Genomic DNA, 57,671 nt, shown 5'->3' with positions numbered 1-57,671 from the left:
GGAAGGGGTCGATGCCCGTCACCTGGCCCGCCACGATGATGGGAATGCCCATGGCGCCAAAGGCCACGGGCGCCGTATTGGCGATCAGGCACAGGCCCGCCGCGTACAGCGGGTTGAAGCCCAGGCCCACCAGCAGCGCCGAGGTGATCGCCACGGGCGCGCCGAAACCGGCCGCCCCTTCCAGGAAGGCGCCGAAGGCAAAGCCGATCAAGAGCACCTGCAGGCGCTGGTCGTCCGTGACCGACAGGACGGAGGCGCGGATGATCTCGATCTGCCCTGTTTTCACGACGATTTTATACAGGAAGACGGCCGTGACGATGATCCAGGCGATGGGCCACAAGCCATACGCGAAACCGTAGCCGGCCGCCGCCAGCGCCTGCGGCACGGGCATGCCGTACGCGAAGATGGCCACGGCCAGCGCCAGCGCCAGGGTGACGGCGGCCGCCACGTGGCCCTTGATGCGCAGCGCCGCCAGGGCGATGAAGAAGAAAATGATGGGAACGGCTGCCGCCAGCGACGACAGCCACAGGCTGCCGAGCGGTGTATAGAGTTGGGTCCAGGTTTGCATGTCGGGTCTCCTCCGGTGGATGCGGGTTGAATGAAAAAACGGCTTTTGATGTTGTGTGTGTGCAGCGTGTTTTTTGCGGTATGGCGGGGCGTTGCTATTCTTCCTGCCCCCGTGCGTTGAGCAGGTCGGCCAGGCTGCGCGGCGCCGGCGTCAAGGGCTTGCGGTGCTGCGTCCAGCCCAGCTGCGCGCGCGGCGTCAGCATCCGCAGGCGCGTGGCGGCCCAGCGGAACAAACGGTAGCTGGCGGGGCGCGCGAAGGCGCCGCTCCAGAAGCGCCAGATCAGGCTTTCGCCGCGGCTGAACTTGGCCCCCTGCCCGCGCAGCGGATGCGCCACTTGCTCGTGCGGATTGCGGTTCGCTTCCGTGCGCAGGCGCACCAGCAGCTGCGGAATCGGGATGCGCACGGGGCACACTTCGCCACAGGCGCCGCACAGGCTCGACGCCGTGGCGAGATCCGCCGTCGCGTCCAGCCCCAGCAAGTGGGGCGAGATGATCTTGCCGATCGGCCCCGGATACGTGGTGCCGTAGGCATGGCCGCCGATGCGCGTATAGACGGGGCAGTGGTTCATGCAGGCGCCGCAGCGTATGCATTGCAGGGTGGCGCGCAACTGCTCGTCGGCATACGCCTGGCTGCGGCCGTTGTCGAGCAGGACCAGGTGCACTTCGCGCGGTCCATCTTTTTCGCCATCGCGGCGCGGGCCGGAAATCAGGTTGAAATACGTGGTGATGGCCTGGCCCGTGGCCGAACGCGTGAGCAAACTGGCCAGCGGCACGATGTGCTCCAGCTTGGCCACCACTTTTTCCATGCCCATGATGGCGATGTGGACCTCCGGCACGGACGTCGTCAACCGGCCATTGCCCTCGTTTTCCACCAGCCACAGGGTGCCCGTGTCGGCCGCCGCGAAGTTCACGCCCGACAGGCCGATGTCGGCCTCGACGAAGGCCTGGCGCAGGGCGCGCCGCCCCGTCTGGATCAGGCTGTCGACGTCCTCCGTGTAGGGCGCGTCGGGAATGTGTTCTGCGAACAGGCCGGCGATATCGGCGCGGGTCTTGTGAATGGCCGGCATGACGATGTGCGACGGCTTTTCACCTGCCAGCTGGACGATGTATTCGCCCATGTCCGACTCCAGGCAGGTCATGCCGCGCGCTTCCAGGTAGTGATTGAGCTCGATTTCCTCGCTGGCCATCGACTTGCCCTTGATGAAGCGCGTCGCCTGGGCCTTTTGCGCGATGGCGTGGATGATGGCGTTGGCCTGCTCGCCATCCTCGGCCCAGTGCACCTGCACGCCGGCCGCCGTCAGCCGCTCTTCCAGCTGCACCAGCAAATCGGGCAGGCGCGCCAGCGCGTGCCGGCGCACGGCTGCGCCGATGTCGCGCAGGCGTTCCAGCTCGTCGCCGTCGGGGAATTGGGCCGTGCGCTTGTCCTGTAAAAAATCCATGGCGCCGCGAAAGCTCTGGCGCAGCTTCGGGTCGTCCAGCGCGGCGCGGGCGCGCGCATGGAAGTCGGCCGGCTTGACGAATTGCAGGGGCTTGGCGTTCATGGCTGGCCTCCTTCATGGGCTGACAAGTCATCGACGATCAGCACCCACAGCCAGCGCGGGCCGTGCGCGCCATACGCGAGGGTTTGCTGGATATCCGACGTTTTCGACGGGCCCGACACCAGCACCAGGTTGGCCGGCATGCCGTCCGCCCAGCGCTCGGCGCGCGCCGCCGCGTGCAAGTCCACGTGCAGGCTGCTCGCATACACGAGGCAGATGTGCAGCGGAGGCGCCAAGGACACCGTGCGCGGCGTGGCCACATCGGGCGCGATGACCAGGGTGCCCGTGGCGGCGATGCCGGAACGGGCGACGGTAAAACCGGCGTCGACGGTGTCGAACAATTCACCCTTCCACTGCGCCAGCGGACGGTCAAAGGACAGCGTTTCCACCTCGGGCGGCAAGGCGGTGCGCAAGGCCCGCCCTGCGGCGCTGCCGGTATCCATCAGCAGCCGGCGTACGCCATGTTCACCGAGGCGCTGCGCCAGCAGGGCGGGCCAAGCATCGTTACTCACGCAGTCGACTTCCGCGTGCGAAGCGCGCAAGGCGGCCTGCATGGCGGCTATCCTGTGCCGTGCCGGCAGCGGCGCGGCGGCGCGACGGGCCTGGTAGTGATTGTCGATGGCCGTATCGATGGCATCCACCGCTTCGGGCGCGGCAGGAGCGGCGGCGCGCAACCGGCCCAGCATGCGTTCGCGGGCGCTCAAGGCGGCGCTCATGCTTCGCCTCCCGTGCGGCGCCACAAAAAGCTGGCCAGGTGCTCGACCGGCAGCGGTGCGCCCTGATGCTGCGCGGCGTGGCCGATGTTGAGCAGGCAGCCGCAGTCGGCCGAGACGAGCCGGTCGCAGCCCGTGGCGCAGGCCGAGGCGATCTTGTCGCTGACCATGGCGCCGGAAATATCGGGGTGCTTCAATGAAAACGTGCCGCCGAAGCCGCAGCATTCCGATTCGCGCTGGTGTTCGATGCGCGTCACGCCGGGCAAGGCGTCGAGCAGGGCCACGCCGTGGGTGCGCGTGCCCATTTCGCGGCGCGCCCCGCACGAGGTGTGCAGCACCACGTTTTCATCGGCCTGCCCGGGGTTCGCCAGGGTCAGGCCGGCCAGGTCGAGCTTGAGCACGCAGACGAGAAATTCGCTCAATTCATATACGCGCTCGGCCAACTCCAACGCCTTCGGGCCGGCGACGGGGTCGTCCTGGAACAGCTGCGGCCAGTGGTGGCGCATCATGCCGGCGCAGGAACCGGACGGCACGATCACGGGCCAGGGCTGCGCGAACAGGTCGAGCTGGGCGCGGGCCACGGCGCGCGCCTGCTCCGGGTTGCCGCTGCTGTAGGCGGGCTGGCCGCAGCAGCTCTGGCCGCGCGGATAATGCACCAGCAAACCTTCCCGCTCCAGCAGGCGCACCGCGTCGAGCCCCGCCTGCGGCACGAACAGGTCGACCAGGCAGGTGGCGAACAGGTACACCTCGTGTGGTGGCGGTGGATAATGGCGAACTGCGTGACGTGGCTGGCGCGGGTCTGGCTGCATGAGTGTGTCTCCCCGGCGCTCTGTGTGTTGCTGCGGCGCCGCTGTGTGTTGTTAAGAATGACCGGTTCACGCATAATTCCAGCTTCCGCAAGCCACTTCAAATTGCTCGGACCACTTTAAAACAACACCGGAAGACATCGATGGCGACAAGCATGCAAACGCGGGGCAGGGTCGAGATGGTGATGCGCAGGCTGGAGACGGCCCTGCTGGACGGCAGCTTGCCGGTGGGCGCGCAATTGCCGGCCGAGCGCCTGCTGGCGCTGCAATACGAGGTCTCGCGCAACACCGTGCGCGAAGCGGTGCAGCGGCTGGCGGCGCGGGGGCTGGTGCGCAGCCGGCGCGGCGCCGGCGTGTTCGTGACGGATCAATTGCGCACCGGCATGGCGTCGCCATGGAGCCAGCTGGTGGCCGACCACCCCGCCTTGCGCGACGACATCCTGGAATTTCGCCGCGTGCTGGAAGGGGCGACGGCCTACTTTGCCGCGCAGCGGGCCAGCGGCGGCGAGCGCGCGCAGATCATGGCACTGCTGGCCGAGCTGGAACAGGCGCGCGCCAGCGACGACAAGCACGGCGAGGCGCAGGCCGACGCGCGCCTGCATGAAGTCATCGCGCAGGCGTCGCACAACACCATGTTCCTCCACTTGCACACCAGCATCATCGGCATGCTGCGCGAACACATCACCATCAATGGCACGGGCTTGCGCCAGCAGGACGAGGCGACCTCGCTGCAGCTGCTGTCACAGCACCGTACCCTGTGCGAGGCCATCTGCGCCAGCCAGCCCGAGGAAGCGCGCACGGCCATGCAAAGCCACATCGATTTCGTGCGCACGCGCGTCACCAGCGATGACGACTGAGGCCACTGGTAGGACCACAGTCCACGGCCCCAGCGGCGGCGAAAGCTGCTAACATCGCGCGCCGCCATTGACTTCTTCCTGCCATGACCGTCCTCGCCCACACCCATCCGCTGGTGCTCCAGCTGGAAAACGACTTGCTGCCCCTGTTCCGCGCCGCCCTGCCCCCACTCGCGGCCGCCGCCCCACGGGCGCTCGCCTCCGTGTTCGCCTTTTCCAGCGGCACGGCCAGCGCCTTCCAGGATTATTATTTCGGCATTTCCTGCCTGCTCGAGGACGTGGCCGATGATGCCCCGGAAGAAGTCGCCCTGCTGGTCAGCGTCACGGGACTCGATACGGGCGCCCGGCTCAGCGCACAGGTCGTCTGGGGCCAGCCTTCGGGCCAGGAGGAAACGCAGGCCGAGCTGTCGGCGGGCGGCCTGCCCGCCTTGCACGCGGCCCTGCCAGGCTTGCTGGCCAGCCTGCAGGAGGCGGCCAGCCGTGGCGGACCGGAAGTGTGACAGGCGCACGAAAAAGTGCCGAGAAACAACAACTTACGTTTTCCGTAGCGCAACTTTGTTGACTTCCACTAGTCCCAACCCCTATCCTTTCAGTTAAGTTTGGCGAGAATATCTGCCCGTTCATGCGAGCCTGCAGGCAGGGTCCGCCTTGCCTCCACAAAAGTCCATTCCGCATTTTTATTGCAACCATCAGGGCAACGTGCCTGGACGGCCGCTGCCAGCAAATACGGAGCTGACTGCCATGCCATCGCACCACCATTTTCCTGGAACATCCTTGCTCGGCTGCCTCTTCCTGCTGGCCGCCCTGCCCGTGCAGGCGCAGAGCACAGACAGCCCTGCCGCCACCCTCAGCGCCAATGCCAGCCTTACCTCGCAATACATTTCGCGCGGCTTTCGCCAGACCTGGGGCAAGCCGGCGCTGCAGGCGGGGGCCGACTACGCGCACCCGAGCGGCTGGTCGCTCGGCACCTGGGCTTCCACCGTCAGCGACCGCTACATTCAGGATGCGACCGTCGAATGGGATCTGTACGGCGGCTACAGCGGCACGGTTGGCGAGCTGGGCTACAGCGTGCTCGCGTATTACTACAAGTATCCGGGCGCCGTCTACCGCGCCACGGGCGTCAAGTATGACTATGGCGAACTGTCGCTGGGCCTCAGCTACAAGATGCTGTACGCCAAGTACAACCATACCGTCACACGCGACTTCTTCGGCATCAGCAATGCGCGCGGCACGGGCTACCTGGACGTGGGCGCGAATGTCGACCTGGGCAATGCCTGGACCTTGAACCTGCACGCCGGCAATGGCCGGGTGGCGGGCACGGGCAATGCCATCTGGAACTGGCGCGACGCCAAGGCGGGCGTCACCCGGGCCTTCGACGGCGGCTGGAGCGCCAGCGCCGCCGTGACGCGCGCCTGGGGCGCCACCGACGCCTACGACCATTACACCCTGGGCATCCCGAATGGGGCCGGCCAGTTCGACACGTCGAACCCGGCCGCAACTACGCTGGTCGTGGCCATCAGCAAAACGTTCTAGGCGCGCCACCCGCGACGCCCGTGACACCAATACCCCTCCCATCAAGGAACAGCATCATGCAACTCTCACTGAACAGTAAAATCTGCGTCGCCGCCACCGCGCTCGCCGTCCTCAGCCTGGGCGTCACGGCGGCGGTGATCGGCTACAAGAGCAGCGCCAGCGCCGAAGCGGCCGCGCTGGACCTGGCGCGCACGTCGGCGCGCGAAGTGGCCGGCGCGCTGCAGGCGCGCATCGCCAGCAACCTGTCCAGCGTTTCCAGCCTGGCCGGCGCCATGCGCGGCACCAGGAGCGCCAGCCTGCCCCTGCAACGCGAGCAGATCAATGAACTGACCAAGGCGACCCTGACCAGTTCGGAAGACTTGCTGGGCGCGGCCGTGACCTGGGAGCCGAACGCGCTCGACGGCAAGGATGCCGATTTCGCCAACCAGAAGCCGTATTACGACGCCAGCGGCCGCTTCATGCCCTACTGGACGCGGGGCGCCGGCGGCAAGCTGCAAGTCGAGCCCATCGTCTTCGACCCGAAACCGGGCGCCAACGACTGGTATGACGTGCCCAAGCGCACGGGCAAGACTTACTTTACGGAACCGTACATCTACCCCGTCGACGGCAAGAATGTCCTGATGGCCTCGCTGGTGGCCCCCATCATGATCGATGGCAGCTTCAAGGGGGTGGCCAGCGCCGACTTCATGCTCACGCGCCTGGCGAAAATCCTGTCCGACCTGAAAGTGATCGAGGGCGGCAAGCTGGCCCTGATCTCGAACGGCGGCCTGTACGCAAGCCATCCCGTGCCTGAGCGGCTGGGCAAGAAGGCCGACGACGTGCCTGCGGCCGGCCTGGAAAAAGTGCGCCAGGGCCAGCCGTACGAATATGAAGACGGCCAGGGCTACATCCATTTGCTGCAGCCGCTGCAGATCCACCCCGATATCGCGCCATGGAGCGTGGAATTGAATTTCCCGAAAAGCGTGGCCATCGCCTCGGCGCGCGATCTGATGATCTACACCCTGATCGTCGCCCTGCTGTGCGCGGCGGCCACGGCCGGTATTTTGATCCTCGTCGTCAACCAGCTGACGCGCCCCCTGCGCACCCTGGGCCGCACCATGACGGACCTGTCGAGCGGCGACGCCGACCTGCGCGTCAAGCTGGAAGTCAAGGGCACCGACGAGCTGGCCGTGATCGGCAAGGGCTTCAACGCCTTCGTGGAAAAGATCCACGCCGTACTGCTGCAAGTGCAAGCCAGCGCCGACAACGTGGCCCGTGCCAGCGCGGAAATTGCGCAAGGCAATAACGACCTGTCGGCCCGCACGGAACAGCAAGCCAGTTCGCTGGAAGAAACGGCCGCTTCGGTGGAAGAATTGACGGGCACGGTCAAGGAAAACGCCGACCACGCGCGCCAGGCGAATCAACTGGCCGCGTCCGCGTCCAGCGTGGCGCAAAAGAGCGGCGAAGTGGTCGGCAAGGTGATTGAGACGATGACGTCGATCAACGACTCGTCGAACAAGATCGTCGACATCATTTCAGTCATCGACGGCATCGCCTTCCAGACGAATATTCTGGCCCTGAATGCGGCCGTGGAAGCGGCGCGCGCGGGCGAACAGGGCCGCGGTTTCGCCGTCGTCGCCACGGAAGTACGCAACCTGGCGCAACGTTCGGCGGCGGCGGCCAAGGAAATCAAGCTGCTGATCGACGATTCCGTGGGCAAGGTGGCGGCCGGAAGCAAGCTCGTCGATGAAGCGGGTTCCACCATGGAACAGGTGGTCGACAGCGTGCGCAAGGTGACCGCCATCATGGCCGACATCAGCGTCGCCACCAACGAGCAAAGCGACGGCATCGCCCAGGTCAACCAGGCGCTGGCGCAGATGGATGGCGTGACGCAGCAGAACGCCGCCCTGGTCGAGGAAGCGGCGGCCGCCGCCGAAAGCCTGCAAGACCAGGCCAGCCATTTGGCCCAGGTGGTCAGCGTGTTCAAGCTGGGCGAGCAGGTGCGGCAGGCTGCACCGACAGCAACGCCGGCGGCAGCCGTGGCAACACCACGCGCCGCGCCGCAAAAGACGGCATCACCGGCCAAGCACCTGACCGTTGCCAAGCCCCAAGCGGCACAGCACGCGCCGGCCAAGGCACCGGCAGGAGATGACTGGGAAGAGTTTTAAACCTGCCCTGCCTGGTCATTGCAAGCTATCCTTGATGTAAATCAAGTAGCAAATACATTCGGTGAGAATTGCCCCTGATCCATCCTTTTATACTGTTGCCGCGTCTACGGCACGCATGTTTGCCGGCATAAAAGGATGGGGCATGAAAAAAATCGTGGCAGTATTATTGACATCAAGCACCGCACTGCTGGCTGGCTGCGGCGGCGGTGGCGGCAGCAGTGACGCGGGCAATGTCAATGCCGGCTCGACGCTGGCCTCCTACGTTGGCACCTGGCAAGCGCCATGCGACGAGCATGAACGCCAGACCATGGTCGTCGCGGCCAAAACCGACGGCAGCGGCGCGATGGAGCTGACCTCCACCACCGAAACCTATCTCAAGACCGGCTGCAGCGGCACCTTGCTGGGCACGGAAACCATGACCGCGAAAATCACAGCGACACCGGATGGCGTGGCCGACGTTCTCGTCAAACTGACGGAAAATGGCGCCGCGAGCAACGTGCGCATCGACAAACTGAACCTGTCCATCCCCGCCTATAGCTTCAACGTCACGGGGCCCGGCGTGCAATACGTGAAGAAAGATGGCAAACAGCAATGGTGCATCGAATATGAAGGCGGCTCCACTTGCCTGCTCGACGAAGGCACGCTCCCGGCGCAAACCATCAAAGGCGGCATCCTATTGCGCGACAACAATCTCTACACCTTCTCGCATAACGGCACCAGTTATGTGCCAGACATGCTGTACGTAAAAAAATAAGCGAATGACTTGCTGCGGGATCCATGGCCCTGCAGCTTCATGGCCTCGGGCCCGTCAGCGAGGGTAGGTGTAGAATCGGACAGACATTGCAAAAACAGAAAGCTATCCTGTAACAAAGGAGCTTGCCATGTCGCACAACGCTTTCTCCCTGCCGTCCGCCGCCGCGCTGGCCACCCTGCTGCAGCCTCAGGACAGCGCTTTTTTCCCCATCGACGGCTTGCGGCGCCTGCGCGATGCGGGCCTGGACCAGCTGCCCCTGCCCGGCCACGGCGCCACCCTGCGGCGCTGGCAAATGCTGGCCGCCATCGCCGCCATCGACCTCTCCCTGTTCAAGCTGTATGAAAGCCATACCGATGCGCTGGCCGTCCTGGCGGAACTCGGCGGCCCGGGCGTGCCGGCCGGCAGCAGCTGGGGCGTCTGGTGCGCGGACCCGCCGGACGCGCGCGTGCGCTTGCGGAAGGCGGCTGATGGCCGCCATGTGCTCGACGGACGCAAGGCCTGGTGTGCCGGCGCGCAGGGCCTCAGTCATGCCTTGATCAGCTGCTGGAACGACGATAACCAGGCTTGCCTGGCCACCGTAGACCTGTCGCAGCCTGGCGTGCACGTGACGGACGAAGGCTGGCAAGCCGTCGGCATGCGCGCCTGCGCCAGCGTCGACGTGACCTTTTCCGCCGCGCGCGCCTTGCCCGTCGGCGCGCCAGGCGCCTACCTGGAGCGGCCCGGCTACTGGCATGGCAGCGCCGGCATCGCGGCCGCCTGGTATGGCGCCGCCTGCGCCATCGCCAGCCACCTGCATGCGCGTGCGCAGCACGCCGCGCCCGATCCCGTGCGTCTGGCGCAGCTGGGGCAGATCGACTGCACGCTGCGCGCCGTGGCCGCCCTGCTGCGCGAAGGCGCCGCCGAGATCGACCGGCACCCGCAAAGCGATGCGATGGCCCTGGCGCTGCGCCTGCGCCTGGCCGTGGAAGACGCGGCGACCGTGGTGCTGCACCTGGCCACGCGCGCGCTGGGCGCCGGCCCCCTGTGCCGCGATGCCCATTTCGCGCGCCTGGCGGCCGACCTGCCCGTCTTCCTGCGCCAGAGCCATGCCGAACGCGACCAAGCCCTGCTGGGCGGCATCGTCGCCGGCGCGGAAGACCATCCGTGGGCGCTGTGACATGCGGCCCACCCCGCATGCCCATGCCAGTGCGAGCAGCCGGCGCCATGGGCGGGCCGGTGGCGGGACTGGCATCGCCTTGACGCGCCTGCCGGACCCGCCATCCTTGCGCTTCAGCGCAGCGCCTGCTCCAGGCCAGGCGCAAACTCGGCGCCATGCTTGACCTGCGCGGTGGATGCCTTCAGGGTGGCGCCGATCGGCTCGGCGCGGCCCGCCAGGCATTGCCCCAGGAAGTTCTCCGTCACGGCATTAAAGGCGATATTGTTGACGGGGCGGGCAAAGCCATGGCCCTCGTCGGGGAACAGCACATACGTGACGGGAATATTCTTCGCGGCCATGGCCGCCACGATCTGGTCCGATTCAGCCACGTTGACGCGCGGGTCGTTCGCTCCCTGGCCGATCAGCAGCGGGCGCTGGATATTCTGCGCAAAGTTCAGCGGCGAGCGCTCCTTGAGCAGCGCCCTGCCCTCTTCCGTGGTCGGGTCGCCCATGCGCTTGTAGAACTGCTGCTTGCCCGCTTCCCAGTACGGCGGGATGGTTTGCAGCAGGGTAAACAGGTTGGACGGACCGACGATATCGACGCCGCAGGCAAACGTTGTCGGCGTGAACGCCATGCCGGCCAGGGTGGCGTAGCCGCCGTAGGAGCCGCCCATGATGGCGACCTTGTCGGCGCTCGTCACGCCGCTCCGCACCGCCCATTGCACGGCGTCGAGCAAGTCGTCATGCATCTTGCGGCCCCACTGCAGGTCGCCGGCCGAAATGAACTGCTTGCCGAAGCCCGTCGAGCCGCGGAAGTTCACCGACAGCACGGCATAGCCACGGTTGGCCAGCCATTGGTGGTAGCCGTTGTAGCCATAGGTGTCGCGCGCCCACGGGCCGCCGTGCACCAGCAACACCATCGGCACCGCCTGCGTGGCCTTGCCGCCGGCGTCCGCCTTCGACGCCTGCGGCAAGGTCAGGTAAGACACCAGGTTCAGGCCATCGCGCGCCTTGATTTGCTGCGGATACATGGGCACCAGCGGCGCGCCGTCCAGTTCCGGACGCGTCACGTACAGCCGCGTAAGCTTTTTGGTCTTGCGCTCGTACAGCCAGTTCGATGGGGGCGCCGTGACGGCATCGACATTCACCAGCCATTTATCGTCGGCATCCGTGCGCGACGTCACCGTGAACTGGCCCTGGGTATGTTTCTTCAGGAAAGCCAGGTCGGCTTTCAGGTCATCCGCCAGCGGCAAATATTCCTGCTGCAGGTAATTGACCGTATAAGCCTGTACCCGGCCCGTGCGCGTGTCGTACAGCGCATCGGCGATGTCGGCGCGCGGATCTTGCGCCATGAGCGTGGTCTTGCCGCTGGCCACGTCCTGCGCCAGCAGCGCCGAGGTATTGCGGCCGCGCGAATCGGTCCAGTACAAGGTCTTGCCATCGACCGTAAACGCCAGCGGCGCCGTGGTCTGCGAGTCTTCCAGGCCCACTTCGGTCAGCGGCGTGCTCTCGACCTTGCCGTCCGTCAGGCGGAAGTACTGCATGCCGCCATCGGCGCGCGCCTTGCTGGCGATGCGCACATTGAGCAATTCATCGGCCAGGTAGCCGCCATAGCCATCGTTCTGCTGCACCAGGGTCAGCTTGCCGCTGGCCAGGTCCAGGCTGTACACGTCGTGCCAGCGCGCGTCGCGGTTATTGATGCCGACGAGGATGCGGTCCTTGACCTTGCTGCTGATCTGGACGATGCGCACGCGGGTCTTCTCGAACGGCGTGTAATTGACCTGCTTGCCGGTCAGCACGTTCACGCCGTACAGCAGAAAATTCTCGTCGCCCCCCTTGTCCTGGATAAACAGCAGAGTAGTCGAATCGGGCGACCAGAAGCTGCCGCGGATGGGACGTACCTTTTCGTCCGTCAGCGGCCGCGCCTGCGCCAAGTCGCCGACCGGCGCCACCCACACATTGAGCACGCCATCGCGCGGCGCGATCCAGGACATCCACCGTCCATCGGGACTGAACTTGCCACCGGACTTGCTGGGATTGCCGAACAGCTTGGTGCGCTCGATCAGCGGCGTTTCCTTGACAGGGGCTTGGGCATGCGCCGGCAGGGCGCTGGCGAACAACAGGGCAGGCAGGACATAGCGAATCATGGATACCTCATGGTTGTGGGATGAAGGAAAACATCATCATTGTGCATGTGCCAGCAAATCATAGGTCAAAGCCGTGTTGCCGGGTTGATGACAGCGACGGGGGACGAAAATCGGGGCACAGGAGGGTGGAAAGGAGGGATGAACTGCATGGCAGATGATGCATGCCCGCATGGCGACGGCGGACAGAAAAGAAAAAGACCGATCCGGTGGCGCAATCGGCGCGGATCCACAACCAGGAACGACAGCATACGGCCCGGAAGTGCAAAACGCCCGATACAGTGCATCGGGCGTTTCCAGTAATAAATACTGTCAATCCATTGTAGGAATGGACATTTTCGTCATGCCCAGCATACCGAAGTGACGAATAGTGGCAAAATTTTCGGCTGACGTAAGCCCAATATTGAAAATTCGGATGTGGCTTACGTTCAACCGTGCAGCACTGGGGCAGCGGTCGCACCGTGCTGCGGCAGTTCCACGCGAACTCTTAAAGCGATAACGAGAGCGGCGAACAGCATCACAACGCCAGCAATCATGAAAACGCCTTTCACTCCACCAAACCCGAACATAATGCCACCCAATGCAGCGCCGGCAGCTATTGAAGATTGCACCGCAGCGACGACCATGCCACCAGCTGTCTCCGCTTGGTCAGGGACGGCACGGGCTACCCAGTTGGACCAGGCGACAGGTACGCCGCCGAACGCCAGGCCCCACAGAGCGACCAAAAACATCAGGCCTGTTTCTTGGACTGGCAGTAAGATCATGCCGAATGCCACCAAGCCTACCAGCGCGGGCATGAGCACTAAAGTAGCACGCAGGCTACGCTCCATTAGCCATCCGGCCAGCAGCGTGCCGACGAAGTTGGCGACACCAAAACCCAGGAGCATCAGAGACAAACCGTTTACATCTATATGGACAACGCTTTCAAGAGCGGGCCGAATATAGGTGAACAATGCATATTGCCCGGTATGGGCAAGTACGCAGCCCAACATCCCGATTCCAATCCCCGGGCGACGGAGCAATCGCAGTACCGATGTGGTGCGCATCCTCGTGCGCGGCGCCATGCGGGGCAGCGTGAACAGCTGAAACAACAGTGTTAGTCCTCCGACACCCGCGGCTGCTATAAATGCACTGCGCCAGCCATATACCCCCCCTAAGTAGCTGCCCAACGGTACGGAAACGACCGTCCCGATGGCGATGCCGCTGAATATGATGGATAGCGCTCGCGGCACCAGCCTTGCTGGCACCAGTCGCATGGCCACGGCCGCCGCCATGCTCCAAAAGCCTCCCAAGGCGACGCCCAGAAGAATGCGCATCACCAACAACACTGTCAAGCTTGAGGACAACGCCACCAGGAAGTTGGAGGCGATCATCAGCACTGTGAAAGCTAACAAGACGACACGCCGATCAAAATTACGCGTTAGACGTGGCACCAGCAGCCCGGCGATCATGGCCACTACGGCCGTCACCGTCACGGCCTGACCAGCTAGTGCCTCCGATACGCCAAGATCGAAGGCCATCGGCGTCAATAGACTGGCTGGCAGGTACTCCGCCGTCAGCAAACCAAAAACCCCCATTGCCAGTGAAAACACTGCCATCCATGCCGCTGCCGCTGGCTCTAAAACAGACACATCGTTTGCGTTGGGCATTTGCTCGGTAGCAAAAACATCATTGTTCATCTCTACATCCCTAAAACAATCGGAGTCGAAAGTCTAGAGCTAAAATCTGGGATGATCTATGATGACAAGTCCGAATGTTTTGATCGAAACACCTAAAATGGGCAAGCAAAATCACATTTTTCCACTATCTAATCTCGTCAGTGAACTATTGACAGGTATGCGCCTGCGTGGAGTCCAGTACCGCCGTATCCAGACCGGTCCAGAGTTCGGCCTAGGCTTTGAAGACAAGCCAAGCCACGCCTACTTCCACTTCCTGGCCGTTGGCACTGCCTTCATATGTACCGATGACGGTGCGTTGCATAAGCTGTCCGCCGGTAGCGCGGTGTTCATGCCTCACGGCAGGAGACATCAGCTTCTATCGGATGCGGGTATTGCATTTCAGGATATCGAAAAGTTCGATGCCGCGCCCCTGGGTGAATCCGTTAGCGGAGTAGACACATGTCCCAGTACGCACGCCGTGCCCAGTGCTGTTATTTTTTACGGCTGCATGGAATTCGATCTCGGCGGGATGCAAGGGATCGGCAAGCTGATGCCAAACGTCATGGTGGCAGACACGCAAGCGCAAGACTATCCTGGCTTACTGCCTGTTCTTGATTCAATGAAGCGTGAAATCTGTGCCGGCCGTATTGGCTTTGCAGGCATTCTGGCTCGCCTGGCGGAGGTCGCGGCAGCAATGATCGTGCGCGGCTGGATTGAATGCGGCTGTGAAAACGCTTCTGGTCTGCTCGCCGCCTTGCGTGATCCGCGCCTCGCTCGCGCCATATTGGCGCTGCACCGCCAGCCTGGTCGTGAATGGACAGTTGCACAGTTGGCTGCGGAGTGTCATATCTCCCGCTCTGTCTTCGCACGACGCTTTGAAACCACCATCGGAGTGCCGCCCCTACGCTATGCCACGGAATTGAGAATGCGCCTTGCCAGACAATTGCTCACTCACGAAAGAGTGTCCATCGACGTCGTCGCCCGACGCCTTGGCTATACATCTCAAGCCGCGTTCAGTCGCGCTTTTAAGCGCGTCATCGGCAAGCCGCCAGGTGCCTGTCGGTAAATGCATTGAGAAGAACAGCTTAGGGAAGCGCTGATCAATCCATTTTTTAGCGACATTGGCGCGCGAAGGGGCCAACAGCACGTCGATCAAGCGCATTGCCGGACGATTTGACGCGACTGGTTCGCGCCTTTCTGTCGTCAAGAAGGACTACGAGATTCAGTGATCTTAAAAAGCAGACCGGCCAGTACAAGACTGGAGAAGGCGAACAACGTCAACAGCTGCGCCGTATTTTTGGCCAGGCCGCGGTAACGCGTTTTACGATGACGGAACACGTTCTTGACGACATGGAACGGATGCTCGACTTCCGCCCGAGCGCTGGCCTTCAAATGCTCGAGCTTTTCCAACAGGCGCTCTGCGGGCGCAGATACCACGCCTAGGTAAGCAACACTGTTTCCAGGGACGCCGGCAACTCAAACAGTCTCCGCGCTGGATGACTGCCCCATAGCGCTCAAGGGCGTGCGGCTGCCCATCATTGAGCGACGCGTGGATTCCGACTGAAAGCGCGATGTTGCGTTCGCCCGGCATCAGCAGTGACTGCTAAGCATAGCGGACGCGCAGCGTCTCACTTTACAAGCGTCCGTCGTTAGAACCATGGATCGAAGTACCCGGAAGCAGAAGCCTTGCCTCCCTCATTGGCGCACCAAACCGTAACACGGCGCCTGACGTTGACAGCACCAAAACCAAGCCGCCCTTGATTGTTATTTGATCAAATGGATTGGATTGATCCGAAACAAACGTCCAAACAGGTGCCTGATTTTGCAGCGATTCCAAAACAACTACGCCGATTGAGCCGTGTTCCGCAGCCTCTCCGCACTTAACTATGTACTGTCCACCATACAGCTCTTCTTGCGCCAGAATCGCGACATTGAGCCAACCGCCAAGTTCCTGTTTTTCACGTAATCCGGCCATTCCGGTTTCGTGCACGTCGTAGATATCACCATTGCTGCAAAGGAGGCCATTGTAGCTACGCACCTGCTGGTTCTTCCACTTTGCTGCCATCACTGTCATTGATTCCATATTTAGCCATGGGCGACTGCATGCCCTGAATTAAACAGCCTCTATTCTATCGGGCGGCCGCTCTTGCGGTAGTTAGCCTCGCTGAAAGTAGCCGGGGAAAATTCGACGCAAAATCGACTTGAAATCAGAATCGTTGAAGACGATTGTGTTCTTGCCCGTCAAGGCAGGCAAGCAGCAGCGCATGCCTATGCAACGTGCGCTCCCGGCCTTGTGTTGAAAAACGCGGGTACGTCGGCATTTAGATAGAAATCCTGCCAGCCTGGACTGGTCAAAACCGCCACCATCGAACGATCACCGACTGCCTGGGGGGCTGAGACCTCTTGACATTGTTGCCGCTCGACTTCTTCAACACAATAGGCCGCTAGCGGCCCATGAGCATAACGACTTAGCAAGCGGGAAAAGCGAGGTATTGTCACATCAACGCGAATGACTGTTCCTGGCCGATCTCAGCCATACGGCGTACGGCAACTGTCGCCCCAGAACAGGGGGAGAGCACTACATGTTTAATCGTGCAAAACAATCTGAACTTCGATGTTTCGCGTTGTCGCAAGCGCGCGGAGAAAGGTGCGGAGCATTCGAATCTCATCGCCAATCGCGCCGCTAACACTTGGCAGGCCACAGACTAACACCCGCGCAGGCAATGCACACTCGCTGGCATTACCGAGCATATCTTGAAGGAAGACCCAAGTTATTTCCCTATCGATTGGCACGCCAAAAGCGACCGCAACGGATTGACGAAGGAACAAAGCATTCTTCGCGTAGGCAAGATCTATCGTTACTTGCTTGTTGCACATATCTGTCGAGTCAATCATGGCCGCGCGCAGCTCTAACGCAACGTCCGCTTCTGACCATAGCGCACATCGGCATGCCGCAACGAAAATCATACGTCATATAAACGGAAAAACCCAGCACCGATATTATACAAACGTATAATATACAGTACTGGGTTTCTATACAGCTTGCGCTGTAACTCCTTGAATCTAATGGTCGGGGCGAGAAGATTCGAACTTCCGACCCCATGCACCCCATGCATGTACGCTACCAGGCTGCGCTACGCCCCGACGAGGTGGGAATTATAGCAGACGCTTTTAGGTTTTTGCCATGCTTTGCACGCGATTCATGTCGATCTGCGCAAACTTTTTTGCCTGCCCCGCTCCAGCGCCCTATTCGCTCAGCAGCAGCGCCGTCAGGACGATGCGAAAGCCCGCGATCAGCGGTTCGACCTTCACGTCCGGCTGGTGAATGAAGCGCACGGGCAAGCCCTGGTACAGCGCCACCAGGGCGTCGAGGCGACCTTGCAGCATCTCCTCGTCAGCCGGCAGGCCGCGCTTGATGCGCGCGTCGCGGATGATGGAGAGGAATAACTGGCGTGAGCGCCGGTCCGCGCATTGCAGCATTTCCGCGATCACCGGATTGCGCGACGCTTCGGCAAAAATTTCCAGTGGCATCATCCACGTGGTCGGGTCCAGCGCTTCGAGCACATGCTCGCCCGCATTGTCGATCACCGCCTGCAGCGGGTCGTCGCGCTGCGCCAGGTCCTGCATCAGGTTAGACACCCGCTCCGTATTCTGCATGACGAAGGCGGCGATGATCGCATCCTTGCTGTCAAAATAATTATAGATGTGGCCCGCGCTCATGCCGGCCGCCTTCGATATCTCGGCCATGCTGGCGCCGTGGAAACCGCGGCGGCTGAAGCAGCTTTCGGCCGCATCGAGCACCTGCTTGCGCCGCGTGTTGGCGCGCTCGGGATCCGGATGCTTCTTTTCAACTTGGTTCATGACTTTTCCAGTAGCGCGCCGGCCCTGCCCTTGCGGGGCAAAGGCAAGGCCGGCGTCGGCGTCCCCGTGATTATTGGGCGCCGCCAGCCGCCGCGACGGCTGTCTGCTCAGGCTGCCAACCGCCGCCCAGCACCTTGTACAAGGTGACCAGGTTGGTCGATTTGGCCAGGCGCGCCGTGATCAGGCTTTGCTGCGCCGTGTACAGCGCGCGCTGGGCCACCAGGGCGTTCAGGTAGGACTCGGCGCCCTGCTTGTAACGCGCGTCGTGGATGGTGTAGCTCTTCGTCGACGCCTCGACCAGCGAGACCTGCGATTGCAGGCGCTCGTCGATGGTGCCGCGCTGGGCCAGCGCATCGGACACTTCGCGGAAAGCGACCTGGATCGCCTTTTCGTATTGCGCCACGGAGATTTCACGCTGCACCTTGGCGATATCGAGGTTGGCGCGGTTCACGCCGCCATCGAAGATCGGCAAACTGATCTGCGGCAGGAAACTCCAGGTGCCGCTGCCGCCCTTGAACAGGCCCGACAGGTTGTCGCTGACCGAACCGGCCGTGGCCGTCAGCGAGATGCGCGGGAAGAAAGCCGCGCGCGCCGCGCCGATGTTGGCATTCGCGGCGCGCAAGGTGCGCTCGGCCGCCAGCACGTCGGGACGGCGTTGCAGCACGTCCGACGGCACGCCGGACGGAATGTCCGCCAGGGCCGTCACGGCGCCGAACTCGCCTTGCGGCAGCAAGTCGGCCGGCACGGGGCTGCCCACCAGCAAGGCCAGCGCGTTCTGGTCAAGCGCCACCTGGCTCGTGTAGACCGCCACGTCGGAACGGGCCGACTCGACACTGGTCTGGGCATCGTACTTGTCCAGACCGGAAGTCGCACCGGCACTGAAGCGGCGCACGGCCAGGTCATACGACGACTGCTGGCTCTTCAGGGTGTCCTGCGCCACGCGCAGGCGCTGCTGGTCGGCCACCAGGTTCAGATAGGTGCTGGCCACTTCGGCCACCAGGCTGATCTGCTGGGCGCGGCGTGCTTCTTCCGTGCCCAGATATTGCTCCAGCGCGCTGTCGGACAGGCTGCGCACGCGGCCGAAGAAGTCCAGCTCGTAGGCCGACACGCCCAGGTTCGCCGTGTACTGGCGATTGATGGACGCTTCGCCCGTGGGGCTCTGGTTTTTCGAGATGCGCGTGGCCGACTGGCCGCCCGACGCCGACAGGGTCGGGATCAGCGCGGCGCGTTCGATGCCATACGTGGCGCGCGCCTTCTCGATGTTGAGGATCGAAACGCGCAGGTCGCGGTTGTTGGCCAGCGCCAGTTCCAGTACCTGGCGCAGGCGCGCATCGGCAAAGAACTCGCGCCAGGCGACGTCCGCCACCGGCTTGGCGTCGGCGGCGGCCGCGTCGGCCTTGTAGGAAGGGCCCGTCGGCCACGCCGTGGGCGCCGGCGCTGCCGGACGCTCGTACGTGGGAGCCAGGCTGCAACCGGCCAGCAAGGCCAGTGCCGCCATGGAGAGTAGTGATTTTTTCATATTAATGTGCATCCTTGGAAAGCGTGACGGCTGGCGAACCAGGCGTCGCCGGCGTGGCGGGCGCGCCCGGCTTCGAGAAGAAGCCGCGCACCAGCACGAAGAACACCGGCACGAAGAAGATACCGAGGAACGTGGCCGTCAACATACCGCCCAGCACGCCGATACCGATGGCGTTCTGGCTGCCGGAACCGGCGCCGCTGGAAATAGCCAGTGGCAACACGCCCAGGCCGAAGGCAATCGAGGTCATCAGGATCGGACGCAGACGCAGACGCACCGCATGCAAGGTCGCGTCCAGCAGCGACATGCCCGATTCCTGCATTTCCTTGGCAAACTCGACGATCAGAATCGCGTTCTTCGCCGACAGGCCCACCACCGTGAGCAAGCCCACCTGGAAGTACACGTCGTTCGACAGGCCGAAGAACCAGGTTCCCAGCACGGCACCGATCACGCCCAGCGGCACGACCAGCAGCACCGAGAACGGAATCGACCAGCTTTCATACAGCGCGGCCAGGCACAGGAAGACGATCAGCAGCGACAGCGCATACAGCTGCGGCGTCTGCGAACCGGATTCGCGCTCTTCCAGCGACACGCCGGTCCAGCTGAAACCGATGCCTGGCGGCAGCTTGGCCACCATCTCTTCCATCGCGTTCATGGCGGCGCCCGTGCTTTGGCCCGGCGCCGGCGTACCGAGGATCTCTACCGACGGCAAGCCGTTGTAGCGTTCCAGGCGTGGCGAGGCATAAATCCACTTGCCGGTGGCGAAGGCCGAGAACGGCACCATCTGGCCAGCCGTGTTGCGCACGAACCACTTGTTCAAGTCTTCCGGCAGCATGCGCGATTCGGCATTGCCTTGCATGAAGACTTTCTTCACGCGGCCACGGTCGAGGAAGTCGTTCACATACGAACTACCCCAGCCCACGCTCAGCACGCGGTTGATTTCCGAGATCTGCAAGCCCAGCGCGGTAGCTTTCTGCTGGTCGATGTCGATCTTGTACTGCGGCGTATCTTCCTGGCCGTTCGGGCGCACGCCGACCATGGCCGGATTCTGCGACGCCATGCCCAGCAACTGGTTACGCGCCGCCATCAGGGCGTCATGGCCGACACCGCCGATATCCTGCAGCTGCATGTCAAAACCGGTGGCGTTACCCAGTTCCAGCACGGCAGGCGGGGCGAACGTAAACACCATCGCATCCTTGATCTGCAACAACTTGCCCATGGCGCGGCCGGCCACGGCCGGCGCTTTCTGCGCCACGTCCTTGCGCAGCGACCAGTCTTTCAGGCGCACGAAGGCGATACCCGTATTCTGACCGTTACCGCCGAAGCTGAAACCGGCGACGGCAAACACGGAAGCGACGTTGTCTTTCTCGCTGTTCATGAAGTGGTCTTCGACCTGCTCGATCACTTTCAGGGTGCGCTCTTGCGTGGCGCCCGTCGGCAATTGAATCTGCGTAAACAGGATGCCCTGGTCTTCTTCCGGCAGGAACGAGGTCGGCAGGCGCATGAAGATGAACACCAGGCCGGCCAGCAACAGCACGTACAGCAGCATCGAACGGGCGCGGTGCGTGATCATCGCGCCGACCATGCCCTGGTACTTGGTGCTGCTGCGGTCGAAGCTGCGGTTGAACCAGCCGAAGAAGCCCTTGTTGCTGGCGTGATGGCCTTTTTCGACCGGCTTGAGCAAGGTGGCGCACAGGGCCGGCGTAAACACCAGCGCGACGACGACGGACAGCACCATCGATGAGACGATCGTGATCGAGAACTGGCGGTAAATCACGCCCGTCGAACCGCCGAAGAAGGCCATCGGCACGAACACGGCCGACAGCACCATGGCGATACCGACCAGCGCGCCCGTGATCTGCGTCATCGACTTGCGCGTCGCTTCCAGCGGCGACAAGCCCTCTTCGCTCATCACGCGCTCGACGTTTTCCACCACCACGATCGCATCGTCGACCAGCAGGCCGATGGCCAGCACCATGGCGAACATGGTCAGGGTGTTGATCGAATAGCCAAACGCATTCAGGATGCCGAAGGTACCGAGCAGCACGACCGGCACGGCCATGGTCGGGATCAGGGTGGCGCGGAAGTTCTGCAGGAACAGATACATCACCAGGAATACCAGGATCACCGCTTCGACCAGGGTCTTGACCACTTCCTCGATCGACAGTTTCACGAACGGGGTGGTGTCGAACGCCACCTGGTAGCTCATGCCTTCAGGGAATTGCTTGCTCAGATTGCCCAGCATGGCTTTCGCCGCATTGGCCGTATCGAGCGCATTGGCGCCCGTCGCCAGCTTGATCGCCACGCCGGTGGCCGCATGGCCGTTGTAGCGGGCCACGGTGTTGTAGTTCTCGCGGCCCAGTTCCATGCTGGCCACGTCCTTCAGGTACACCATGGCGCCGTTGGTCGTGGTTTTCAGCAAGATGGCGCCGAACTGCTCCGCCGTCTGCAAGCGGCTTTGCGCCGACACGGTGGCGTTCAGCTGCTGGCCCTTGACGGACGGCGTGCCGCCCAGTTCACCGGCCGACACTTCCGCATTCTGCGCCTGCACGGCCGTGATCACGTCCGCCGGGGTCAGGTTGAAACTTTGCAGCTTGGCCGGGTCGAGCCAGATACGCATGGCGTACTGCGAACCAAACAGGGTCACATCGCCCACGCCCGGCACGCGGCTGAGCGGATCGACGACGTTGGCGGCCACATAGTCGCTCAAGTCGGTCTGGTCCATCTTGCCGTTTTCGGAAATGAAGCCGAACACCATCAGGAAGTTCTTCGTGGCTTTCGACACGACGAGACCCTGTTGCGTGACAGCCGTCGGCAGCAGCGGCGTGGCCAGCTGCAGCTTGTTCTGTACCTGCACCTGGGCGATATCGGGATTGGTGCCGCTGGTAAACGTCAGCGTAATGCTGATGCCGCCGGTGGCATCGCTCGACGAGGACATATAGCGCAAGCCGTCGATCCCCTTCATCTTTTGTTCGATGACCTGGGTGACCGCATCTTCCACGGTCTTGGCGGAGGCGCCAGGGTAGGAGCCGCTGATCGAAATCGACGGCGGGGCGATGCTCGGGTACTGCGCGATCGGCAGGCTGAGGATCGAAATCACGCCGGCAAGCATGATGACGATCGCGACCACCCAGGCAAAAATCGGGCGGTCAATGAAAAAACGGGCCATTAATATTCTCCTGGATTAGTGGGCGCTGGCAGCCGATGCGGCGGCAGAAGCGGCAGCGGCGGGCGCTGGCGCTGGCGCAGCTTCGGCCTTGGCCGGCACGGCAACGGCTGGGGCGCCTGGCTTGACTTTTTGCAAGCCTTCCACGATCACGCGGTCGCCTGCGGCCAGGCCGGAGGTCACCAGCCAGTTGGTGCCGACGGTACCGCTGGTGGTCAGCACGCGCTGCTCGACCTTGTTTTCCTTGTTCAGTATCATGGCGGTGGCCTGGCCCTTCTGGTTGCGCGTCACGCCCACTTGCGGCACGGTGATGGCTTTCTCGTCCACGCCCGTTTCCAGCTGCGCGCGCACGTACATGCCTGGCAGCAATTCACCTTTCGGGTTCGGGAACAGCGCGCGCAAGATCACATTGCCCGTGGTCGGATCGACCGTCACGCCGGCAAACTGCAGCTTGCCCGATTCGCCGTACTTGCTGCCGTCCGGCAAGATCAAATCGACCTTGGCCTGGCCTTCGCCCACTTTTTTCAGCGAGCCGTCGGCCATCTGGCGTTTCAGGCGCAGCAGGTCGGTGCTCGACTGGGTCACGTCGACATAGATCGGGTCGAGCTGCTGCACGGTGGTCAGCGCTTCGGCCTGACCTGCCGTGACCAGCGCGCCGGCCGTCACGCTCGAGCGGCTGGTGCGGCCGCTGATCGGCGCCGTCACGGTGCTGTAGCGCAGGTTGATGTTCGCCGTTTCCAGCGCCGCGGTGGCGGACTCGACATCTGCCTTGGCTTGCTCGAAGGCGGCGACGGCATCATCGTATTCCTGGCGGCTCACGCCTTCGATGGCCACCAGTTCCTTGTAGCGCGACGCTTTCGGACCGGCCGTCAGCAGGTTGGCCTTGGCTTTCGACAGCGCGGCCTTGGCCGAATTGGCGGCGGCCTGGTAAGTGGCGGAATCGATTTGATACAGGGCCGTGCCCGCTTTCACATCGCTACCTTCGACGAACAGGCGCTTCTGGATCAAACCGCCCACTTGCGGACGCACATCGGCGACCTGGTAGGCATTCGTGCGGCCGGGCAATTCGGCGCTCATCGGCAACGCGGCCGGATTAACAGTAAACACGACCACCTGCGGCGCTTGCTGCGCGTGAGGTGCTTCCTGTTTTTTACTGCAGCCGGCCATGATTACAGTGGCGCACAGAACGGCAATAGCGCCGCTCGTACGCGGCGACGTCAGGGAAAAGGTTGGTTGCATCTTGGACTTTCTGAAAAAGAAGCTGGCTAGTGTCGTTAGAAATGACTAAATTTATTAACGCAGATCAAAGAATGAACGATCATTCTAAAATCGTCAAGCATCGTTACAATTGAAACAAAGTAACCTATAAGCGCTTAATGTTGCTAATGATGCAATTTAATGGTGACAACAACAGCAGTGGCGCACCAGCAGAATCCTTCGAAAAACAGGCTGGCGGTGGCAAAACGGCAAAGCGGGAAAGTTGGAATGAGTGATTACTTTAGCAGGGTCAAGATTTCTTTGCTGAACAGATCGAGACGGACGCAACAGCGCACCCTGGCGGCAGGCACGACGCAGTAATTATTTACCAATGGTATCGAAAAGACATGCTGCGGCGGACGCGCTACTATATTGACCACAGCGTGGCGAAGCGAGGACGCGATGACGACAGCACAGGCGCAAGGAATGGCGCAAGACGATGGCGCGGGCGGCCTGGACGCGCCGCCACTGCTGTCGACGGGCATCCCCGGCCTCGATACCATACTGACGGGCGGCCTGCTGGCCGAGCGCCTGTACCTGCTCGAAGGCGTGCCCGGCACAGGCAAGACCACCCTGGCGCTACAATTTCTGGCCGAGGGCGCGCGCAGCGGCGAGTCCGTGCTGTATCTCGCCCTGGCCGAATCCGAGATCGAATTGCGCGCCGCCGCCCTGTCGCACGGCTGGGACCTGGCCGGCATCGCCATCGAAGAAGTGGCGCCCAGCGACGATATCCTCGACCCCGAGCGCCAGTACACGATCTTCCACCCGTCGGAAATCGAACTGGCCTCGACCAACCAGCGCATCCTGGCCGCCATCGAAAAACACCGCCCGGCCCGCCTCGTGCTCGATTCGCTGTCCGAACTGCAGCTGCTGGCGGAAAACCCCCTGCGCTACCGGCGCCAGGTCGTGGCCTTGAAACAATACCTGGCCAGCCGGCACTGCACCACTTTGCTGATCGACGACCGTTCCGCGCTCGACGACGGCTTGCAAGTGCGCAGCGTGGCCCATTGCGTGATCTCGCTGGAACTGCAAAACCAGGACTACGGCAATGACCGGCGCCGCGTGCGCGTGGTGAAATACCGCGGCGTGCCGTTTCGCAGCGGCACGCACGACTACAAGATCGCCCGCGACGGCCTGGTCGTCTATCCGCGCCTGGTGGCGGCCGACACGCGCCGCGATGGCGGCCACCGGCGCCTGTCGAGCGGCGTGCCTGAACTCGACGCCATGATAGGCGGCGGCCTGGAAGAAGGCATGAGCACCCTCCTTTCCGGCCCCGCCGGCAGCGGCAAGTCCACCCTGGCGGCGCAATTCGTGCACGCGGCAACAAAGCGCGGCGAACCGTGCGCCATGTTCCTGTTCGAGGAAGCGCGCAGCAAGCTCCTGAGCCGGGCCGACAGCGTGGGCATGCGCCTGCAGGAGGCGCTCGACACGGGTTTGCTGAGCGCACAGCAGATCGATCCGGCCGAACTGACGCCGGGCGAATTCGCCCAGGCCGTGGTCGACGCGGCGCAGCGGGGCGCCAAGGTGCTCGTCATCGACAGCCTGAACGGCTACATGCATGCCGTGCCCGATGAACGCTTCCAGAGCACCTACCTGCATGAACTGCTCAATTACCTGAGCCAGCACGGCGTGGCCACCCTGCTCGTCGGCGTGCAGCAAAACATGCTGGGCACCGCGATGACGACGGCGGCCGACGCCAGCTACCTGGCCGACAGCGTCATCATGCTGCGCTACTACGAAACGGAAGGCGAGGTGCGGCAAGCCATTTCCGTCTTCAAGAAACGCGACAGCGCGCACGAGCGCAGCATTCGCCGTTTCGAGATCAGCCCGCAGGGCATCCGCATCGGCCCGGCCCTGGCCGGCTTTCACGGCATCCTGTCGGGCTTGCCCACCATCGGCGGCACGCCTTTCCCCTAGGAATGCCATGGAGCAGCGCATCCTCATCTACGCGCCTGCCGGCCAGGATGCCGTCCTGGCCGGCACGGTATTGGCGGGCAGCGCCATCGCCAGCCACGCCTGCCGCTCGCCCGGCGAACTGGCCGAGCAACTGGCGCTGGGCGCCGGCGGCGTGCTGACGGTGGAAGAGGCGCTGCATGCTGGCGTCTACTCCGTGCTCGACGCCCATGCCCGGCAGCAGCCGGACTGGTCCGACTTGCCCATCATCCTGCTGACGCACGCGGGACTCGATTCCCTGCCCGTGCGGCAAGCTATCTCCACCCTGGGCAACCTGACCCTGCTGGAACGCCCCGTGCACATCCTGACCCTGATCACCTCGGCGCACGCCATGCTGCGCGCGCGCCAGCGCCAGTACCAGTTGCGCGAGACGCAGCGGCGCAAGGACGAATTCATTGCCAGCCTCGGGCATGAATTGCGCAATCCGCTGGCGCCCATCAAGTCGTCGGTAGCCTTGCTCAAGCACCTGTTCCCCGCATCGGCGCAGGTCGGCAAGGTCAGCGACGTGATCGAGCGCCAGGTGACGCACCTGACGCGGCTGGTGGACGACTTGCTCGACGTGGCGCGCATCACCAGCGGCAAGGTCCTGCTGCAGCGCAAGGAGTTTGAGTTACAGCAAGTGCTCGAGCATGTCATCGAACTATGCCAGCCAGCGGCCAGCAGCCGGCACATCCGCATCACCCTCGCCATGCCGCCGCATGCCGTGACATTGCACGCCGACTATGCCAGGGTGGTGCAGATCTTTGCCAATATCGTCTCGAATGCCGTGAAGTTCACGCCGGACGGCGGGCTCATCCAAATGACGGCGTGCCTGGCGCAGGGCCAGTTGCAGGTGATCATCGAAGACAATGGCATCGGCATCGACCCGGACGCCATCGCGCGCATCTTTTCCATGTTCGAACAGGGACGCACGGTGGCCGGCCAGATGACCAGCGGCCTGGGCATCGGCCTGAGCCTGGCGCGCCAATTTGCCGAAATGCATGGCGGCAGCATCGAGGCCTACAGCGACGGCCCCGGACGCGGCAGCCGCTTCATCGTCACCTTGCCGGCCAGCGCCGGTGGTGCCCCGCCCGCCGCGCCACCCGCCGCCGGCAGCGAGCCGGATGCCAGCGCGGGCCAGCCCGTGCCAGTGCTGGTGGTCGATGACAACCGCGACGCGGCCGATTCCTTGCAAAGCCTGTTCCAGCTCGAGGGCTATGCCGCCCAGGTCGCGTATGGCGGCGCGCAGGCGCTGGCAGCCGTCGATGAGATATGGCCGCAACTGGTCGTGATGGATCTGGGCATGCCAGACATGGATGGCTACGAAGCGGCGCGCCAGATCCGCCAGCGTGCGCACGGGCGCGATGTGCTGATGATCGCCTTGACGGGCTGGGGCCAGGGCGAGGCGCGCGTACGCACGGAGCAAGCCGGTTTCGACCATCATCTGACGAAACCCGTGGATTTCGACGCCATCGCCGCCCTGCTGCGCGCGCACCTGGCGCGGCAGGAAGGGACGGTTACGCAAACGCCATAGCGTTTATTTCCATTTGCCGCGCAATTCCTGCACCTTTTGCTGCAGCAATTCCGGCGTGGCCGCCTCGGGCGCCACGGGCATGCCCACGGCCAGCGACAGACGCGAGCGCAAGCCCGCCTTGAAGGCGCGTTCGAACAAATGGCCGTTGCGATGGCTCAGCAAATGCCCCCACAAGCCGCGCAGCGCCAGCGGAATCACGGGCACCTTGCTGCGCTCGACGATCTTGGCAATGCCGCCCTTGAATTCGCTGATCTGGCCCGTGCGCGTCAGCTTGCCTTCGGGGAAGATGCACACCAGCTCGCCTTCATGCAGCGCTTGCGCGATATCGATGAAGGCCTTTTCCATGAGGAAGGGGTCTTCCTTGGCCGGCGCGATGGGAATCGCCTTGGCCGTGCGGAAAATCCAGCCCATCAGCGGCATCTTGAAGATGCGGTGGTCCATGACGAAGCGGATGGGGCGCGGGCTGGCAGCCATGATGACGATGGCGTCCACATAGCTGACGTGGTTGCACACCAGCACGGCCGCCCCTTCCGCGGGAATGCGCTCGCCATCAACGACTTTCACGCGGTGCACGGTCTGGATGAGTATCCACGCCAGGAAGCGCATGAGAAATTCCGGCACCAGCGAAAAGATGTAGGCGGCCACCAGCGCATTCAGAATCGCCGTGACGAAGAACAACTGCGGGATGGTGAAACCTTTGCCCAGCAGCACGATGGCCACGCCGGCCGCCGCCACCATGAACAGCGCGTTGAGGATATTCATGCCGGCGATCGTGCGCGAAATGTGTTTCGGGTCGCAGCGCGTCTGGATCAGGGCGAACAGGGGCACGATGAAGAAACCGCCGAACACGCCGATCATGACGATATCGATCAGGATGCGCGGCACGCCCGCCTGGCCCACAAACGCCAGCGCATCGACCACCTGCGTGTTGACATACGCATTGCTGGCGAAATACAGGTCGATGCCGAACAGCGACAGGCCGATGGAGCCGAACGGCACCAGGCCGATTTCGATCTTGTGGCCGGAAAGGCGCTCGCACAGCAGGGAACCCGTGCCGATGCCGACGGAAAACACGGTCAGCAGCAGCACGAACACGCTGTGGTCGCCATGCAGGAAATCCTTCGAATACACGGGGAACTGGGCCAGGATCAGGGCGCCGTAAAACCAGAACCAGGAGTTGCCCAGCATGGCCAGGAAGACGGGGCGGTTCTTGCGCGAAAAATTCAGGTTGCGCAACGATTCGGCGACGAAGTTCAGACTCACCTTCAAGTCCGGCTCCGGCGCCGGCGTGCGCGGCACGCGGTAGCTGGCGATCAGGCCGAAGACGGCCACGGCGATCGTCGCGCCGGCCACCAGTTCCACGCCCAGCGGCTTGTGCACGATCAGCACGGCGCCGAGAATTTCACCCAACAAGATACCGACAAACGTCCCCATCTCGATCAGGCCATTGCCGCCGACCAATTCCTCGGGTTTCAGCTGCTGCGGCAGATACGCATACTTGACGGGGCCGAACAGGGTCGAATGCACGCCCATGCCGACCACGGCGGCCACCAGCAGCCACAGGGTATGCGTCATCCAGCCGGCGGCCGCCACGGCCATGATGGCCAGCTCCATCCATTTGACGAAGCGGGCCAGGCCCGCCTTTTCGAATTTATCCGCCAGCTGGCCCGCCGTGGCCGAAAACACGACGTAGGGCAGGATGAATAGGCCGGGTATCAGATTGGTGATGGTGGACGGGTCGAGCGTGGTCCAGCTCAGCGCATCGTAGGCGAGGATCACCATCAGGGCCGTCTTGAACAGATTGTCGTTGAAGGCGCCAAAGAACTGGGTCCAGAAGAAAGGCCCGAAACGGCGCTGCGACAATAAGGAAAACTGGCTGCTTTGACTCATGGCATGGGGAACCGGCAATTAAGGAATGGCTAAAATACAGCACTATCTTGCGCGCGACAATCTGAATGTCGTCATATTGCTTGGCGTCAATACGGAAAAGCGCCTGCCACGCCATGCTGGCCATGTCTTCCTGACGCCGTCCCCGGTACTTGCCCTGACACAACAGAAATCGCCTGTCTCTTGATAATAAGGTAATGTGCGCATACTTAGGGCGCCTTCGCCCTGCCCTTCCAGGAAAGCTACTCCATGTTTGGATTGATCACGCTGTTCATCCTAGGCTTGCTGATTACCGCCTTCGTGCTGGCATTGCAGTACCGCAGAAAGGTGGCCGATCTGGAGCTGCTGACGGCGCGCCTGCGCAAGGAAGTCAGCGGCATCGAGCAGCGCCTGCAAGCGCTGGAAGGCCAGACCGACGCGCCAGTTGCCCCGCCCGCCAAGGAGCGTGTTGTGCCGGCGCCTGTGCCGGCGCCTGTACCGACTGCCGCGCCGACACCGACACCGGTGCCGCAAGCGGCCAGGACCGAGCAGGTCGAACTGGCAAAGGCCGCGCCGGCTCCCGCCAAACCAGCACCCGCCAAGCCTGCTCCCGCCGCTGCCAACACCCCCTCCTGGATCGCGCGCCCGGATGGCCTGTTTGCCAAGGCGAAGAACTGGCTGTTTACCGGCAATCTGGTCGCCAAGCTGGGCTTGCTGATCCTCTTCCTCGGCGTCAGCTTCCTGCTCAAGTATGTGTCGGCGCAGGTCACGCTGCCCATCGAGTTGCGCCTGGCCGGCATCGCGCTGGCCGACATCGCCCTGCTGGCCTGGGCCTGGCGCATCCGCATCAAACGCCCCGGCATCAGCTTGCCGCTGCAGGGCACGGCGCTGGCGATATTGATGCTGGTGACGTTCGGCGCCTTCCGCCTGTATGAACTGATCCCGGCCGGCCTGGCGTTTGCCGTGCTGTTCGTGCTGACGGCGTTCACGTGTTTGCTGGCCGTGCTGCAAAACGCCGTCTGGCTGGCCGTCTTCGGCATCGTCGGCGGCTTTGCCGTGCCCCTGCTCGTGTCGACGGGCAGCGGCAACCATATCGGCCTGTTCAGCTATTACGCGCTGCTCAACGCGGGCGTCTTCGCCATCGCCCTGAAACGCGCCTGGCGCGTCCTGAATGTGCTGAGCTTTGGCTTCACCTTCGTCGTCGCCACCACCTGGGGTCTGCTGCGCTACACGCCCGAGCACTACCTGTCGACGCAACTGTTTTTGCTCCTGTTCGTGCTGTTCTATATCGGCATCGCCATCGCCTACTGCGCGCGCCAGGCGCCGCGCTTGAAACACTACGTGGATGGCACGCTCGTGTTCGGCACGCCGCTGGCGGCCATGGGCCTGCAATACGGCCTGGTCCGGCACTTTGAATTTGGCCTGGCGTTTTCCGCGCTGGCCGCCGGGTTGACCTACACGGGACTAGCCGTGACCCTGTGGCGCAGGAACGGCTTCAAACTGCTGGCCGAAGCCTTCCTCGTGCTGGGCATCGTGTTCGGCACCCTGGCCATCCCGTTCGCCCTCGATGGCCGCTGGACGTCGGCCGCCTGGGCGCTGGAAGGCGCGGGCATCGTCTGGGTCGGCTTGCGCCAGCGCCAGACCCTGGCCTGGGCCTTCGGCCTGCTGGTGCAGGGGGCCGCGTGGATTGCCTTCCTCACCGCCATGCAGGACCTCAATACGGCATCGGCCCTGCAGGCCAACATCTGGCTCGGCTGCGCGCTGCTGGCCGCCGCCGCGCTGGTGATGGCCTACAATTTCCGCCGCCATGGCAGCCACTTGCATCCGGAGTTCATGAGCAGCATGTCCGTGCTGTTCCTGACCGCCGCCACGGTCTGGCTGCTGGGCGGTGTCTGGAGCGAGATCCTGCTGCGCACGGACGCCGCCACGCAACTGAACCTGCTGACGCTCAGCGCGCTGGCAGTGGCGGCCCTGCTGGCGGTGCTGGCGCGGCGCGAACAATGGCATGCGCCGCGCGCGCTGCTGCTGGCCGTGCAGATACTGGCCGGCATGGTCATGCTCAGCCACGCCAGCTGGGCCTGGGACCAGCACCCGGCCAGCCTGTTCGGCGGCTCCTTCCTCAGCGCACTGCTGCTGGGTGGCGCCGCCTTTGCCAGCGCCCGTTTCCTTATGCTGCGCGCGCGTGGCGGCGACGAACTGCTGGCCTTGGCCGCGCGCCCCCTGCTGGTCTGGAGCGGCTTGCTGTGGTTTGCCGCCATCCTCGTGCCCTTCACCAGCTGGCTGCTGCGCCTGATCGACGGCGACCTGACCATGCAGCCGCACGCGGGCGAGCACTGGCTGGCGCTGTACCTGATCGCCGTGTCCGTCACGACGCCCGTATTCGCCATCCTGGCGCGGCGCCTCGATTGGCCGCAACTGCGCTGGTTGACCGTGGCAGCCTGGCTAGCCCTGGGCCTGTGGAGCGCCAAGCTGCTGCTGGCGCTGTATGTGCGCGACTACCTGCCGACGGGTTTGAGCTGGCTGGCGCTGGCCTGCGCACTGGCGGCCGGCGAATACCTGCTGCGGGCCTGGCCGCAAGCGGGCTGGCCACTCGACGTGCGCGCACTGCGCCTGCTGCATACGCTGCGCACGGCCGCGCCATGGCTGATGCTGTGGCCCGTGGGCGCCATGCAGGTCGGTACCTGGCTGGCGCGGCATGAAGACAGCGTCAGCCCCGCCTGGGCCCGCTACTTGCCGGCCTGGGCCATGATGCTGGTACTGGCCTGGCTGATCCGCCGCTGCCGCGCCGGCGCCTGGCCGGTCGCGCCGATTGCCGCGTGGTACCAACGCACCTTGATACCGCTGGGCGCGCTGTGGTCGCTGCTGCTGATCGCCGCCTGGAATCTGCTCGACGACGGTTCCATGGCACCGCTGCCCTACTTGCCGCTGCTCAATCCGCTGGACCTGAGCACGGGCTTTGCCGTGCTGCTGGCCGTTGCCAGCTACCGTTTATTCCCTGCCGGTCAGATCCCGCTGCCGTCCCTGTGGCAGGCGCGCTTGCCCGTCGTGGCCGCGTGCTTGCTGTATGGCTGGTTCAACCTGATGCTGCTGCGCACGGTGTCGCACTACCTCGGCGTGCCCTACACGTTTGACGCCATGCTTGCCTCGCAGTTCGTGCAAGCGATGCTGTCGCTCGTGTGGAGCGTCACGGCCCTGCTGCTGATGCGCCATGCGGCCCGTCAGCAGCGACGCCAGCAATGGAGCATGGGCGCCGTGCTGCTGGGACTGGTTGTTGTGAAACTGTTCCTGATCGACCTGTCGAACGTGGGCGGCATCGAACGCATCATCTCTTTCGTGGGCGTGGGCTTGCTGATGGTTGTGATCGGCTACCTGGCGCCTTTCCCCAAGGCTGCCGCAGCAGCGCCAGCCGAACCGCAACCGGGAGCCGCATGAAACCCATATTCATCTGTTGCAGCCTGCTGCTGGCAGGCGCCGCGCTGGCCGCGCCCGGCCAGGACCGGCCGCAGGACTATCGCTGGAGCATGCCCATCCAGTCGCCGGCCGGCGCGGGCATCGTCCAGCTATCGTTGCCCAGGGAAGTCTACCTGCACGCCAGCTCGGCCAGCCTGGCCGACCTGCGCCTGTTCGACGCCGACGGCAAGCGCCTCGCCTATGCCATCGGTGCACCGCCCGCGCAATCGGCCACGCAGCGCACGAACATTCCCGCCCATATCTTCCCCGTGACGGGCACGCCGGCAACTGGCGATGGATTGCAAGGCATCGATATCCGCACAGCCGACGATGGCCGGCTGTTGTCGGTCAGCACGCGCGCCGGCACGGCAGCGGCCACGGCCGCACTGCAGGCGCTGATCCTCGACCTGGGCAAGCAGGCGCAAGACAAGCGTATCGCCGCCCTGCGCTTCACGCCGCCGGCCCGCACGGACAATTACAGTGCGCAAGTGCTGCTGGAAGTGAGCGACGACCTGAAGCAATGGGACGCCATCGGCACCACCACCCTGAATTGGCTCAGCAACAGCGACACGCAAACCCTGGCCAACGACAGCATCGCCTTTGCGCCGCGCGCATTTCGCTATGCACGCCTGAGCTGGCAAGCGGGCGAACCGCTGGCCTTCGCGGCGATCACGGCGCAAGCCGTCAGCGAAACGGACATCGCCGCGCCGCGCGCCAGCGTCGTGCTGCAAGGCGTGCCCGGCAAGCAGGACAATGAATGGCGCTACGCCACGCCCCTCGCCATTCCCGCCAACAGCATCGCCCTGCAATTGACGCAGACCAATACGGTGCTGCCCGTGACCCTGGGCGTGTATCGCCAGAACAGCTATGTTCCCCGGCATCGGCTGCACCTGCGCCAGCAGGCACGTCCAGCGCAAGGCGCGTATTTCGATCCCCTGCTGAGCACGACGTTTTACCGCATCGGCCTCGATGGCAAGGAACGGATCTCGGGCGACCTGGCCATGCCCGTGACGCAGACCGGAGAATGGGTACTGCAGACATCCACGGAACACCCGCTCTCGGCCGGCAATGCACCCGCTGTGCGCCTGGGCTGGACACCCGCCACTGTCGTCTTCCTGACCAGCGGCAAGCCGCCCTATCAGCTGGCATTCGGCAACAGCAACGCCGCCGCCGTCGCGCAGCCGCTGTCGCAGGTGGCGCCCGGCTTCAAGGCAGACGAATTGCTGGCGCTCAAGACGGCCAGCGCCGGCCCGCTCCAGCCCAACGCTGGCGCGCAGGCCCCTCCACGCGCCACCAAGGACGGGGTGCCGTGGCGCCTGGCCGCACTGTGGGCGGCACTGCTGCTGGGCGTGGGCGTGCTGGGCTTTTTTGCCTGGCGCCTGCTGACGCAGATGAAAGAGGAACAAGGCAGTACGGACAAGCAGGAACATTAGCCGCTTGGCCGCGCCATTGCTGCCTCACTGCCGCAGCAACGCCTTGAACGTCTGCGGCATCCAGGGACGCGCCGCCAGCATGAAGCTGATGGCCAGACGCTCGTCGCCAGGCAGACGCGCGTCTTCCTGGTGCTGCTGCGAAAATTCCACCGCGACTTGCTTCAAACGCTCCAGCAAGGCTGCCGTGGATTTCTTCGACAGCATCACGTTCACCAGGCGCAGCAGTTCCGTTTCACCATCGAATTGCGAATTCAGATAGTCGCCATAGGCTTCCTTTTTGAAATATGTGTGGATCGGGCCATTCGGTATCCAGGCGAAGGTGCGCGCCACCAGCAGTTTGACCCGGTTATTCGGCAGCAGTTCCAGGAAACCGATTTTATCCAGGCGCAGCAGGTATTTCACCGCTTGCGCTTCGCTGATGTCGTAGATGGCGACGATCTGTTCCAGCGGCAACAGGTTCAGGGCGGAGACGGCCACCACGAACAGCCGGGTGTCTTCGATGATTTCCTTTTCCTGCGCATACGTCAGTCCCGTGATCAGGGTGGGCGCGGCCTGGGCTGACTGCACGGCCAGCGCCAGCTGCTGGAAATCGCTGCCGACGGCGACCAATATCTGGTCCAGCCGCTGCAGGGTAAATTGCTTCTGCGAAAACATCCGCTTGACGCTGGCTTCGGACACGCCGATGCGCTGCGCCAGCTCGGCATACGTGACGGCGCGCGCCTTCAACAGGCGTTTCAGGGCCTCAATCAGTGCGTGGGTTTGCGGCATGCACTTCCTTTATAAAAATAGCATCGGTTCCAGCGGCAAAAAAGTAGCGCAATACGCTACCTGCGGTATGCCTGCCCGCTACGAGTAGCGTTTTCATTGACCAATTGCCCACAGTCTACAATGATGGCGTTGCCACTTGGCACACTTGAAGGAGAAACACATGAAACGCCTGCTGCCCCTCTGCCTGTCCCTGTCGCTGCTGACGCTCTGCGTGGCCGCCCCCGGCCTGGTCCACGCCGCCGCCTCGGAGAACCTGTCGAAAGGCTCGCAAAACCTCAGCCAGGGTTCCGCCATCGTCGTCGCCGGGTCCATGTCCATGCTGGTCGCCTCCGGCCAGGTCGTCGTTGCCAGCGTGGAAACAGTGGGCGAAGGCATCGTCATCGTGCTGAAAGGCGCCTCCGAAGCGGGCGGCGCGTCCATCCAGATGAGCACGCAAGCGGCCAAGGGCCTGTCGCTGGCGGCCGGCACCGTGGTCAATGTGGTGGCGCTGTCCACCGGCCATATGCTGGTTCTTTCCGGCAAGGCCATCGCCTTCATTCCGAACGAACTGGGCAAGGCGCTGCTGCACCACTCCAAAGCGTAATACCGACAACAGGACCTCCATGAAACACCTACTCGCCATGACCCTGCTGTGCGCCGCCGCCATGGCGCCGCTGGCCCAGGCCAACTCCGATACCACCAACGCCTCCGACAACGCCAGCATGGCCTCGGCCATCGTCCTGGTCGGCTCCATGTCGGTGCTGGCCGCCGCCGGTGAAATCGTCATCGACAAGGTGGAAGACGTGGCCGACGGCAGCGTGCTCGTGCTCAAAAGCGCGGCCAAGGGCGCATCGTCCGCCGCCACGGCTTCCGTCAAGCTGAGCCAGAAGGCCATGCAAGGCCTGTCGCTGGCGGCCGGCACGGTAGTCAAGGTAGTGGCCGTCTCGACGGGCCACATGCTGATGCTGTCGGGCAAAGCCATCGCCTATGTGCCGAACGCGGCCGGCAATGCCATCCTCCACCATTCGAAAGCGTGAACCCCATGAAACGCCTGACCGTCATTGTTCTCAGCCTGGCCCTGGCCGGTGCCGCCCATGCGGGGCGCTCGTGCGAGGAAAAGCAAACGGATGCGACCACCCTCGTCAAATCGATGGACCTGGCGCAAAAGACCCTGCAGGCGCTCGACGCCTCGGGCGCGCAGGTGGCGCTGATCGCGCGCGCCGGGCAGGACCTGTCGAAATACAATTTGCGCTATTCGCACATGGCGCTGGCCTGGCGCGACCACCCGAAGGGGCGCTGGCTGGTGGTGCATGAACTCAATGAATGCGGCACGGCGCAGTCGTCGCTGTACAACGAAGGCTTGGGCAATTTCTTCATGGATGATGTGTTCATGTATGAAAGCATGATCCTGATTCCCGGCCAGGATACGCAGCAGCAACTGGCACGCCTGCTGGCCAGCAACACGCCCAAGCGCTTGCATGAGGCGCACTACAATATGCTGGCCTACCCGTTTTCCACCAAGTACCAGAACTCAAACCAATGGGTGCTGGAAACCCTGGCCGCCGCCAGCAACGAGCCTGGCAAGATCGAAACGCGCGCCGAAGCGCAAGGCTGGCTGCGCAGCGCCAGCTACGCGCCGCAAACGCTGAGCATCCCCGCCGCCACGCGCCTGGGCGCGCGCATGTTCCGCGCCAATATCGCCTTTGACGATCACCCGTTCGAGCGCCGCATGACGCGCCAGATCGACGTCGTCACCGTCGACTCCATCGTGCGCTTCATGCGCCAGCGCGAGCCGCAGGTGCAGGAAATCGTCGTGCGGAACTAAGGACGCTGCAGCAGCCGGAACAGCGGCCCGGTCAGCAATACCAGTACCACCATGCGCGCCACGTGGAAGGCCGTGACGATGGGCACGCCCAGGTGCAGGGTCCTGGCCGTCAGCGACATCTCGGCGATGCCGCCGGGCGAGGTGGCCAGGATGGCCGTGCCCGGATGGATGCCCAGCCAGTGCGCCAAGCCCAGTCCGAAGGCGGCCGCCAGCAGCAGCATCAGGACACTGCACAGGGCAACGCCGGCCAGGTAGCGGGGCGCGGCATGCAGGAAGGCGGGGCTGAAGCGCGTGCCCAGGGCGATGCCGATGAACAGCTGGCCCGCGCGCAGCATCCATTCGGGCAGGCGCGACAGATGGATGCCGCACGCCGTCAGCAGCAGCGCGGCCAGCAGCGGGCCGATGACCCAGGCATTCGGCAACTGGCCCCGTTTCAAGGCGAGGGCCGCCAGTACCGTGATGCAGACCAGCAGAGCCAGCCCGCCATAGTCGACCAGCGCGGCACCCGGCACGAAGCTTTCATGCCCCGCTGCCAGGCCATGGCTGCCCCAGTAGCGCACGCCGAAGGGAATGGTCGCCACCACCAGCATCATGCGCAGGCTGTGCGCGGCGGCGACCTTGCCCACGTCGGCGCCATGGCGCTCGCTCTGCACCGCCATCTCGGACGCGCCGCCGACGGCCATGGCAAAGAAGGCGGTGGCGCGGTCGACGCCGGAAAGGCGCCGCAGCAGCATGGCGCCGGACGCCCCCAGCGCCAGCGCGAACAGCACGGTGCCGGCGATCCACGGCATATAGAGAATGAGGACGGCCAGCACGGGCGCCGTGAAATACAGGCCCAGGGCCGTGCCGATGGCCCACTGGCCCGCCTCGCGCACGCGCACGGGGCAAGCCAGTTCGCGCCCTGCCAGGCGCAGGGCGGCCGTGGCAAACAGGGGGCCGATCATCCACGGCAACGGCGTGTGCAGCCACAGGCAGATGGCGGCGCCCGCCAGCCCGGCGGCCAGCGCGGCAGCAAAGGCGCGCCAGCGCGGCCACCACGGCACCGTTAAAACACCCAGAGCTTATCGGCCGGCATGTGCAGCCAGTACTTGCCCGCTTCGAGCTTGTGGCGCGAATACGCGCGCAGGCTGATGTTCTCGGCGCCGCCCCGCTCGAACAGGCATTCCCAGCGGTCACCCAGGTACATGCAAGTCAGCAGCGGCAGTTCGATGGCGTTGTCCACCTGCGTGGCGCTGATCTTCACTTCCTCGACGCGCACCATGGTCGTCACTTCCGTGCCCACGTTGGCGCCGCGCGCCACGCCCTGCATGGAAGCGCCGTCGACCAGCAGGCGCACGGCGCTGCCGTCGCGCTGCACCACCTTGCCGGGCAGGCGGTTGTTACTGCCCATGAATTCGGCCGTAAACAGGGTGTCCGGCGTTTCATACATGCTTTGCGGCGTGCCCTGCTGCTCGATCTTGCCGTTATTGAGCAGCAGGATGCGGTCGGAAATGGCCATCGCCTCGCCCTGGTCATGCGTCACCATCAGGGCCGACAGACCCAGGCGCACGATCAGTTCGCGCAGGAAGGCGCGCGCTTCTTCGCGCAGCTTGGCGTCCAGGTTCGACAGCGGTTCGTCGAGCAGGATCACGGGCGGGTTGTACACCAGCGCGCGGGCGATCGCCACGCGCTGCTGCTGGCCGCCGGACAGCTGGTGCGGATAGCGTTCGCCCAGGTGCCCCAGGCCCAGCTGCGTCAACACTTCCTTGATGCGCGCGGCGATTTCCGTGCTGCCCATCTTGCGCAATTTGAGGCCATAGGCGACGTTGTCGAACACGGTCTTGTGCGGCCACAGCGCATACGACTGGAACACCAGCCCCAGGTTGCGCTGCTCGGCCGGCATCTCGAAGTGTCTGGCGCCGTCGAAGACATTGCGCGGACCGATTTCGATGGTGCCCGCCTTCGGGCTTTCCAGCCCGGCCACGGCGCGCAGCAAGGTGGTCTTGCCGCTGCCCGAAGGCCCCAGCAGGGCGACCACTTCGCCTTTTTTCAGGTGCATCGAGACACCCTTCAGGATCTGGTTGGCGGCAGCGCCCGTGCCATAGTCCAGGTGCAATTCATTGACGGTCAATTCATTCATGATGTGGTCTCAGTCTTCTATTAATTATGGAGTTTCACGCCAAAACGCAAGGCGATGCCCAGGCCGATGGCCACCAGGGTGATATTGATGAAGGACAGCGCCGCCACCAGGTCGGTCGAGCCGCCCGCCCACAGCGACACCAGCATGGCGCCGATCACTTCCGTGCCCGGCGAGAGCAGATACACGCCCGTCGAATATTCGCGCTCGAAGATCAGGAACACCATCAGCCAGGCGCCCAGCAAGCCGTATTTGATCAGCGGCAGGGTCACGTCGCGCGTCACCTGGCCGCGGCTGGCGCCAACGGCGCGCGCCGCCTCTTCCAGCTCCGGCCCCACTTGCAGCAGCGCCGTGGAAATGAGGCGCATGCCGTAGGCCATCCACACCACCGAATACGCGAGCCACAGGGCGAAAATCGTCGAGCGCACTTCGCGCAGCACGGGAATCACATGGCCGCTCAGCCACAGCGCCACGCCGTTGTCCATGCCTTTCAATATGCCGTCGAGCCAGGCCGGCACGAACAGGAAGACCCACAGGAACGACAGGCCGGCCAGCAGGCCCGGCACGGCGCGCGGCACCAGCACGCTGTAATCGAGCAGGCGCGTGATGCCGTCCTGCTTGCGGTGCATGGCCAGCGCGATGAAGCTGTAGCAGCCGACGGCCAGCGCGCCGCCGACGACGCCGATCAGGATGGTGTTGACGATGCCGCGCACCAGCGAAGGCTGGTCGAAAATGTCGCGGAAATGCTGCAAGGTCAATACGTCGGCCAGGTGCACGCCCTCGCCCCAGTACTGCACGAAGGAGCGCAGCACGATGCCCGTCAACGGCAGGATGATGGTGAAGATCAGCCAGCCGGCCAGCAAGGCAAACGCCAGCCACTTCCAGCGGCCCAGCGGCATGGCCTTGCTGCGCGCGCCCTTGCCCTTGATCGACACATACTTGTTGGCGGACTTGAGCAGCCAGCGCTGTATCATCACCAGCGGCATGGTCACCATCACCAGGCACACGGCGACGGCGGCCATCAGGTGATACGACGGCGTACCGAGCTTGTTGGTCAGTTTGTACAGATAGGTCGGCAGCACCAGGTGGCCTTCCGGATCGCCGAGCACCAGCACCAGGCCGAACACCTCGAAGCCGAGGAAGAACACCAGCACGCCCGCATACGCCAGGGCCGGCATGATCATCGGCAGCGAGACATTGAGCATCACCTGGATCGGCGAGGCGCCGGCCACGCGGGCCGCTTCCTCGACGTCCGAGCCCAGGCTTTTCAGGGCCGAGGAGGCGTACAGGTAGACGTGCGGCACGTGCGTCAGGCCGGCGATGATGACGATGCTGGTGAAGGAGTAAATATTCCAGGGCACGAAGCCGAGCAGCTCCTTGGCCCAGATCGAGTAAAAGCCCACGGGTCCCATCGAGACGACGTAGCCGAAGCCCATCACCATCGGCGACACAAAGATCGGCACCAGCAGCATGGGCGCCACCCAGCCGCGGCCCGGCAAATCCGTGCGCACCATCAAAAAGGCCAGCATGCCGCCCAGCGGCACGGCGATCACGGTCAGGCCCAGGGCCAGCATCAGGCCATTCTTGAAGGCCATGGCGAAATCGGGATCATCGAAGATGAAACGGTAGGAATCAAAGCCAAATTCGCGCATGGGCATGAAAAACGGCGCGTTCAAAAAGCTCTGGTAAAAAATCAGGAACAGCGGCAGGAAGATGGCGACCAGCGTGATCGCCACGACCACGCCGCGCGGCCAGTTCAGGCGCGACAAGGGAGAGCGCGACCGTGCAGGCAGCGGCAAGATAGCAGTTTGCATGATGAATCCAATGAATGAAGGGTGCGGCATGCGCCCGCAAGCCAGGCTCGCGGGCGGCCAAGACGGCATTGGCTATTTTTACTTCTTGCCGGCGGTCTCTTTCCACTGCTTCAGGAACGCCATGCGCTTGGCAGGTCCCAAAAATTGCAGGATGATCGGGTGCACGGGAATCGGCTTGACGTTGGCCGCGCCGATTTCCTTGATCAGTTCCGCCGATGTCGTTTCGCCCGTGACGTCGGCGCGGATGGCGAACAGCTTGGCACCGTTGGCGATGATGGTCTGGCCGCGGTGCGACAGAATGTAATCGAGCCACAGCTTGCTGGCATTGACGTTCTTCGCGTTCTTGTTGATGAACTGCACGCGCGACAGGATCAGCGTGTAATCCTTGGGCAGCACCACGCCGATCGACGGATCGGTCTTGGCGCGCACCAGGGCGTAGGAGCCGAGCACGTTGTAGCCGATCAGGTTTTCACCGGACGAAATGCGTTCCATCATGGTGCCCGTCGACGACTGCACGCGCACCTTGGCCGTGCCGAACGCGTTTTCCAGGGCCAGGAACTGCGGATATTCCTTCGCATCCTGCGCCATGAACATGAAGCCAACGCCCGATTTTTCGATGTCGTAGGTGGTGACCTTGTCCTTGAATTTCGGCGTGGCGATCAGCTTGACGAAGTCGTCGTGATTCTTCGGCACTTCCTTCGGATCGAGCAATCGCTTGTTGTAGACGATGGCGGCCGGCTCGAACGTGGTGCCGTAAGCCTGGTCGTCCCACATGGCCCAGCCGGGGATCTTCGCCGCTTCGACCGACTTGTATTTCAGGGCGTAGCCGTCGGAGGCCAGGCGCATCTGCAAGTCCATCGCCGACGACCACATCACGTCGGCCGTGTTGCCGCCGGCGGCCACTTCGGAAATGAAGCGGTTGTACACTTCTGTCGAATTCATGTCGTTGTATTCAACCGAGATGCCCGGATACAGCGCGCTGAAATCCTTGATCAGCGGCGCGGCGGCCTTGCTGTCGGTGGCGCTGTAGATCACCACCTTGCCTTCCTTCTTGGCCGCGTCGATGATCTTCTGGTAGTCGGCCGGATAACCTGCCGGCACCTGGGCGAAGGCGGCGCCGGCGGTACCCGCGAAAGCGGCTGCCAGGGCGATGGCGAGTATGGTCTTGGTTTGCATGGTTTGTCTCCGTCTGTGATTGTTGTATGGTTTGCTATTGGCTTCAGCGCATCAGGCCCAGTTCGGCAGCCTGCCTGGAATAGCGTTCGACCGCCTGGTTCACGTACTGCGTCAATTTGTCGCCCGTCAGCGCGAACGGATACATGCCCGCCTGCGTGCGCCACTGGGCAAACTGCGGCGTGGCCATGGCGCGTTCAAAACTGGCCACCCAGCGCCGGTAATCCGCTTCCGGCACCTGTGGCCCCATCCACACGCCGCGGATGATGGGCCAGACCACGTCGATGCCCTGCTCGCGCGCCGTCGGTACGCCAGCCAGCACGCCGGGCAGGCGCTTTTCCGACAGCACCGCCAGCACGCGCGCATGGCTGTCGCCTGCATTCAGGGTCGCTTCCGACGTGTCGCCCGACATCACCTGCACGTAATCAGCCTGCATCGCCGTGAAGATCTCGCCGCCGCCTTCCAGCGCCACGAAGCGCAGCACTTTCGGGTCGATGCCGGCATGGCGCGCCACCAGCGCCATCTTCAGCCAGTCCTGGCTGCCGATGGTGCCGGAGACGCCGATCAGCACCTTGTCGGGGTGGCGCTTGAGCGCGGCGATCAGGTCGGCCAGGCTCTTGTAGGGAGAGTCGCTGCGCACGGCGATCATGCCGTAGTCGGCGCCCAGCGCCGCCACCCAGCGCACGTCGCCCGTCTTGGCGTTGCCGAACTTGCCTTGCGCCAGGTTCAGCAGCGAGCCGCCCGAAAACACCACCAGGGTGTTGGCTTCGGCACGCCGGCGCTGCGAGCCCATCGAACGCCACGCCACCGCGCCGATGCCGCCGGGCAGATAGCTGATGCGCACCGAGGACGCGAACGGCGCCGCCGCCGCCGGATCGGGCTGCAGCAGCCCTTTCTGCGCCAGCTTGCAGGTCAGGTCCATGGCGCCTCCCGGCTTGGACGGCACCACGCAATCGACTTCAGGCGCGGCCGCTGTTGCCGGCGCGGGCACCAGCGCAGACAACAGCAGCAGCGACAGGAACGCGGTGCGCGGCATCGTCATGCCTTAGAAGCGGTGCTGGATGCCGGCGATCAGGCCGCGCTGCGTGTCGCCGAAACCGGCATCGTCGCGCGACAGGCTGACCAGCTGGTTGTGCTTGGCCTTGGCATAGGCGCCAGCCACGTACAGGTCGGTGCGCTTGGACAGCGCATAGCGCACGCGCGCCACGTACATGATCGGATCGGCATCCGTATTGGCGGCCACGTTCTTCACGTCCTGGTAGTAGATCACGCCCGTCAGGGTGATGACCGGCGTGGTCTTGTAGCTGACGCCGCCCCAGTACAGGGTGCCGCGCACGTCGGCCTTGCCGGCCGCTGCCGGATCGAGCTTGTAGTCGCGCGCCGCCGCCTGCACTTTCCACGGGCCGTCGTCGTACATGGCGCCCAGGTGGTACACGGTGGTCTTGTCGCGCGCGCCGCCGGCGATGGCATTGCCGTTCACCTGTTCATACGTGGCCAGCAGGCTGACAGGACCCGTCTTGTAGGTAACGGCCGTCGACAGCTTGGCGCTGTCCGAAGTGCCCGTCGACTGTTCGCCGAAGCCGTACGAGGCGCCGTAGCTGAAGTCGCCCGTCTTGCCCGAGTACTTGACCATGTTGTCGAAGGCCGTCGTCATGCCGTATTTGCTCGGGCCCGTCGCGTTGCCCGAGGTGGCCCACGAGTAGAACGGCGCATACGCCATCGGATCGAACGGCAGCACGAAGTCGTACACGGTGGTAAACGAGCGTCCCAGCACGACGCGGCCAAACGCGCCTTCCAGGCCCACATTGGCCTGGCGCTTGAACAGCGCGCCGTCGGCCGCGCCCGTGTCGACCAGGATGCCGCCTTCCAGATTGAAGACGGCTTTCAGGCCGCCGCCCAGGTCTTCGCTGCCCAGGATGCCCCAGCGCGAGGTGTTCATGCCGCCGGAGCTCACCTGCGTCATCGAGCTTTTGTTCGGACCGGCGTTGCTGGTGTTGCTGATGCCGGCGTCCAGGCGGCCGTACAGGGTGACGTTCGACTGGGCCTGGGCGCTGCCAGCGGCGGCGAGGACCGCCACGGCGGCCAGCGAGAATGCGGTTTTCTTCATGTAGAGTGTCTCCCTCAGATATAGTTATTAGTGATATGCCTGATCAATTTCATGAATCAGGATCACACTATATGATCGTGATCCTTTCAATTCGCTTTCAGACTGACAGGTGTCGCCGGCCAGCCACAGGCAATACCAACAAATTCATTGCGGCCCCTGTCGGCGGCGTGCCGAGAGGCTTACACTGCACCAATTCAAACGAATGGCGGAGACCATGCGCATATTATTAGTGGAAGACCATCTGGAGCTGTCGCACTGGCTGGCAAAGGCCCTGCGCGACGCGCACCTGACGGTGGAGACCGCCCACAACGGCGCCGATGCCGACGCCCTGCTGCATACGCAGGAATATTCCCTGGTGCTGCTCGACCTCTCCCTGCCGAAGATGGATGGCCTGGACGTGCTGCGCCGCCTGCGCGCGCGCGGCGGCACGCGCGGCAAGACTCCCGTCATGATACTCACGGCGCGCGGCGGCCTCGATGACAAGGTGCAGGGCCTGAACCTGGGCGCGGACGACTACATGGCCAAGCCGTTCGAACTGGCCGAACTGGAAGCGCGCGTGAAAGCCCTGCTGCGCCGCAGCCAGGGCAACGAAGCGCTGGTGCACAGCTGCGGCGCCCTGAGTTTCGATACCGTCACGCGCATGTTCAGCTATGGTGGTGCGGCGCTGGCCCTGACGCCGCGCGAACATGCCGTGCTCGAAGCGCTGATCACGCGCTCGGGGCGCGCCGTGTCGAAGGAAAAGCTGTTCGACGAAGTGTTCGCGCTGGCCGACGACGCCAACCTGGACGCCATCGAACTGTATATCCACCGCGTCCGCAAGAAACTGGAAAACGGCGTGGAAAGCGGCTCTCCCGACGGCGCTGTCATCACCACCCTGCGCGGCATCGGCTACCTGCTGCAGCCGCGCAGCGCGATGGCGCCGGCCACGCCAAAATGAGCGCCGTCACGCCGCGCCTGCCCCTGTTCGAGCGCCTGCGCCGGCGCTGGGCGCAGGGCCGGCCGCTGGGCAGCCTGCGCAGCCAGCTGCTGCGCTGGCTGCTCATCCCGCTGGTGATGCTGGTGCTGCTCGATGCCGTTTTTGTCTACCGCAACGCGCTCGACGCGGCCGACATGGCCTACGACCGCTCCTTGCTGGCGTCGACGCGGGCGCTGGCCGAGCGCGTCTCCATCGTCAACGGCAAGGTCGTGGCCGAAGTGCCCTATGTGGCGCTCGACAGCTTCGAGACCGATACCCTGGGCCGCATCTATTACAAGGTCACGGGCATCAACGGCGAAATGGTGTCGGGCTATGGCGACTTGCCGCCCGTGCCGAAAAACGTACCCCGTTCGCAGAATTATCCGGCACTGGTGCGCTTCTACCACGCCGACTACCACGGCAAGCCGATCCGCATCGCCGCCCTGCTGCAGCCCGTGTACGACGACTCGATGCGCGGCATCGCCCTGATCCAGGTGGCCGAAACGCTGGACGCGCGGCGCGGCCTGTCGAACCAGATCCTGTTCGACACCCTGATCTGGCAGGCGGCGATGGTGCTGGTGATGGGCGCCCTCGTGTGGTTTGCCGTGCGCCTGGTGCTGCGCCCGCTGATGCGCTTGAAGATGGAAGTCGAGACGCGCACCCTGTCCGACCTGTCCGACGTCGATCCCGCCCTCGTGCACAAGGAAATGCGTCCGCTGGTGAGCGCCATGAACGGTTCCATGTCGCGCCTGCAGCAGTTGATCGCCAGCCAGCGCCGCTTCATCGCCGACGCCTCGCACCAGCTGCGCACGCCGTTGACGGTGCTGAAAACCCAGGCCGAACTGGCCGTGCGCGAGTGCGACCGCCAGGCGGGCGCGCCGCCGGACATCGCCGCCCTGCGCGACATCGTGCGCTCAATCGCCGCCACCACCGATTCGACCGTGCTGCTGGCCAACCGCCTCCTGACCCTGGCGCGCATCGAGCATGGCGGCGAAAATCTGGCGATGGACACCGTCGCGCTGCGCGACGTGGCGCAGCAGGTGGGACTGGAAATGGCCATGGCCGCCGTCGCCAAAAATATTGACCTGTCGCTGGAAGCGCCCGACGAAGCGCCCGTGCATGGCCAGGCCCTGCTGCTGCATGAACTGGTGGCCAACCTGGTCGACAACGCCCTGCGCTACACCCCGCATGGCGGCAGCGTGATCCTGCGCGTGCGCGCGCCGGACAAGGACAGCGATGGCCGTGAAACGGTGCTGGAAGTGGAAGACAGCGGCGCCGGCATCCCGCCAGCCGAACGCGAGCGCGTGTTTACGCCGTTTTACCGCGTCGGCACGGCGCTCGAGAGCAACCCGGGCGGCGCGGGACTGGGCCTGGCCATCGTGCGCGACATCGCCGCCCTGCATGGCGCCAGGCTGGAACTGGCGACGGCGACCAATGGGCACGGCTTGAAAGTCAGCGTGCATTTCAGCGGCGCCGCATGAGGCGCCAGACAGATATGTCTTCAATATTAAATGTTGCACCAAAACAACAAGTACATTATTTGTAATATTTTTTAAATAATTGCCTTACATAAACATATTCATCCCTATACAATTCGGTTCCCATTAAGCGGCGAGGCAGTCTCTCCGCATTAATTATCTAGGATTAATATGAAAAAGCAATTGTTCGCAGCAGTCGTCGGCGCCGCCCTGGCATTCCCATTGTTCGCCCAAGCCGAAGGCGCCTACATCGGCGCTAACGTCGGCCGTTCGGAAATGAAGCTGTCCATCGATCAAGAAGGTTCGAGCAAGAAAAGCGATACCGGCTACAAAGCCTACGCTGGCTACAACTTCACGCAAAACTTCGGCGCGGAAGCTGGCTATGTCGACCTCGGCAAAGTAGACCGCACCATCGACGGCACGAAACTGGAAGCGAAAAACCACGCATTCTACGTCGCCGCGACCGGCACCCTGCCACTGAACGAACAGTTCTCGTTGTTCGCCAAGGCTGGCGTTGCGCAAAACCGCGCCAAAATCACTATCAGCGAATTGAATTTCCGTGAAAGCAATTCGAAAAACAAAACCTCCGCCATCTTTGGCATCGGCGCCGCTTACAACATCAACAAAAACCTGTCGGCTGTTGCTGAATATGAAAACTTCGGCAAGGTAGCAAGCGAAGGCGGCGACAAATTGAAAGCCGACCTGCTGTCGATCGGCCTGCGTTACAAGTTCTAATTCAAGTGCTGATTCACGCGTGCGTGAATCAGCATCCCGCCGTTTTAATGGCGGATAAAAAAACCGGCTGCACAGCCGGTTTTTTTTATGGGCGCGTGGCGCGTCACGGGCGCCGATGTTAAGATCGCGCCCTGAAATCGACCGAAAGATCCCGCCATGATGACCAAAGAAGACGTAACCGAACTGTTTGCCAATATCGCCGAAAACGCGCCGTGGGATTTATCCCAGCCGCTGCTGTGGGGCTATTACTTCACCAACCCCACTTCCGAGCCGCTGGAGCAGGCCGCCACCTTGCTGGCGCTGCAGGGCTACCGCCCGGTGGAACTGTACCAGCCCGAACTGGACGACCCGGCCGCCGCGCCCGTGTGGGTGCTGCACGTGGAAAAAGCCGAAGTGCATGGCGTCGACAGCCTGCATGCACGCAATGGCGAACTGATGGCGTTTGCCCAGGAAAACCAGCTGGCCAGCTATGACGGCATGGATGTCGGCCCGGTCGGTGCGCCCGACGTGCCGCAGCTGTAAGACAGTCTGCCCATCAAAAAACGGCGCCCGCGGGCGCCGTTTTGCATGCAGCCAGGTGAAAATCAGCTCAGGTTTTCCAGGCGGATCTTGGTGACCGTGCCCACCACGCTGTGCAAGGCTTCCATTTTCTCGATGGCGGCCGTGACGTTCTTTTCCTGCGTCTGGTGCGTCAGCATGATGATGTCCGTGTGCGTCTCGCCCTCGGCCGGCTCTTTTTGCAGCATGGCGTCGATCGAGATGCCGCGCTCGGCCAGGATGCGCGTCAGGTCGGCCAGCACGCCCGGCTGGTCGGCCACATGCATGCGCAGGTAGTAGCTGGTGGTGATTTCCGACATCGGCAATATTTCAATGTTGGTCATCGCGTTCGGCTGGAAGGCCAGGTGCGGCACGCGGTGTTCCGGGTCGGCCGTGGCCAGGCGGGTGATATCGACCAGGTCGGCGATCACCGACGAGGCGGTCGGCTCGGCGCCCGCGCCGCGGCCCGAGTACAGGCTGGCGCCGACGGCGTCGCCGTGCACCAGCACCGCGTTCATCGCGCCTTCCACGTTGGCGATCAGGCGCTTGGCCGGGATCAGGGTCGGATGCACGCGCAGCTCGATGCCTTCCACGCCATTGACGATGGCGCGCTTGGTGATGCCCAGCAGCTTGATGCGGTAGCCCAGCTGCTCGGCATAGCGGATGTCGACGGCATTGAGGTTGCTGATGCCTTCCACGTAGGCCTTGTCGAACTGCACCGGGATGCCGAAGGCGATGGCCGACATGATGGTGGCCTTGTGCGCGGCGTCGACGCCTTCGATGTCGAAGGTGGGGTCGGCTTCCGCGTAACCGAGTTCCTGCGCCTGTTTCAGCACCGTGGCAAAGTCCAGCCCCTTGTCGCGCATTTCGGACAGGATGAAATTGGTGGTGCCGTTGATGATGCCGGCGATCCATTCGATGCGGTTGGCCGTCAAGCCTTCGCGCAGCGCCTTGATGATGGGGATGCCGCCGGCGACGGCCGCTTCGAAGGCCACCATCACGCCCTTGTCCTGGGCGGCGGCGAAGATTTCGTTGCCGTGCACGGCCAGCAGGGCCTTGTTGGCCGTGACCACGTGCTTGCCGTTGGCGATGGCCTGCATCACCAGGGTTTTCGACAGGTCGTAGCCGCCGATCAGTTCGACGACGATGTCGATCTCGGGATCGTTGACGATCAGGTGCGGGTCATTGACGACCTTGCAGCCGCCGGCGACCAGCGCTTCGGCGCGCGCCACGTCGCGCACGGCGACGGCGACGACGTCAATGCCGCGGCCCGCGCGGCGCTTGATTTCTTCCTGGTTGCGCTGCAGGACGCTGAACGTGCCGAAGCCGACATTGCCCAGGCCCAGCAGGCCGATCTTGATGGATTTCATAGTTGTACCTGACTGCTCATTAAGTGGCGCCGCACAGTGCGGCGCCAGGTTGATCGGTATTGCTGCTGGCCGGTTCAGCCCCGGCCGTGACGCTTGCGGTAGCCTTCGAGGAAGCGCGCAATGCGCCCCATGGCCTCGGTCAGGTCATCGGAGTTGGGCAGGAAGACGACACGGAAATGGTCGGGCGCGATCCAGTTGAAGCCCGTGCCCTGCACGATCAGGACCTTCGCTTCGGCCAGTAATTCATAGGCAAACTGCTGGTCGTCGGCGATCGGGTAGATCTCCGGGTCCAGGCGCGGGAACATGTACAGCGCGGCCTTCGGCTTGACACAGGTGACGCCCGGAATATCGGTCAGCAGCTTGTGCGCCAGGTCGCGCTGTTTCAACAGGCGCCCGCCGGGCCCCACCAGGTCTTGTATGCTCTGGTAGCCGCCAAGCGCCGTCTGGATGGCAAACTGCCCCGGCGCGTTGGCGCATAGCCGCATCGAGGCCAGCATGTTGAGGCCCTCGATGTAATCTTTGGCGTGGCGCTTTTCGCCCGAGACCACCATCCAGCCGGAACGGTAGCCGCAGGAGCGGTAATTCTTCGACAGGCCGTTCATGGTAATGAACAGCACGTCGTCGGCCAGCGAGGCGATCGACACGTGCTCGGCTTCGTCGTACAGCACCTTGTCGTAGATCTCGTCGGCGAAAATGATCAGTTGGTGCTGGCGCGCCAGTTCGACGATCTGCAGCAGCACGGACACCGGATACAGCGCGCCCGTCGGGTTGTTCGGGTTGATGACGACGATGGCTTTTGTTTGCGGCGTGATCTTGCGGCGCATGTCCTCGATGTCGGGATACCACTCGTTCTGTTCATCGCACACATAGTGCACGGGATTGCCGCCCGACAGGCTGACGGCGGCCGTCCACAGCGGATAATCGGGCGCCGGCACCAGCACTTCGTCGCCACTGTTGAGCAGGGCGTTCATCGACATGACGATCAGTTCGGAAGCGCCATTGCCCAGGTAAATGTCATCGATGGTCACGCCGGCGATATTCTTGCCCTGCGTGTAGTGCATGACGGCCTTGCGCGGCGCAAACATGCCTTTCGAATCCGTATAGCCGGCCGCGTTCTGCAGATTGAGCATCATGTCGCGCACGATCTCGTCGGGCGGATCGAAGCCGAATACGGCCAGATTGCCGATATTGAGCTTGGTGATCTTGTGGCCTTCTTCTTCCATTTGCCTGGATTTTTCCAGGACCGGGCCGCGGATGTCGTAGCAGACGTCCGCCAATTTATTCGATTTCTGAATCGGTCGCAAAATAAATCCCTGTCGTGATGCGGCGCGGAGACTTGAGCTTGCAGCGTGGCCGCCGCGCCAGAACTATGAACCCGTGAAACTGCGATGCGAAAGACTGCAAGGCGAAAACAACCATTCTCGCCGAAAACAGGCCATTTTATCAAATTAAACATGGCGAACTGCAGCATTTGACGCCGATTCTGCCACGCCGGCGCATCCGGACGACTATCGGGCGGGCGCCATCTTCATCTTCCCTTAATCTTGCAGCATTACCATGGCGCCAGCATGCAGCGCCACTGTGGCGCAGAACATTGCAATTTGGAAAGGAAATTGCTTTTCAGTCGCTCTTTTCTGTCATTTATGGCATGCTTACGCCCTTGGCCGCGGCACCCAGTTTGGCCGCGCGCGTACCGATCAACCGACACGACCAGCCCCGATATCGCCATGAAACTCCACGCCAGCAGCACCCAACAATACCAGACTGTCACCGGCTATGACGAAAACGGCGTCGAGATCAATGCCCAGCCATACAACTACAGCCTGATCGTCATGCCGGAAACGCCGCCGCGCGCGTGGGAAGTCGACAGTTTCGAGCAGCTGAGCGAGGCGCATTTCGCGCAGATCCTGGCCGATGCGCCCGACGTGGTCATTCTCGGCACGGGCGAGCGCCAGCGCTTCGTGCACCCGAAGCTGACGGCCGCGCTGACCATGCGCCGCATCGGCGTCGAATGCATGGATAGCCAGGCTGCCTGCCGCACCTACAATATCCTCATGGGCGAAGGCCGCAAGGTCACCCTGGCCCTGATCCTGGCCCCGGCCGCAGGCAAGGCCGCATGAAAATCAATGTCAACGAACTGCACTCGTCGCGGGTGCTGATGTGGTCCCTGCTGGGCATCTTCATCGTCGTCACCCTGTACGCGCTGGGCGTGCGTACCCTGGTGCCGCCCGACGAGGGCCGCTACGCCGAGATGGCGCGCGAAATGTTCGTCACGGGCGACTGGGTCACCACGCGCCTGAACGGCATCAAGTATTTTGAAAAACCGCCGCTGCAAACGTGGATGAATGCGCTGACCTTCGCCGCCTTCGGCCTGGGCGAGTGGCAGGCCCGTTTGTGGACCGGCCTGTGCGGCATCATCGGCGTGTGCATGACGGCGTACGCGGGCAAGAAGGTCTTCGGCCCGCGCGTGGGCCTGTATGCGGGCCTGGTGCTGGCGTCGAGCCTGTTCTGGCTCGCTTCCGGCCAGATCAATTCGCTGGACATGGGCCTGTCGGGCATGATGACCCTGACCCTGGGCAGCTTGCTGATCGCCCAGCGCGACGACGCCACGGCGACGGAGCGGCGCAACTGGATGCTGGCCTGCTGGGCCGCCATGGCGCTGGCCGTGCTGGCCAAGGGCCTGATCGGCATCGTGCTGCCGGGCGCCGTGCTGGTGCTGTATTCGCTGTGCGCACGCGACTGGCGCATCTGGACGCGTTTGCACCTGGTCAAGGGCTTGCTGGTGTTCCTGGCCATCGCCACGCCGTGGTTCGTGCTGGTCGCCCTGCGCAATCCGGAGCAACCGCATTTCTTCTTCATCCATGAGCATTTCCAGCGCTTCCTGATGAAGGGCCACAAGCGCGAAGGCGCCTGGTACTACTTCCTGGTGCTGCTCATTCCCGGCATCCTGCCGTGGATAGGGCTGCTGCCGCAAAGCCTGGCCGCCGCCTTCCAGCGCCAGGAAGGCGCCTTCCAGCCCCGATTGATGCTGCTGGTCTGGGCCGTCTTCATTTTCTTCTTCTTCAGCTATTCGACCTCGAAGCTGCCCGGCTATATCGTGCCCATCTTCCCGGCGCTGGCATTGCTGGTGGCGCTGTACCTGGAATCGGCGTCGCGCCGCCAGCGCCTGTTCGCCGCCGGCCTGCTGTGCGTGCTGGGCGCGGCCATCCTGATCGGCGGACCGATCGCGTTCAGCAAGGCCAGCGCGCGCGATCCGGCAGCACTGATCGCATTGAAAGGCTACCAGCCATGGCTGATGGCGGCCGGTTTCTTCGCCCTGGCCGGCGGCGCCCTGGCCTTGCTGCATGCGCGCCAACTGCGCCGCGACATGACGGTGCTGACGATCGCCGGTGCCGGCTTCCTGGCCACGCACTGCATCCTGGCCGGCTCCGAACTGTATGGCCAGAACCGCGCAGGCACCGACATGCTGCCGCAGATCCAGGCCGAACTGACGGCCGACACCAAGCTCTATTCGGTCGGCATCTACGAACAGTCGCTGACCTATTATCTGCAGCGGCCCGTGATCCTCGTCGATTACTGGGATGAATTCACGTTTGGCCTGAAACAGCAGCCGGAACTGTCGATCCCGAACATCGAGCCTTTCATCACGCAATGGACGAACGATGCCAACGCAGGCGTGCGCGACATGGCCATTATCAGCCTGGACCGCTACAAGGAATTGCAACAACGTGGCGTGCCCATGCGTGTCATTGCCGAGGACGCGCGCCGCATGGTCATTGCCAACAAATAATGTTTAACTGGGGCGCGAGGCAGCACGGATCGCGCCCCCGGCCAGCTTGCCCCGCCCCCGCATCGGCATGATTTTTTCACCGCTGAACCGGCTGCGCCGCCATACTGACGATATAAAATAGCCATGCCTGCCGACCGCTTTTCACCGTACGGCAGCCTCGGCCCCTGACACCATACAGACTCAAGAACCGCGCACCATGACCTCTACCCTGCCCTTTTTGCCTTTTTCCAAACCCACCATCGATGAGGCGACCATCGCCGCCGTCGGCGAGGTGCTGCGCTCGGGCTGGATCACCAGCGGCCCGAAAGTGCAGGCATTCGAAGCCCAGCTGTCCGAGTATTTCGGCGGGCGTCCCGTGCGCACCTTCAATTCGGGCACGTGCACCATGGAAATCGCGCTGCGCATCGCCGGCATAGGCCCTGGCGACGAAGTCATCACCACGCCTGTGTCGTGGGTCGCGACGGCCAACGTCATCATCGAAGTGGGCGCCACGCCCGTGTTCGCCGATATCGATCCCGTCACCCGGAATATCGATCTCGACAAGCTGGAAGCGGCCATCACCCCGCGTACGAAAGCCATCATCCCCGTCTACCTGTCCGGCCTGCCCGTCGACATGGACCGCCTGTACGCGATTGCTGAAAAGTACAAGCTGCGGGTAGTCGAAGACGCGGCGCAGGCGTTCGGTTCCACCTGGAAGGGCAAGCGCATCGGCGCGTTTGGCGACTTCGTCTCGTTCAGCTTCCAGGCCAACAAGAACATCACCACGGGCGAAGGCGGCTGCCTCGTCCTGAACAACCTGGAAGAAGCGAAGCTGGCCGAGAAATACCGGCTGCAGGGCGTCACGCGCAGCGGCGTCGATGGCATCGACGTCGACGTGCTGGGCGGCAAATACAACATGAGCGACATCATGGCCGCCATCGGCCTGGGCCAGTTCGCCAATATCGACGCCATTACGGCGCACCGCCGCGCGCTGGCGCGCCACTATTTCGCGCAGTTCGGCAGCGACTTCGAAGCGCAGAGCGGCGCCCGGCTGCCCGTGCAGGACTTTGAAAACAGCAACTGGCATCTGTTCCAGATCATCCTGCCCGACAATGGCCCCGGCACGCGCGCCGCGTTCATGCAGGCGATGGCACAGCAAAACGTGGGAACGGGCTATCATTACGCACCGATCCACCTGTTTACCATGTACCGCGAACGCGGCTTTACCGAGGGCATGTTCCCCGTATCGGAACAGATCGGCCGCCTGACCGTGACCTTGCCGATGTTCTACGCCATGACGACACAGGACGTGGAACGCGCCGTCGCCACCGTCAAATCCATTCTCATCAAATGAGCAGCGCGCCGATGAAACCTGAACTGTCCGTAATCATTCCGATCTACAACGAGCAGGATGGCCTGGCCAGCCTGTTCGCCCGCCTGTATCCGGCACTCGACGCCTTGCAGACGAGCTACGAGATCATCTTCATCAATGATGGCAGCCGCGACAACTCGGTGGCCATCCTGGCGGAACAGTTCCGCCAGCGCCCCGACGTCACGCGCGTGATCTTATTCAACGGCAATTATGGCCAGCACATGGCCATCCTGGCCGGTTTTGAAGCCTCGCGCGGGCAGATCATGGTCACGCTCGACGCCGACCTGCAGAACCCGCCCGAAGAAATCGGCAACCTGGTGGCGAAGATGCGCGAAGGCTACGATTACGTGGGCTCGATCCGGCGCAAGCGGCAAGATTCCGCCTGGCGCACCCTGGCCTCGAAGATGATGAACCGTTTGCGCGAACGCATCACCAACATCAAGATCACGGACCAGGGCAACATGCTGCGCGCGTATGGCCGCAATGTGATCGACCTGGTCAACCAGTGCGCCGAAGTCAACACCTTCGTGCCGGCCCTCGCCTACACGTTTGCCCGCAAGCCCACGGAAATTACCGTCGAGCACGAGGAACGCTCGGCTGGCGAGTCGAAATATTCGCTGTACAGCCTGATCCGCCTGAATTTCGACCTCGTCACGGGCTTTTCGCTGATTCCCCTGCAAATCTTCTCGATGCTGGGCATGCTGCTGTCAATCAGTTCGGCTGTGCTGGTGATCTATCTGCTGGCGCGCCGCTTCCTGTTCGGCGCCGAGGCGCAGGGCGTGTTCACCCTGTTCGCCATCGCCTTCTTCCTGATGGGCGTGATCCTGTTCGGCATCGGCCTGGTGGGCGAATACGTGGGACGCATCTTCCAGCAAGTGCGCGCCCGTCCCCGCTACGTGGTGCAAACCATCTTGCAGGATGGCATGGTCCAGGCGGAAGCCGAGGCGCCATCGTACGTGCGCCTGGAAAAGCGCCAGGTGAGCCGCTGATGGGCGCCCCGCGCGCCGTCGTCTTCGGCTACCACAATGTGGGCGTGCGCTGTATCAAGGTGCTGCTGGCCGGCGGCGTCGATATCACCCTCGTCGTCACGCACGAAGACAGCCCCACGGAAAACCTGTGGTTCGAATCCGTCGCCAGCCTGTGCCAGGCCGAAGGCATCCCGTACATCACGCCGTCGGACGCGCGCGCGCCCGAGCTGCTGGCGCAGGTGCAGGCGGCCAGGCCGGACATGCTGTTCAGCTTTTACTACCGCCACATGCTGCCGGCCAGCATCCTGGAAGTCGCGCCCGCCTACAATATGCACGGCTCGCTGCTGCCGCAGTTCCGCGGCCGCGCGCCCGTCAACTGGGCCGTGCTGCATGGCGCCCCGCAAACGGGCGCCACCCTGCATGAAATGACGGTCAAGCCCGATGCCGGCGCCATCGTCGCGCAAACGGCCGTGCCCATCCTGCCCGACGACACGGCGTTCGAAGTGTTCGGCAAGGTCACTGTGGCGGCGGAGCAAACCTTGTGGAACGTGCTGCCAGCCTTGCTGGACGGCACGGCGCCGCGCCAGCTCAACGATTTGCGCCAGGGTGGCTACTTTGGCGGCCGCACGCCGGAAGACGGCCGCATCGACTGGAAGTTACCCGCGCAGCAGGTATACAACCTGCACCGGGCCGTCGCGCCCCCGTATCCCGGCGCGTTCACCGAAGTCAACAATGTTATTTACACCATCGAAAAAGCCCGTTTAAGCAAGCATTCAGCAGGAAGTTTGCCACCGGGCTTGGCGGTAGTGGATAATTGCATCTTTGGCGTCTGCGGAGACGGCCGCATGCTGGCCATTTCCGCGCTGAGGGCTGCCGGGGAGCCGATTTCGGCTCAGCAATTGCATGCAAGTCTGACCGCCCGCGTCAGCACACACTGATATCACTCAAGAGAATCTCACATGAAAAAAGTCCTCATCTTAGGCGTCAACGGCTTCATCGGCCACCACCTGTCCAAGCGCATCCTGGAAACCACCGACTGGCATGTCTACGGCATGGACATGAACACGGACCGCATCTCGGAACTGCTGGACGATGACAACTACAAGTCGCGCATGCACTTCTTCGAAGGCGACATCACGATCAACAAGGAATGGGTCGAGTACCACGTCAAGAAATGCGACGTGATCCTGCCGCTGGTCGCCATCGCCACGCCGTCGACCTACGTCAAGCAGCCGCTGCGCGTCTTCGAACTGGACTTCGAAGCCAACCTGCCCATCGTGCGCTCGGCCGCCAAGTACGGCAAGCACTTGGTCTTCCCATCGACCTCGGAAGTGTATGGCATGTGCCATGACGAGGAATTCGACCCGGAAAACTCGGAACTGATCTGCGGCCCGATCAACAAGCCGCGCTGGATCTATTCGAACGCCAAGCAGCTGATGGACCGCGTGATCTGGGGCTACGGCATGGAAGGCCTGAACTTCACCCTGTTCCGTCCGTTCAACTGGATCGGCGCCGGCCTGGACTCGATCCACACGCCGAAAGAAGGCTCCTCGCGCGTGGTGACGCAGTTCTTCGGCCACATCGTGCGCGGCGAAAACATTTCGCTGGTCGACGGCGGCGCGCAGAAACGCGCGTTCACCTATATCGACGATGGCATCGATGCGCTGATCCGCATCATCGCCAACAAGAACGGCATCGCCAGCGGCAAGATCTACAACATTGGCAATCCGACCAATAACTATTCGATCCGCGACCTGGCCGGCATGATGCTGACCCTGGCCGCCGAATATCCGGAATACGCCGAAGGCGCGAAACACGTGAAAATCGTGGAAACGACTTCGGGCGCCTACTACGGCGCCGGCTACCAGGACGTGCAGAACCGCGTGCCGAAAATCACGAATACCTGCGAAGAGCTGGGCTGGGCGCCGACCACCACCATGGCCGATTCCCTGCGCAATATTTTCGACGCCTACCGCAGCCAGGTAGCCCAAGCCAAAGCCCTGATGGATTAATGTTGAGCAAGCCGTTCCTGACCCTCAAAATCGACGTCGATACCTATCGCGGCACCCGTGAAGGCATGGGCAATCTGGTGCGCATGCTGGCCGCGCACCAGGCCAAGGCCACCTTTCTGTTCTCGCTGGGCCCCGACCATACGGGCTGGGCCCTGCGGCGCGCCTTGCGGCCCGGCTTTTTCAGCAAGGTGTCGCGCACGTCGGTAGTCGAGCACTACGGCTTGAAAACATTGATGTACGGCACCTTGCTGCCGGGACCCGATATCGGCAAGCAGTGCGCGGCGCAACTGCGCGCCGTGCGCGATGCCGGGTTCGAGTGCGGCATCCACACCTGGGATCACACCCTGTGGCAAGACAATGTGGCCAAGCGCAACGCCGCCTGGACCATCGCCATGATGCGCAAGGCCGCCAACCGCTACGAACAGGTGTTCGGCGCCAAGCCGCACACGCACGGCGCGGCCGGCTGGCAAATGAATGTCAGCGCTTTTGTCGAGCACGACACGGCCGGCTACCGCTTTGCCTCCGATGGCCGCGCCATGCTCGACGCACGCGGCGCCATGGCGCAGCCGGCGCAAGGCCCGCACCGCGTGCGCAACGGCAACACCATCCTGCGCTGCGTGCAATTGCCCACCACCCTGCCCACCCTGGATGAATTGCTGGGCTGCGAAATCGACGGCAAGCTGATCACCACCGGCAATGTTGCCGCGCATATCCTGTCACTGACGGCGGACAATCCGCGCGACCACGTGTATACCTTGCATGCGGAACTTGAAGGACAGAAACTCGCCCCCATTTTCGAACAACTGCTGGCTGGCTGGAAAGCCCAGGG

At 63.4% G+C, this 57,671-nt stretch carries 47 protein-coding genes, 1 tRNA gene and 1 pseudogene (2 of these 49 cut by a window edge); 25 read left to right on the top strand and 24 right to left on the bottom strand.

Annotated elements, in window-relative coordinates; all coding sequences use genetic code 11:
- The 4 genes from CBW66_RS01460 to CBW66_RS01445 form a co-directional block, all read right to left on the bottom strand.
- Nucleotides 1–568, bottom strand: partial view of a lactate permease LctP family transporter gene (locus CBW66_RS01460; RefSeq protein ID WP_086136309.1) — the beginning only. 1,139 nt of this gene lie to the left of the window's left edge; 568 of the gene's 1,707 nt are visible here — the first part of the coding sequence; it begins with the start codon at nucleotides 566–568; the stop codon falls past the left edge of the window.
- A gap of 94 nt (nucleotides 569–662) precedes the next feature.
- Complete coding sequence (locus tag CBW66_RS01455) at nucleotides 663–2,108, bottom strand: LutB/LldF family L-lactate oxidation iron-sulfur protein (protein WP_086136308.1); 1,446 nt, start codon at nucleotides 2,106–2,108, stop codon at nucleotides 663–665.
- Nucleotides 2,105–2,821: an LUD domain-containing protein gene (locus CBW66_RS01450; RefSeq protein ID WP_086136307.1), complete on the bottom strand. Its 717-nt coding sequence runs from the start codon at nucleotides 2,819–2,821 to the stop codon at nucleotides 2,105–2,107. Before CBW66_RS01450 ends, CBW66_RS01455 begins: the two co-directional genes overlap by 4 nt.
- Nucleotides 2,818–3,627, bottom strand: coding sequence for a (Fe-S)-binding protein (locus CBW66_RS01445; protein WP_086136306.1), 810 nt, complete (start codon nucleotides 3,625–3,627; stop codon nucleotides 2,818–2,820). Before CBW66_RS01445 ends, CBW66_RS01450 begins: the two co-directional genes overlap by 4 nt.
- A 140-nt stretch (nucleotides 3,628–3,767) precedes the next feature.
- Here CBW66_RS01445 and CBW66_RS01440 point away from each other — a divergent pair, with 140 nt between their 5' ends.
- The 6 genes from CBW66_RS01440 to CBW66_RS01415 all read left to right on the top strand — a co-directional run bounded on the left by CBW66_RS01440 (nucleotide 3,768) and on the right by CBW66_RS01415 (nucleotide 10,068).
- On the top strand, nucleotides 3,768–4,481 hold the full coding sequence (locus CBW66_RS01440; RefSeq protein ID WP_230491978.1) for a FadR/GntR family transcriptional regulator: 714 nt from the start codon (nucleotides 3,768–3,770) through the stop codon (nucleotides 4,479–4,481).
- An 83-nt stretch (nucleotides 4,482–4,564) separates the two neighbouring features.
- Entirely contained in the window at nucleotides 4,565–4,978 is a 414-nt protein-coding gene (locus tag CBW66_RS01435) for a hypothetical protein (RefSeq protein ID WP_086136305.1), read from the top strand.
- A gap of 274 nt (nucleotides 4,979–5,252) precedes the next feature.
- Entirely contained in the window at nucleotides 5,253–6,011 is a 759-nt protein-coding gene (locus CBW66_RS01430) for a TorF family putative porin (protein ID WP_086136304.1), read from the top strand.
- 56 nt (nucleotides 6,012–6,067) lie between these two features.
- Nucleotides 6,068–8,158 (top strand): methyl-accepting chemotaxis protein, encoded by a 2,091-nt coding sequence (locus CBW66_RS01425; RefSeq protein WP_086136303.1) that lies wholly within the window; start codon nucleotides 6,068–6,070, stop codon nucleotides 8,156–8,158.
- Between the two features lie 142 nt (nucleotides 8,159–8,300).
- Nucleotides 8,301–8,912 carry a hypothetical protein gene (locus tag CBW66_RS01420; protein WP_086142849.1) on the top strand — a complete coding sequence of 204 codons (612 nt, stop codon included), beginning with the start codon at nucleotides 8,301–8,303 and terminating at the stop codon, nucleotides 8,910–8,912.
- A 127-nt stretch (nucleotides 8,913–9,039) separates the two neighbouring features.
- Nucleotides 9,040–10,068 (top strand): acyl-CoA dehydrogenase, encoded by a 1,029-nt coding sequence (locus CBW66_RS01415; RefSeq protein ID WP_086136301.1) that lies wholly within the window; start codon nucleotides 9,040–9,042, stop codon nucleotides 10,066–10,068.
- 113 nt (nucleotides 10,069–10,181) lie between these two features.
- Here CBW66_RS01415 and CBW66_RS01410 read toward each other — a convergent pair whose 3' ends face one another.
- Together CBW66_RS01410 and CBW66_RS01405 are read right to left on the bottom strand one after the other, a co-directional pair.
- Complete coding sequence (locus CBW66_RS01410; protein ID WP_086136300.1) at nucleotides 10,182–12,194, bottom strand: S9 family peptidase; 2,013 nt, start codon at nucleotides 12,192–12,194, stop codon at nucleotides 10,182–10,184.
- Between the two features lie 425 nt (nucleotides 12,195–12,619).
- A complete protein-coding gene (locus CBW66_RS01405; protein WP_230491994.1) occupies nucleotides 12,620–13,840 on the bottom strand; it encodes an MFS transporter in 1,221 nt (406 codons plus the stop codon).
- Nucleotides 13,841–13,928: 88 nt separating this feature from the next.
- Here CBW66_RS01405 and CBW66_RS01400 point away from each other — a divergent pair, with 88 nt between their 5' ends.
- Nucleotides 13,929–14,915: an AraC family transcriptional regulator gene (locus tag CBW66_RS01400; RefSeq protein WP_086142848.1), complete on the top strand. Its 987-nt coding sequence runs from the start codon at nucleotides 13,929–13,931 to the stop codon at nucleotides 14,913–14,915.
- 137 nt (nucleotides 14,916–15,052) lie between these two features.
- Here CBW66_RS01400 and CBW66_RS01395 read toward each other — a convergent pair.
- From CBW66_RS01395 to CBW66_RS01360, 8 genes and pseudogenes are all read right to left on the bottom strand, one after another.
- Nucleotides 15,053–15,265, bottom strand: a pseudogene (locus CBW66_RS01395) (transposase); the annotation flags it as partial.
- Between the two features lie 217 nt (nucleotides 15,266–15,482).
- The gene (locus CBW66_RS01390; protein ID WP_139842762.1) at nucleotides 15,483–15,932 is read right to left on the bottom strand and encodes a hypothetical protein; all 450 of its coding nucleotides are present in this window, start codon (nucleotides 15,930–15,932) and stop codon (nucleotides 15,483–15,485) included.
- Nucleotides 15,933–16,435: 503 nt separating this feature from the next.
- Nucleotides 16,436–16,744: a hypothetical protein gene (locus tag CBW66_RS01385; protein ID WP_086148620.1), complete on the bottom strand. Its 309-nt coding sequence runs from the start codon at nucleotides 16,742–16,744 to the stop codon at nucleotides 16,436–16,438.
- Nucleotides 16,745–16,916: 172 nt separating this feature from the next.
- A tRNA-Pro gene (locus CBW66_RS01380) sits at nucleotides 16,917–16,993 on the bottom strand.
- 102 nt (nucleotides 16,994–17,095) lie between these two features.
- On the bottom strand, nucleotides 17,096–17,710 hold the full coding sequence (locus tag CBW66_RS01375; protein ID WP_086136295.1) for a TetR/AcrR family transcriptional regulator: 615 nt from the start codon (nucleotides 17,708–17,710) through the stop codon (nucleotides 17,096–17,098).
- Nucleotides 17,711–17,780: 70 nt separating this feature from the next.
- Nucleotides 17,781–19,229, bottom strand: a complete 1,449-nt coding sequence (gene adeC, locus CBW66_RS01370; protein WP_086136294.1) for an AdeC/AdeK/OprM family multidrug efflux complex outer membrane factor — start codon at nucleotides 19,227–19,229, stop codon at nucleotides 17,781–17,783.
- Between the two features lies 1 nt (nucleotide 19,230).
- Entirely contained in the window at nucleotides 19,231–22,395 is a 3,165-nt protein-coding gene (locus tag CBW66_RS01365; RefSeq protein WP_086136293.1) for an efflux RND transporter permease subunit, read from the bottom strand.
- Between the two features lie 15 nt (nucleotides 22,396–22,410).
- The gene (locus tag CBW66_RS01360; protein WP_086136292.1) at nucleotides 22,411–23,631 is read right to left on the bottom strand and encodes an efflux RND transporter periplasmic adaptor subunit; all 1,221 of its coding nucleotides are present in this window, start codon (nucleotides 23,629–23,631) and stop codon (nucleotides 22,411–22,413) included.
- 444 nt (nucleotides 23,632–24,075) lie between these two features.
- On the opposite strand from CBW66_RS01360, the gene CBW66_RS01355 reads away from it, so the two are divergent.
- Both CBW66_RS01355 and CBW66_RS01350 read left to right on the top strand, forming a co-directional pair.
- Nucleotides 24,076–25,566, top strand: coding sequence for an ATPase domain-containing protein (locus CBW66_RS01355; RefSeq protein WP_086136291.1), 1,491 nt, complete (start codon nucleotides 24,076–24,078; stop codon nucleotides 25,564–25,566).
- A gap of 7 nt (nucleotides 25,567–25,573) precedes the next feature.
- A complete protein-coding gene (locus tag CBW66_RS01350; protein ID WP_086136290.1) occupies nucleotides 25,574–27,115 on the top strand; it encodes an ATP-binding protein in 1,542 nt (513 codons plus the stop codon).
- A 3-nt stretch (nucleotides 27,116–27,118) separates the two neighbouring features.
- On the opposite strand, the gene CBW66_RS01345 is transcribed toward CBW66_RS01350, so the two are convergent.
- On the bottom strand, nucleotides 27,119–29,005 hold the full coding sequence (locus CBW66_RS01345) for an MFS transporter (RefSeq protein ID WP_086136289.1): 1,887 nt from the start codon (nucleotides 29,003–29,005) through the stop codon (nucleotides 27,119–27,121).
- Between the two features lie 246 nt (nucleotides 29,006–29,251).
- On the opposite strand from CBW66_RS01345, the gene CBW66_RS01340 reads away from it, so the two are divergent.
- Entirely contained in the window at nucleotides 29,252–32,413 is a 3,162-nt protein-coding gene (locus CBW66_RS01340; protein ID WP_086136288.1) for a DUF2339 domain-containing protein, read from the top strand.
- The gene (locus tag CBW66_RS01335) at nucleotides 32,410–33,864 is read left to right on the top strand and encodes a DUF3999 family protein (RefSeq protein ID WP_086136287.1); all 1,455 of its coding nucleotides are present in this window, start codon (nucleotides 32,410–32,412) and stop codon (nucleotides 33,862–33,864) included. The genes CBW66_RS01340 and CBW66_RS01335 overlap by 4 nt, the downstream gene beginning before the upstream one ends.
- A 24-nt stretch (nucleotides 33,865–33,888) precedes the next feature.
- Here CBW66_RS01335 and CBW66_RS01330 read toward each other — a convergent pair whose 3' ends face one another.
- Entirely contained in the window at nucleotides 33,889–34,632 is a 744-nt protein-coding gene (locus CBW66_RS01330; protein ID WP_230491979.1) for a helix-turn-helix transcriptional regulator, read from the bottom strand.
- A 160-nt stretch (nucleotides 34,633–34,792) separates the two neighbouring features.
- Here CBW66_RS01330 and CBW66_RS01325 point away from each other — a divergent pair, with 160 nt between their 5' ends.
- Genes CBW66_RS01325 through CBW66_RS01315 form a run of 3 tightly spaced genes read left to right on the top strand, consistent with a single transcriptional unit; the run spans nucleotide 34,793 to nucleotide 36,436 of the window.
- Nucleotides 34,793–35,215: a hypothetical protein gene (locus CBW66_RS01325; RefSeq protein WP_086136286.1), complete on the top strand. Its 423-nt coding sequence runs from the start codon at nucleotides 34,793–34,795 to the stop codon at nucleotides 35,213–35,215.
- A 19-nt stretch (nucleotides 35,216–35,234) separates the two neighbouring features.
- Nucleotides 35,235–35,648, top strand: coding sequence for a hypothetical protein (locus tag CBW66_RS01320; RefSeq protein WP_139841529.1), 414 nt, complete (start codon nucleotides 35,235–35,237; stop codon nucleotides 35,646–35,648).
- Between the two features lie 5 nt (nucleotides 35,649–35,653).
- A complete protein-coding gene (locus CBW66_RS01315; protein ID WP_086136284.1) occupies nucleotides 35,654–36,436 on the top strand; it encodes a DUF2145 domain-containing protein in 783 nt (260 codons plus the stop codon).
- On the opposite strand, the gene CBW66_RS01310 is transcribed toward CBW66_RS01315, so the two are convergent.
- From CBW66_RS01310 to CBW66_RS01285, 6 genes are all read right to left on the bottom strand, one after another.
- The gene (locus CBW66_RS01310; protein ID WP_086136283.1) at nucleotides 36,433–37,479 is read right to left on the bottom strand and encodes an AbrB family transcriptional regulator; all 1,047 of its coding nucleotides are present in this window, start codon (nucleotides 37,477–37,479) and stop codon (nucleotides 36,433–36,435) included. The genes CBW66_RS01315 and CBW66_RS01310 overlap by 4 nt on opposite strands.
- 2 nt (nucleotides 37,480–37,481) lie before the next feature.
- On the bottom strand, nucleotides 37,482–38,555 hold the full coding sequence (locus tag CBW66_RS01305; RefSeq protein ID WP_086136282.1) for an ABC transporter ATP-binding protein: 1,074 nt from the start codon (nucleotides 38,553–38,555) through the stop codon (nucleotides 37,482–37,484).
- Between the two features lie 20 nt (nucleotides 38,556–38,575).
- Complete coding sequence (locus tag CBW66_RS01300) at nucleotides 38,576–40,366, bottom strand: iron ABC transporter permease (RefSeq protein ID WP_086136440.1); 1,791 nt, start codon at nucleotides 40,364–40,366, stop codon at nucleotides 38,576–38,578.
- A gap of 78 nt (nucleotides 40,367–40,444) precedes the next feature.
- Nucleotides 40,445–41,542, bottom strand: coding sequence for an ABC transporter substrate-binding protein (locus CBW66_RS01295; protein ID WP_086136281.1), 1,098 nt, complete (start codon nucleotides 41,540–41,542; stop codon nucleotides 40,445–40,447).
- 43 nt (nucleotides 41,543–41,585) lie between these two features.
- Nucleotides 41,586–42,581 carry a tripartite tricarboxylate transporter substrate binding protein gene (locus CBW66_RS01290; RefSeq protein ID WP_086136280.1) on the bottom strand — a complete coding sequence of 332 codons (996 nt, stop codon included), beginning with the start codon at nucleotides 42,579–42,581 and terminating at the stop codon, nucleotides 41,586–41,588.
- A 3-nt stretch (nucleotides 42,582–42,584) separates the two neighbouring features.
- Nucleotides 42,585–43,646 (bottom strand): porin, encoded by a 1,062-nt coding sequence (locus CBW66_RS01285; RefSeq protein ID WP_086136279.1) that lies wholly within the window; start codon nucleotides 43,644–43,646, stop codon nucleotides 42,585–42,587.
- A gap of 214 nt (nucleotides 43,647–43,860) precedes the next feature.
- On the opposite strand from CBW66_RS01285, the gene CBW66_RS01280 reads away from it, so the two are divergent.
- The 4 genes from CBW66_RS01280 (at nucleotide 43,861) to CBW66_RS01265 (ending at nucleotide 47,336) form a co-directional block, all read left to right on the top strand.
- Nucleotides 43,861–44,583, top strand: a complete 723-nt coding sequence (locus CBW66_RS01280) for a response regulator (RefSeq protein WP_086136439.1) — start codon at nucleotides 43,861–43,863, stop codon at nucleotides 44,581–44,583.
- Nucleotides 44,580–46,082, top strand: coding sequence for a sensor histidine kinase (locus CBW66_RS01275; RefSeq protein WP_139841528.1), 1,503 nt, complete (start codon nucleotides 44,580–44,582; stop codon nucleotides 46,080–46,082). The genes CBW66_RS01280 and CBW66_RS01275 overlap by 4 nt, the downstream gene beginning before the upstream one ends.
- A 168-nt stretch (nucleotides 46,083–46,250) precedes the next feature.
- Entirely contained in the window at nucleotides 46,251–46,814 is a 564-nt protein-coding gene (locus CBW66_RS01270) for an outer membrane beta-barrel protein (RefSeq protein WP_086136278.1), read from the top strand.
- Nucleotides 46,815–46,970: 156 nt separating this feature from the next.
- Nucleotides 46,971–47,336 carry a ribonuclease E inhibitor RraB gene (locus tag CBW66_RS01265; RefSeq protein WP_086136277.1) on the top strand — a complete coding sequence of 122 codons (366 nt, stop codon included), beginning with the start codon at nucleotides 46,971–46,973 and terminating at the stop codon, nucleotides 47,334–47,336.
- 62 nt (nucleotides 47,337–47,398) lie between these two features.
- On the opposite strand, the gene CBW66_RS01260 is transcribed toward CBW66_RS01265, so the two are convergent.
- Both CBW66_RS01260 and CBW66_RS01255 read right to left on the bottom strand, forming a co-directional pair.
- Complete coding sequence (locus CBW66_RS01260; protein ID WP_086136276.1) at nucleotides 47,399–48,721, bottom strand: homoserine dehydrogenase; 1,323 nt, start codon at nucleotides 48,719–48,721, stop codon at nucleotides 47,399–47,401.
- 74 nt (nucleotides 48,722–48,795) lie between these two features.
- Complete coding sequence (locus CBW66_RS01255; protein ID WP_034750427.1) at nucleotides 48,796–50,025, bottom strand: pyridoxal phosphate-dependent aminotransferase; 1,230 nt, start codon at nucleotides 50,023–50,025, stop codon at nucleotides 48,796–48,798.
- Nucleotides 50,026–50,448: 423 nt separating this feature from the next.
- On the opposite strand from CBW66_RS01255, the gene CBW66_RS01250 reads away from it, so the two are divergent.
- The 7 genes from CBW66_RS01250 to CBW66_RS01220 all read left to right on the top strand — a co-directional run.
- Nucleotides 50,449–50,841 (top strand): Mth938-like domain-containing protein, encoded by a 393-nt coding sequence (locus CBW66_RS01250; RefSeq protein ID WP_086136275.1) that lies wholly within the window; start codon nucleotides 50,449–50,451, stop codon nucleotides 50,839–50,841.
- Nucleotides 50,838–52,511, top strand: a complete 1,674-nt coding sequence (locus tag CBW66_RS01245) for a glycosyltransferase family 39 protein (RefSeq protein WP_086136274.1) — start codon at nucleotides 50,838–50,840, stop codon at nucleotides 52,509–52,511. The genes CBW66_RS01250 and CBW66_RS01245 overlap by 4 nt, the downstream gene beginning before the upstream one ends.
- Before the next feature lie 196 nt (nucleotides 52,512–52,707).
- A complete protein-coding gene (locus tag CBW66_RS01240) occupies nucleotides 52,708–53,844 on the top strand; it encodes a DegT/DnrJ/EryC1/StrS aminotransferase family protein (protein WP_086136273.1) in 1,137 nt (378 codons plus the stop codon).
- A gap of 11 nt (nucleotides 53,845–53,855) precedes the next feature.
- A complete protein-coding gene (locus CBW66_RS01235; protein ID WP_086136437.1) occupies nucleotides 53,856–54,851 on the top strand; it encodes a glycosyltransferase in 996 nt (331 codons plus the stop codon).
- Nucleotides 54,851–55,768 carry a formyltransferase gene (locus CBW66_RS01230; RefSeq protein WP_086136272.1) on the top strand — a complete coding sequence of 306 codons (918 nt, stop codon included), beginning with the start codon at nucleotides 54,851–54,853 and terminating at the stop codon, nucleotides 55,766–55,768. Before CBW66_RS01235 ends, CBW66_RS01230 begins: the two co-directional genes overlap by 1 nt.
- Before the next feature lie 21 nt (nucleotides 55,769–55,789).
- Nucleotides 55,790–56,842 carry a bifunctional UDP-4-keto-pentose/UDP-xylose synthase gene (locus CBW66_RS01225; RefSeq protein WP_086136271.1) on the top strand — a complete coding sequence of 351 codons (1,053 nt, stop codon included), beginning with the start codon at nucleotides 55,790–55,792 and terminating at the stop codon, nucleotides 56,840–56,842.
- On the top strand, nucleotides 56,842–57,671 hold the 5' portion of the coding sequence (locus CBW66_RS01220) for a polysaccharide deacetylase family protein (protein WP_086136270.1). It continues 130 nt past the right edge of the window; the window shows 830 of its 960 coding nt (coding positions 1–830); the start codon lies at nucleotides 56,842–56,844; the stop codon falls past the right edge of the window. The genes CBW66_RS01225 and CBW66_RS01220 overlap by 1 nt, the downstream gene beginning before the upstream one ends.

It is taken from the genome of Janthinobacterium sp. GW456P, assembly GCF_002127655.1.
GTDB lineage: Bacteria > Pseudomonadota > Gammaproteobacteria > Burkholderiales > Burkholderiaceae_D > Janthinobacterium.
The sequence above is the reverse complement of the archived record's forward strand: the minus strand, read 5'-3'. Positions and strand labels throughout refer to the sequence as shown.

Coding starts and splice junctions, on each gene's coding strand:
- CBW66_RS01280 (WP_086136439.1), top strand. CDS start 43,861: ATGCGCATATTATTAGTGGAAGACCATCTGGAGCTGTCGCACTGGCTG.
- CBW66_RS01355 (WP_086136291.1), top strand. CDS start 24,076: ATGGCGCAAGACGATGGCGCGGGCGGCCTGGACGCGCCGCCACTGCTG.
- CBW66_RS01325 (WP_086136286.1), top strand. CDS start 34,793: ATGAAACGCCTGCTGCCCCTCTGCCTGTCCCTGTCGCTGCTGACGCTC.
- CBW66_RS01290 (WP_086136280.1), bottom strand. CDS start 42,581: ATGACGATGCCGCGCACCGCGTTCCTGTCGCTGCTGCTGTTGTCTGCG.
- CBW66_RS01360 (WP_086136292.1), bottom strand. CDS start 23,631: ATGCAACCAACCTTTTCCCTGACGTCGCCGCGTACGAGCGGCGCTATT.
- adeC (WP_086136294.1), bottom strand. CDS start 19,229: ATGAAAAAATCACTACTCTCCATGGCGGCACTGGCCTTGCTGGCCGGT.
- CBW66_RS01240 (WP_086136273.1), top strand. CDS start 52,708: ATGACCTCTACCCTGCCCTTTTTGCCTTTTTCCAAACCCACCATCGAT.
- CBW66_RS01315 (WP_086136284.1), top strand. CDS start 35,654: ATGAAACGCCTGACCGTCATTGTTCTCAGCCTGGCCCTGGCCGGTGCC.
- CBW66_RS01400 (WP_086142848.1), top strand. CDS start 13,929: ATGATGACAAGTCCGAATGTTTTGATCGAAACACCTAAAATGGGCAAG.
- CBW66_RS01265 (WP_086136277.1), top strand. CDS start 46,971: ATGATGACCAAAGAAGACGTAACCGAACTGTTTGCCAATATCGCCGAA.
- CBW66_RS01405 (WP_230491994.1), bottom strand. CDS start 13,840: ATGCCCAACGCAAACGATGTGTCTGTTTTAGAGCCAGCGGCAGCGGCA.
- CBW66_RS01225 (WP_086136271.1), top strand. CDS start 55,790: ATGAAAAAAGTCCTCATCTTAGGCGTCAACGGCTTCATCGGCCACCAC.
- CBW66_RS01345 (WP_086136289.1), bottom strand. CDS start 29,005: ATGAGTCAAAGCAGCCAGTTTTCCTTATTGTCGCAGCGCCGTTTCGGG.
- CBW66_RS01435 (WP_086136305.1), top strand. CDS start 4,565: ATGACCGTCCTCGCCCACACCCATCCGCTGGTGCTCCAGCTGGAAAAC.
- CBW66_RS01300 (WP_086136440.1), bottom strand. CDS start 40,366: ATGCAAACTGCTATCTTGCCGCTGCCTGCACGGTCGCGCTCTCCCTTG.
- CBW66_RS01250 (WP_086136275.1), top strand. CDS start 50,449: ATGAAACTCCACGCCAGCAGCACCCAACAATACCAGACTGTCACCGGC.
- CBW66_RS01390 (WP_139842762.1), bottom strand. CDS start 15,932: ATGGAATCAATGACAGTGATGGCAGCAAAGTGGAAGAACCAGCAGGTG.
- CBW66_RS01320 (WP_139841529.1), top strand. CDS start 35,235: ATGAAACACCTACTCGCCATGACCCTGCTGTGCGCCGCCGCCATGGCG.
- CBW66_RS01420 (WP_086142849.1), top strand. CDS start 8,301: ATGAAAAAAATCGTGGCAGTATTATTGACATCAAGCACCGCACTGCTG.
- CBW66_RS01445 (WP_086136306.1), bottom strand. CDS start 3,627: ATGCAGCCAGACCCGCGCCAGCCACGTCACGCAGTTCGCCATTATCCA.
- CBW66_RS01415 (WP_086136301.1), top strand. CDS start 9,040: ATGTCGCACAACGCTTTCTCCCTGCCGTCCGCCGCCGCGCTGGCCACC.
- CBW66_RS01385 (WP_086148620.1), bottom strand. CDS start 16,744: ATGATTGACTCGACAGATATGTGCAACAAGCAAGTAACGATAGATCTT.
- CBW66_RS01245 (WP_086136274.1), top strand. CDS start 50,838: ATGAAAATCAATGTCAACGAACTGCACTCGTCGCGGGTGCTGATGTGG.
- CBW66_RS01305 (WP_086136282.1), bottom strand. CDS start 38,555: ATGAATGAATTGACCGTCAATGAATTGCACCTGGACTATGGCACGGGC.
- CBW66_RS01260 (WP_086136276.1), bottom strand. CDS start 48,721: ATGAAATCCATCAAGATCGGCCTGCTGGGCCTGGGCAATGTCGGCTTC.
- CBW66_RS01270 (WP_086136278.1), top strand. CDS start 46,251: ATGAAAAAGCAATTGTTCGCAGCAGTCGTCGGCGCCGCCCTGGCATTC.
- CBW66_RS01455 (WP_086136308.1), bottom strand. CDS start 2,108: ATGAACGCCAAGCCCCTGCAATTCGTCAAGCCGGCCGACTTCCATGCG.
- CBW66_RS01335 (WP_086136287.1), top strand. CDS start 32,410: ATGAAACCCATATTCATCTGTTGCAGCCTGCTGCTGGCAGGCGCCGCG.
- CBW66_RS01340 (WP_086136288.1), top strand. CDS start 29,252: ATGTTTGGATTGATCACGCTGTTCATCCTAGGCTTGCTGATTACCGCC.
- CBW66_RS01230 (WP_086136272.1), top strand. CDS start 54,851: ATGGGCGCCCCGCGCGCCGTCGTCTTCGGCTACCACAATGTGGGCGTG.
- CBW66_RS01330 (WP_230491979.1), bottom strand. CDS start 34,632: ATGCCGCAAACCCACGCACTGATTGAGGCCCTGAAACGCCTGTTGAAG.
- CBW66_RS01285 (WP_086136279.1), bottom strand. CDS start 43,646: ATGAAGAAAACCGCATTCTCGCTGGCCGCCGTGGCGGTCCTCGCCGCC.
- CBW66_RS01375 (WP_086136295.1), bottom strand. CDS start 17,710: ATGAACCAAGTTGAAAAGAAGCATCCGGATCCCGAGCGCGCCAACACG.
- CBW66_RS01425 (WP_086136303.1), top strand. CDS start 6,068: ATGCAACTCTCACTGAACAGTAAAATCTGCGTCGCCGCCACCGCGCTC.
- CBW66_RS01275 (WP_139841528.1), top strand. CDS start 44,580: ATGAGCGCCGTCACGCCGCGCCTGCCCCTGTTCGAGCGCCTGCGCCGG.
- CBW66_RS01410 (WP_086136300.1), bottom strand. CDS start 12,194: ATGATTCGCTATGTCCTGCCTGCCCTGTTGTTCGCCAGCGCCCTGCCG.
- CBW66_RS01440 (WP_230491978.1), top strand. CDS start 3,768: ATGGCGACAAGCATGCAAACGCGGGGCAGGGTCGAGATGGTGATGCGC.
- CBW66_RS01365 (WP_086136293.1), bottom strand. CDS start 22,395: ATGGCCCGTTTTTTCATTGACCGCCCGATTTTTGCCTGGGTGGTCGCG.
- CBW66_RS01350 (WP_086136290.1), top strand. CDS start 25,574: ATGGAGCAGCGCATCCTCATCTACGCGCCTGCCGGCCAGGATGCCGTC.
- CBW66_RS01450 (WP_086136307.1), bottom strand. CDS start 2,821: ATGAGCGCCGCCTTGAGCGCCCGCGAACGCATGCTGGGCCGGTTGCGC.
- CBW66_RS01295 (WP_086136281.1), bottom strand. CDS start 41,542: ATGCAAACCAAGACCATACTCGCCATCGCCCTGGCAGCCGCTTTCGCG.
- CBW66_RS01235 (WP_086136437.1), top strand. CDS start 53,856: ATGAAACCTGAACTGTCCGTAATCATTCCGATCTACAACGAGCAGGAT.